Here is a 55,441-nt window from a genome sequence, read left to right as displayed (position 1 = left end):
GTCAAGCTGCTGCGCGTGCTGCAGGAGCGCGAAGTGGTGCGCCTTGGCGCGCGGCGCGCCATCCCCATCGACGTGCGTCTGATCGCCGCCACCAACGTGGACCTGGCCGAAGCCGTGCGGGCCGGGCGCTTCCGCGAAGACCTGTATTACCGGCTGCAGGTGATCGGCCTGCCGCTGCGTCCCTTGCGCGAGCGTCCGGGCGACATCATGCCGCTGACGCGTCACTTCATGGCCATCTATGCGCAGCGATTGCACCTGGGCGAGGTGGAGCTGGGCCTCGATGCGCAAGAGGCCTTGCTGGCCTATCCATGGCCGGGCAATATTCGCGAACTGGAAAACGTCATCCACCGCGCGCTGCTCGTCTGCCGCAGCGGCGTCGTGCGCTCCGAGGACCTGAGTTTGTCGGGCTGGCACAGGGCGCCTGCCGCCGCACCTGTTTCTGTACCCGGTCCAGAGGTCTGGGCCGGCGGCGCCGACATCGCCTACGCGGCCCACGGCGCGGCCGCACAGGACGATTTGCTGGCGGCCGAGCATTTTGCCCGCGCCTGGCAAGCCTTGCTCGACTCGGGCGAAGCCGTGGAGTTCGAAGCCATGCAGCAGGAACTGGTGCGCGCTGCGTGGGAGCGTAATGAGCGCAACCAGGTGCGCACGGCAAAACACTTGAACCTGAGCCGCAACATCCTGCGCACTTTCCTGAAAAAGGCGGGCGCCATCGACTAGATCCTATGACTTTTCCCCTGGAGCCGGACCCGCAGCGATGCGGCTCCGGCTTTTTTCATGGCTGCTGCGCGCGCAGCATGCTGCTGCCCTGGCTGCACCCGGTTGCTGCCAAATCAACAGCGAATGGCGCTGTTGGGCCTATGCGGCATGGCATGTTTTCTGCGAGGAGGGAAGGGCAGGCCGCTGCGCGCAAGTATCCAATGCGCGCAGCGGCGTTTTCTTCGACCCACGACAGGAGTCCATGCATGACCATAGAATTTATCTGGCAATTGCCCACCAGCGGCGATGGCCGTTACGCGGCGCCCGGCGTCACGCGCCGCGGCGAGCGAAACGCTGGCGCGCCCAGTCCCTTGCAGGCGGGCGTGAGCGACCCGCGCGGCGCGCGTCCGCCCTTCAATTATTTCGATTACCTGCACCAGATCGCCCGCGCTGCCGACCTTTCCGGCTTCAACGGCATCCAGGTGCGCCACGATACGCAGGGTGATGAAAGCTGGATCGTCGCAGGGTATTTGGCGCGCAGCACGCGCCATTTAAAGCTGATCGCCGAATTCGACGCGGCCTGGGGTTCTGCCGTGTACGCGGCAAAGAACGCCGTCAGCTTCCAGCGTTTCACGGGCGGACGCTTCGCCTGGCAGATCGGCCACGGCGGCGATGCGGCAGCGCGCCGGCGCCAGGGCGATGCCGTACCGGACGCCGACATTTTGCCGCGCATCGATGAATTCATCACCGTGGCGCGCGGCGTGCAAAGTACTTCGCCGTTCAGTTTCAAGGGCAGGTTTTTCGAAGTGCAGGACGGCGGCTTCAAGGGCCCGCTGGCGAACCATCCTGTCAACAGCATCTACCTGACGGGGGAATCGACGGAGGCGCTGGCCCTGTCGGCGCGCCAGGCCGACGTTCACGTGTTCGATGCTGCACCGCTGGCGGATTTGTCGCCCGCCATCGCCGGCCTGCAAACGCGGGCGCGCCAGCTGGGCCGCGCCGTGGCTGCGGGCTTGCGCATCGACGTGCTGGCGCGCGAAACGTTCGACGAAGCCTTGCGCGACGCGCGCCGCTACCGTGGCGGGGCAGGGCTGCCCGACGATGCGCCATTCGACGGCAGTGCCGCAGCCTTCTGGCCCGGCTTTGCGCAAGCGCAAACGGGCGCCCACGGCACCCTGGTCGGCAGCTATGCACAGGTCAGCGCGGCGCTGGAAACCTACGCGCAGGCGGGCGTATCCAGCTTCGTGCTGGCGGCCATTCCCCATTTCGAGGAAGCCTACCGCATCGGCGAACACGTGCTGCCGCTTGTGCGCGCAGCGTTGAACACGCAACGGCAAGCAGCCTGAATCCCCTTATTTGAAGGAGTACCCCACATGGCAATCGATTTTTTCTGGCGCATCCCCACGCATGGCGAACCGAGTTCGCACCGCGCCCGCACGCCGTTTCGCGGCGACTGGTTTCCCGGCAATGACAACCTGCGCCAGGCCGGTCTCGGTGGCGGCGGCGCCGATGGTTTCAGCTATATCGACTACCTGGCTGAAATCGCCCGCGCCGCTGAAATATCGGGCTTTCAGGGCGGTTTGATCCCGTCCTTCCCCATGACGGACGAACCGTGGGCCATTTCCGCGCTGCTGGCGAGAGAAACGACCACTTTCCGCTTCATGATCCCGTTCCAGCCCGGCTTTTTGAACCCCGTGGTGGCCGCGCGCATGACGGCCAGCCTGCAACGGGCCACGGGCGGCCGCGCCCTGTACAACGTGATCACGGGCGGCGGCGGCCCTTCGCAGCTGTGGTGGGGCGATTCGGCCGGCCACGATGACCGTTATACGCGTACGACGGAATTTCTCGACGTGGTGCGCGGCGTGTGGCGCGGCGGGCCGTTTTCCTACCAGGGCAAGTTCTACCAGGTGGAAGACGCGGGCCTGGCCACGCCGCTGTCGGAGCAGGATTTCCCCGAGATTTACTTTTCCGGTTCGTCCGACGCGGCCCTCGGTTCCGCCTCGAAGCATGCCGACTACTACCTGACGTGGCTGGAACCGTTCGAGCAGCTGCGCGAGAAATTCGCCCGCGTGCATGAAAAGACGGCGCTGCTGGGCCGCAAGATCAAGTGCGCAGTGCGCGTCGACATCGTGGCCCGCGCCACGGAAGAAGAGGCGTGGGACGAAGTGCGCAAGGGCTTTGACGCCGTGGACCCCGCCACCCTGCGCCAGTTCCTCGGCGCCGATGGCGGCGATTCCGTGGGCGCCGCGCGTCAGCGGGGCAACCGCCCGACCACCCTGAACAGCTACAAGGACTTGATCACGGCGCCCAACATCTGGTCCGGCTTCAATCTGCTGCGCGGCGGGCAGACGCAAGGCATCGTCGGCAGCTACCAGCAAGTGGCCGAACGCCTCGACGAACTGGTACAACTGGGCGCCGACGCCTTCATCCTGGCCAGCACGCCGCACCTGGAAGAAGCGTACCGGGTGGGAGAGGAAGTGCTGCCCCTCGTGCGCGGGCATACATCGGCGTTGTTGCGCGCCGCCTGACCTTCACACTGTTGCCGCGACAGCAGCGTCACCGCCTGCTGTCGCGCAGGCAGCACGCGGCAGCGCCGCTGCTGCCAAATCAACAGCACTATCGTGACGATAGTCTTCCTTTTAAATCAATCACTTAACGATGATTTTGCTGCGCCGCGGCAGCGGGCATGCGCCTTGCAATGACAGTCATCACTATCTCGCGTTTTGACTTTACTCAAGGATAATCACCCATGCGCCGTTCGACTGCCCCCGCCGCCTTCTCCTCTTTTCCCTTTCATCTGACGCCAGTGCGCCGCGCGCTGCGCTCGGCCTTCGCCATCGGCGGCCTGATGCTCGTCCATGGCATGGCCCATGCGGAAGCGCCTGGCGCCGATGTCATTGCCGCCGCCGACGCGAACGGCGCCGGCGAGGGCACCTCGCTGCAATCGGTGACGGTGACGGCGCAAAAGCGCGAGGAATCGGCGCAGAAGGTGCCCAGCGCGATCACGGTATTGGGCGGCAAGGAGCTGCTCGACACGGGCATCGGCCGCTCGGCCAGCGAAATCCTCAATTACGTGCCGAACGCCTCGGCCGGCACGCAGCAGCATGGCCGCCCGCGCTGGTGGATACGCGGCGTCGGTGCGGGCCAGCAGCAGATCGATTTCCCAAACCCTGTCGGCTTTTACCTCGACGACGTCTACATCAGCAATTCCAGCGCCACGGGTTTCCCCTTGTTCGACCTGGACCGGGTGGAAGTGCTGCGCGGGCCGCAAGGCACCTTGTGGGGCAAGAATACGACGGGCGGCGCCATCAACGTGATCTCGCGCAAACCCTCGTTCAAGTCCAGCGGCTACGCCAAGCTGGATTACAGCAGCTACGACACCAAGCTGGCCGAAGGCGCCATTGGCGGCGCGCTGGTCGACGAGGTGCTGGCGGGGCGCTTGTCCTTCCACACGGAGCAGCAGGACAAGGGCCGCTTCCACAATCAGTTTACGGGCGAGCGCGATGGAAAGCTCAAGGACAGCGCCATCCGCGGCCAGCTCAAGGCCCTGATCGGGCGCGACCTGACGGCGAACCTGAACCTGCATTACCGCGACTACACGACCAAGGGCGCCACCACCACCGTGGCCAGCTATGGCGCGAATGGCATCTACCGCAATGGCTACGTCCCGAGCACCAACCCGGATGACGTCAGCACGAACGCGCCGGCTGACAGCGACGTGACGCAGGGTGGTGCGCAGCTGAATCTGGAATACGCGCTGGGCGAGCTGACCCTGACGTCCATCACCGGCTATGAAAATTTCAGGAACGAAGCGACGGGCGACAGCGACAACACGCCGCTGGAAGTGGGCCGCAGCCGCTCCAAGGCCAGCAGCCGGCAAGTGTCGCAGGAGCTGCGTTTGACGTCGCCGCAAAACGGCGCCGTGAGCTGGGTCGCCGGTTTGTTCTACTTCAATGAAAAGATTGATTCCGATGCGGCCGGCGCGCGCCTGCCCAACGGTACCGTGCCGGCGCTGGCGGGCAGCACGCAGCCCGTCGGCTACAACCGCACGCTCTACCAGCACAAGGCGCGCAGCGCGGCCATCTTCGGCAGCATGACCGTCAACTTCAGCGAGCAGTTCCTGTCCACGTTTGGCCTGCGCTGGACGACGGAAACCAAGGATCTCGACTTGCAGCGCGTGCAGGCCGCATCGAATTCGGTGACATTTGGCGATGCGGCCAACTGGTGGAACACGGTCCGGGGCGGCAATTACGGGGCCGCATCGGTGGCCAACAACAACTTCACGTCGAATCCGTCCACCACGTGGAATGCGCTGACCTACGACGTGACGCCCGAGTACCGCTTCAGCCGCACCCTGCGCGGCTACCTGAAATACGCGCACGGCATCAAGTCGGGCGGCTACAACACGAGCGCCACGGACGTGCGGGCACTGAATACGGTGAAGCCGGAAACCCTGAACTCGTTCGAGGCGGGCGTCAAGTCCGAATGGCTGGACGGGCGCCTGAATTTCAATGCCAACGTTTTTCACTATGACTACAAGAACGTGCAGGTGAATATCACGGGCGTGTACAACGGCGACCCCACGCAAAGCGTCAATTACCTGCAAAACGTGCGCAAGGCCCACGTGAATGGCGCGGAATTCGAGATCGAGGCACAGCCGACGGACAACCTGCACCTCAACGCCAATATCGGCCTGCTGCGCACGGAATTCGACGATTTCGCCATCCAGAACAATGGCGGCGACCGCTCCGGCAATGAATTCGTGCGCTCGCCCCACGTGACGGCCTTGCTGGCGGCCGACTACCGCTACCCGCTGGGCGATGGCGCGCAGCTGGTCTTCAGCGGCGACGTGCGCTACACGTCGAAGCAGTATTACTATGTCGACCCGCAAAACGCCGCGCGCGACTTGCTGAACCAGGGCGGTTTCGCGCTGGCCAATGCGCGCCTGTCGTATGTGCTCCCGGGCGGCAAGCAGCGCATTACGGCGTATGCGAACAACCTGGCCGACAAGGTGTACCGCAACCACACCTTGACCAGTTTCGTGCCGGGCGCCGTCAACGGCGACACCGTCATCATCGGCCAGGGCCGAACGGTGGGCGCGTCGTACACGATCCAGTTCTGACCCTGATTGCCTGATGCAGAAAGGCCGGCGCTTGCGCCGGCCTTCTCATTTAAGCTGCCTGCCGCAGCAATGCCTCCAGGCGCCGCTGTGCCTCCTCCAAAGGCCGGCGGTCGATCCAGCGCTCGATATCCACGTCGCGGTCGAGGAAACCGTGCTGCAGCTGGAAATCCTTCTGCTGGCGGAACAGGGCCACCTTGTCATCGGACAGGTCGGGCGCCAGGGTCAAATGAAAACCATCACGGTAGGCTTCGGCCACGGCGTCGGCGCCGGCCCGCGTTTCGCCCTGCAAGATGGCGAGCACGTCGGCCTGGTGGCTGCGGGCCCAGTGCGCGGCGCGCAGGGTTTGCGTCAAAAAGCGCACGACCAGTTCGAAATGCTGTTCCAGCATGGATGCATGCACGGTGATCGGGCGTGGCGTGCCGTTGTTCACGCGGAAGCGCCGGTCGGGCAGGGCGTCGATGTCGATGCCCACTTCCAGTCCCGCCGCGCGCGCCGCTTCGGCCGCTGCCGCGCCTTTCACGTAGACGGCATCGACTTCGCCGCGCAGCAGCGGCGCGATGCCTTGCCACAGGCCCGCCCCCAGATTGGCCGATGCCTGGGCGTCGGCCCCCACTTCCACCAGCTGCACGTCGTCGAGCGTGAGGCCGGCCGACGCCAGCACGCCCTTGTAGCCGGCCAGGCTCATGCCGCGCGCAATGCTGCGTCCGCGCCGGTTCTCGCGCAAGTCCTCGGCGCGGAACACGGGCAGCGCCAGGCGCTTCCCCTGCAGCTGCGCCGGCGTCGTGATGCCGGAACCTGGGCGCACGAGGATGGCTTGCCATTCGTCGATCCAGGTCAGGCCGATCAGGCGCGTGGGTGCCCCTTGCGCGCGCGCCGGCAGGGCCAGCAGGTTGCCCCCTTCGCGCACGAGCGTGGACAGGCCGTGGTCGTAATGGTGGCGCGCCAGTTCGCCGCCCACTTCCTGCAGGGTCTTTAACGCGATGCCGTCGCGGGCGAATTCCTCGTCCAGCCAGCCCAGTTTATAGGCCAGGCCCGTGGCCGTGGGCACGGGGCAGCGCGTGAACCAGACGGTATCGACGGCGGGAGATGGTGCGGTAGTCATGGGACTCCTTCGTGGTGGGTGGAGCCTGGAACCGTGCAGGAAACGTGCCCGCGCCGCGTGCTGGCTTGACGACAGCGCGTGGCGACAACGCTGCTGCCACGCCAGCAGCCGCTGTTGCGCAGGCAGCAGCGCTCCACCATTTTTGCGGCCCTGGCGCTGGCACGCGTCTTGCGAACGTAGAGGCATGACTGACCCGTATTCCAACCCAAGCAAATGGAGCATGACATGACGGACGTGGCACAAGCGGAAGCACAACAAGTACAGGTGCAGGAGTTGACGGCGGCCGAACTGGCCTTCGTGGAGCAGGTGCGGCGCGATGCGCAGATCGCCTTCGACGGCTTGCGCGAGACGGGCAGCCTGACGGCCAATGGCACGGTGGGCTTTGTCGAACGCACCCCTGGCGGCGACAAGGTCGTGGTGGTCAACGATCCCGGTCCGTTCCGCCGCGGCCAGCCATTGAAGGCGGCCGTGCTGGCGCTCGATGGCACGGTGCTCGCGGGCGACGCGAATAACGGCGGCGCGCGCTACTTAAAGCTGTTCCGCGAGCGGCCGGAAGTGACGTCGATCTCGCACGTACATTCGCCGTCGCTGGGCGCATGGGCGCAGACGCACCGCACCCTGCCGATCCGCTACGTGCCCGTGCAGCGCTTCCAGCTGATCCGCGAAATTCCCATCTATATCGACCGCCGCCAGCCGGAAGTCGATTTCATCCTCGGCGAAATCGCCCGCAACACGCACGCGACGGCCATCCTGGAAGCGAATGGCGGCGCCACCGTGTGGGGCAAGCAGGGCTTGCTGAAGCTGGCTGAATTCATCCTGCTGCTGGAAGAGGGCGCAAAAATTCAGATTTCGGCCGAAGCCATCGGCGGTTCGCGCGATTTCGGTCCCGGCGTGCTGCTGCAGCAATGGAAGATGAGCAAGCTGATCGACACGGCGCGCGCGCTTTCACTGCTTCCTGCCACCGACCTGGTGTAACCCTTTCAAGAACAGGCCCGAGATGTCATTGAAATTCTTACGTTTGAGCTGGCGCAAAGTATTCGCTACCGCCGTGCTGGCCAGCCTGCTGGCACCCGCCATCGCGCTGGCGGCCGCCGCCGAGCCTCTGCCGGCCGCCGTGCGTATCGCCGTCGTGGCACGCACGGCGCCGTCCGGCAAGACCGTGTTTGCCGGCTCGGCTGCCCAGGTGGCATCAACGGGCTGGCTGGCGGCCGAACTGGGCAAGCTGGGCGTGAAGCTGGAATGGGTGCCCGTCACGACCAATTCCGTGGCGACGCAAGTCAACGAGGCCTTTGCCAACCACTCGATCGACCTGGCCCAGTATGGCGATCTGCCATCGATTATCGCCAATGCCTCGGGCTTGACGACGCGGCTGATTTTGCCGGGCGGCAGCGCCAACAATACCTATCTGGTGGTGCCGAACGGTTCCACGGCCAGGTCGATCAAGGATTTGAAGGGCAAGAAGATCGCCTTGCACCGGGGCCGGCCGTGGGAATATCCGTTTGCGCGCCTGCTGGAAGCGAACGGCATGAGCTTGCGCGACGTCAAGATACTCAACCTCAATCCGCAGGCGGGTGCGGCGGCCGTGGCGACGGGCGGCGCGGATGCCTTCTTTACCCTCAGCGACGCTTTCCTGCTGGAAGATAAAAAGGTCGGCAAGATCATCTGGTCGAGCAAGGCGCCGCCGCAGGACTGGAAGATGCGCGCCGAACTGTGGGCCGACAGCGGTTTCCTGAAAAGCTATCCGCAACTGGCCCAGCTGGTGGTGACGGCGTATGTACGCGAGCACCACCGGGCCGCCGGCGCTGGCGGCGAAGACGAATACGTGCGTACTGAAGCGGCGGCAGGTCAGGTGGAGAGCGTCGTGCGGCGCGAACTGGCGGGCGACCATACGCCATGGCAGGCGCGCTGGTCGCCCTTGTTTACGGCCAGCCTGCGCCAGCACTACGTGGGCGAGGCGGCGTATGCGAAGAGCGCGGGCCTGATCGGGCGGCCCCTGCAAGTCGACAGCCTGTTCGCGCCCCAGTTCGTCAACCAGGCGCTGGCGCAGCTGAAGCTGCAAACTTACTGGTCGCCATGACGGGGGGCATATGAATACTCTTGCCAACGCCATCGCCTTGCCGCGCGCCCCTGCGCCAGTGCGCGCCGCCGCTGTGCCCTGGCTGCAGCGCTTTATACGCTCACGCTGGTCCGTGTGGGCATCGCCGCTGGCCTTGCTGCTGCTGTGGACGGCCGCCACCACGTTCGAGTGGATGCCCGCGCACATCTTGATGTCGCCCTGGCAAGTGCTGCTGACGGCCCGTGACCTGGCCGAGAGCGGCGAACTGGGCCAGCACCTGGGCATCAGCCTGTTCCGTCTGCTGGCCGGCTTCGGCCTGGGCGCCAGCGCGGGCCTGGCGTTTGGCGTCGTGCTGGGGCTGTCGCCTGGCTTGCGCAGCTATGTCGACCCCACCTTCAATGTCTTGCGCCAGCTGCCCACGGTGGCCTTGATCCCCCTGTTTATCTTGCTGTTTGGCATAGGTGAGAGCTTCAAGGTGTTTATCGTGGCCAAGGCCAGTTTCTTTATCGTCGCGCTGGCCGTGCATGACGCCATCCGCAACCTGTCGCAACGCTATTTTGAGGTGGCGCAAGTGTATTGCTTCTCGCGCTGGCAGCGCATCCGCCTGATCGTCTTGCCGGCCATCGTGCCGGCCGCGCTGACGGGCATGCGCATTGCCCTGTCGCGTTCGTGGATGGTGCTGGTGGGCGCGGAATTGCTGGCTGCCGACAGCGGCCTGGGTCAGATGATGGAAATGGGCCGCCAAATGTTCCGCCTCGACGTGGTGATGGTGGGCGTGGTGCTGACGGGCGTGATCGGCTTTGGCCTGGACCGGCTCTGTCATGCGCTGGAAGCACGGCTGATGGGCTGGAAGCGTAATGGGGAGTCCATATGAAACAACGTTTGATCCAGATCATCAAGGGCGCGCTGCTGCCGCTGGCCTTGCTGGGCGCCTGGCAATGGGCCTCCGGTCAGGGCGCGGCGGCCGCATATATCTTCGTGTCGCTGGGCGACCTGGCGCACAGCCTGCGCGACCTGGTTTTGACGGGCGAATTGTGGGTGCATTTGCGCGCCAGTTTGGGCCGTACCTTGGCCGGCTTGCTGCTGGGCGGCAGCGCCGGCATCGTCACGGGCGCGCTGATGGCGCAGTCGCCGCTGGCGGACCGATTGATCGGCCCGTTGTTCCACAGCATCCGCCAAGTTCCGTTGCTGGGCCTGATCCCCCTGCTGGGATTGTGGGTGGGCAATGGCGACGGCGCCAAGCTGCTGGTGATTGCCATCGCCGCCTTTTATCCTACCGTGCTCAACACGTATGCGGGCATGCGCCAGGTGGAAGGACGATTGCGCGAAGTGGGGCAGGTGCTGACCCTGACGCGCTGGCAGACCCTGCGCCAAATCTTGCTGCCGGGCGCCATGCCGGCCATCGTCACCGGCGTCACGCATGCGCTGGCGTTTGCCTGGCTCGCGTGCCTGGGCGGCGAACTGCTGTTCTCTGCCGGCCCCGGCATGGGTTCATTGCTGCTCAATGGCGAAGTGTCGGGCCGCATGGACGTCGTCCTGCTGGCCGTGCTCGTGATCGCCTTGCTGGCGCAAGCGATGAACGTGGCGTTTGCGCGGCTGGCGCGTTTGCTGGTGAAGGGGCGCAGCAGTGAGTGAATCGTTGCCATTCCAGCCAGACGCGGCCGTCAGTGCCCGCGAAGGCGAGCTGCGCGCCTTTCTGCTGCGCTTTATCGGCCTGACCCTGCTGTCGGGCGTGACCATCGGCATGAACAAGGTGCTGGCCACCTTGCTGGGCTTGCATCTGCACGTGAGCAATTTCCAGCTGGCTGCGATCAGCAGCGCGGAAACCCTGGCCATGGCGCTGGGCACCATACCGGCCGGCTACATCTTGTCGCGCGGCAACCCGAAGCATCTGTATGCAGGCGTCAGCCTGAGCCTGGCACTGGCGTTCTGCGTGCTGCCGTGGCTGCCCGGCTGGCAATGGGTGGCTTTGCTGATGTTTCTCGTCGGCCTGTGCATCTCGCTGCGCATCGTGGCCATGAGCACGGTCTTCCTTGTGCGCCTGCCGGAACTGGGGCAGGGCAAGGCGGGCTGGTACAAGGGAACCTTGATCCTCGGCATGCAGTTCCTCGGGCCCTTGTGCGGCAACTACCTGATCGCGCAGCTGGGCCTGAAGGCGGGCTTTTTGATCTCCGCTCTCATGTTCGCCATTTTGGCCGTGCTGGGCTGGCAAGTGTTGCCCAGCAATACGGCGCCGCGCAAGCTGGATGGCCAAGCCTTGCTGCCCGGTGCGGCCAGCCTGCGCGAACTGCTGCGCCTGCCTATCGTGCGCGTGACTTACCTGTTCGAAATCCTCGCCAGCTTCACGGCGTCCAGCGTGGGCGTGTTTTCCATCCTGCTGGCCATCCGCGTGCTGCACTGGCCTGCGCATCACTCCGTCTGGCTGATGGCCGTGCAGGGACTCAGTTGCGTGCTCGTGCTGCTGTTCCTGGGGCGTTTCGTGTTGGCCAGCCGCTATCGCGAGCAATTGTATGGCGGCGCGCACCTTGCCATCATGGCGGCCATGCTGATCCTCGGCCTGTGGCCAAACAGCATCGCCTACCTGGCTGCCTCCGTGCTGCTGGGCCTGGGCCTGGGCGTGAATAACCTCGTCAATACAGACAATATCGCCCGCGCGCCAGTCGACAAGGCCCGCGTTTCCGCCCATTTGACCCTGTTCGGCATGGTGGGCGGCACGGCTGGCGCGCTGGCGGCGGGACGCCTGGCCGACCTGACGGGGCTGCGCAATGTGTTCCTGATCTGGCTATTTCCCTGGCTGGCCGCCTGGCTGGTGTTCCACGGCAGCCGCTGGCTGCGCCGGGCGCCGCCCGCCGCCATTCCTTCCCTCGCCCCCACCGCAGAGAGTGCGCCATGAATGATTTCGTTTCCCCCTCGGCCTTGTCGCCGCAAAAGCAGCACCTGAGCGGCGGCTTGCAAGTGCAGCACGTGAGCAAGTCGTTTTCGCTGAAAGGCGCGCCGCTGCCCGTGCTCGACGATATTTCGCTGACCATCGCCCCCGGCGAATTCGTCGCCATCGTGGGCGCGTCCGGTTGCGGCAAGTCCACCTTGCTGCGCCTGCTGGCGGGTCTGGACACGGATTACACAGGCTTGCTGCTGCACGATGGCGTGCCCATCCGTGGCACGGACTTGCACCGCGGCCTCGTGTTCCAGGACCACCGTTTGTTTCCCTGGCTGACGGTGCAGCAGAACGTAGCCGTGGCTTTCAGCAATACCAAAGTGCCGCTGGCCGAGCGCGACGCGCGCGTGACGGCGGAAATTACGCGCGTGGGCCTCGACGGCTATGCGGATGCCTATCCGCATCAGTTATCAGGCGGCATGTCGCAGCGGGCCGCGATTGCCCGCGCCCTCGTGGGGCGGCCCGACGTGCTGCTGCTGGACGAGCCGCTGGGCGCGCTCGACGCGCTGACCCGCTTGCGTTTGCAGCAGGAACTGCGTCGCCTGTGGCAGGACGAGGGCATCACCATGGTGATGGTCACGCATGACATCGATGAAGCCGTCTACCTGGCCGACCGCATCGTCGTGCTTGATGCGCGGCCCGGCAAGGTGCGCCGGGTGCAGGACGTGCCGCTGGCCCACCCGCGCCAGCGCGGTTCGCCCGGTTTTGTGTCCATCCGCGATGGATTGCATGCGGATTTCAGCGATCTGGACGAATCGCATGCGCCCGTGGCGCAGGAAGAACACCCCAGCAGCTTGTGGGATGGCAATGAATGGGCGCGCAGGATGGCGCTGTAGTTTTTTTGATATCCATCAACCTGGAGATACACGATGAGCAATAACAACGTACTCGACACCCTGTGGTACACGCGCTGCCCCGTCCCGACGGGCCTGGGGATAGCCCTGCAGCAAGGCTGGCTGGAAGAAGCCCTGCGCGCCGAAGGCACCAGCTTGCGCTCCTTGCGCGAATCGGAGCAGGAAGCCGTGCGCGAATCGCATTTTGACCATACCTTGCAAAATTCCGTGCGTCACGGTGGCAATATTCCCGCCCTGTGGGCGCGCGCGGCGGGGCGTGACACCCGCGTGATCGGCCTGTCGTGGTCGGATGAGACGCAGCTGATATTGACCTTGCCCGGCAGCGGCATCCAGTCGGTGCGCGACTTGAAGGGACGGCGCTTCGGCTTGCCTTTGTGGGCCAAGGCGCAGATCGACTTTGCGCGCGCGCAAGCCTTGCGCGGGCTGGAAAATGCGCTGAGCCTGGAAGGGCTGGCCGTGTCCGATGTAGAACTGGTCGATTATGTGGTCAACACGGGCCAGAGCGAGGCGGCGCCGGAGAAGGGCGCGGCAACGAACCTGTTCAGCGGCGCGCGGCGCGGCGGGCAAAGCCCGGAACTACTGGGACTGCTACGGGGCGAGGTGGACGCCATTTTCCTGAAAGGCGCCTCAGCCGCCCAGCTGGCGCAGCAGTTTGGCTTGCACACGGTGATCGACACGGGCATCCATCCGGAACCCTTGATTCGCGCCAACAACGGCACGCCGCGCACCCTGAGCGTCGATGCGCACTTGCTCGACAACCATTTCAGTTCCGCCGTGACCCTGGTCGACCAGGTGCTGCGGGCCGAAGCGTGGGCGCGCGGTCACGCGGACGAGACGCGGCGTTTCCTTGCGCGCGAATCGAATGCCAGCGAGCACTGGGTGCAAGTGGCGTATGGCAAGGATGCACATTTGCGCCTGGACACGGACCTGGCGGAAACGTCGGTCGCGGGCTTGCAGGATTTCAGCGATTTCCTGTTCCGTTGGAATTTCTTGCCCAGCAAGGTAGACGTGCGTGCCTGGATCGACCCGCGTCCCTTCGAAGCGGCGCTGGCGCAGACGCGCCGGGCGGCTTGAGCGGGAAGTACGTCAACAGTGGCCATGCTTGATGATGAGGAGAATGCGATGCGGCGACGCACGGTGATGGGCGGGCTGGCCTTGCTGCCCCTGGCGGGACAGGCGGTGTCGGCAGTGTCGGCAGCGAAAGGGGCGGGGGTGCCGCCGGCGGCCCTGCGCATCGCCTCGACGGGGTTTGCGGAAAACGGCAAGGCGGAACTGGGCGGCATCGCTTACCGGGTGCAGCAGGAAGGCTGGCTGGCGCGCGAACTGAAGCAGCGGGGCGTGCGGCTGGAATGGCTGCCCGTCACGGGCGACACGGGCGCGACCATGAACGAGGCATTCGCCAGCGGGCGCATCGACATGGCCGCGTATGGCGACTTGCCGTCCGTCATCCTCAACGCGGGCGGCGTGCGCACGCAGGTGATCGTGCCGGCGGGGCGGGGCACGGACCAGTTCCTGCTGGTGCCTACCGGTTCGCGCGCCACGTCGCTGGCCGAGCTGAAAGGCAAGCGCATCAGCGTGCACCGGGGCCGGCCATGGGAACTGGGCTTGCGTCAGTTGATCGCCGACCAGCGCATGTCGCCTACGGATTTTCGTTTGATCAATATGGATTTGAAGCCTGGCACGGCCGCGCTGGCCACGGGCGCCGTCGACGCCTTGTTCATGATCAATGGCTATCCGTTGGAAGACAAGGGCATTGGCCGCATCATCTGGTCCAGCAAGGGGCTGCCGGAACGCAAGATGCGGGCGGAACTGTGGGCGCGGCGCGATTTTACGCAAGCCCATCCCGATATCGCCGAACTGGTGGCCACGGCCTGGCTGCGGGCCCAGCACTGGGCGGCGTTGGACGGCAACCGCGAAGCGATCATCAAGGATGGCACGCGCAACGGTACGCCCGACAGCGTGGTGCGGCGCAGCTATGACGATCCGGGCTTGCATTGGAAAGAGCGCTGGTCGCCCCTGTACGATGACGCCGTGTACCGCCATTACCGCCGGGTGCTGGCGTTTGCGCAGGAACAAAAGCTGATCCGCCAGCCCTTGACGGCGGAGGAATTGCTGGAACCGCGTTTTGTCGCTGCCGGCTTGAAAAAGCTGGGGCTGAGCAATTACTGGGAACCGGCCAAGGTGTAGTGCTGGAAGACGGGCGCGTGGCTCAGTGCGGCAGGCACACGCGTCCCGCCACATTGATCAGGTCGTCGCCCGCATGCGCGCGCAGTTGCAGCAGCATCAGGGCCACGCCCAGCATCAGCGCGGCAGCGCAGAGTTTCTTGTGCATCGTCTTTTCCGTTTTCACTATCTATGGATGTGTTCAGCGATATTATTGCCGAAATTCATCGTGCGGGCTGAGCTTGTGCCAGGCGTGCTTTACAATTATGCATCGTGCGCATCCGCGCCATCTGAATGCTATGCATAGTATGTGAAGGGAATGACAAGCCTGTGACTTCCAAACCGATCAAGATCGCCGCCACCGTTGTCGTGGCACTCGCCGCTGGGGCCGGCATTTATAGCTACACGCGTCCCGCCGCCACTGCCACGCCGGGCGCACCCGTATCGGGCAGCCCGTCCGCCGCCGCCCAATCGACGGTCGACACGGCCGCCGTGGCTGCCCAGTTCCGCGATTTGCTGGGCAATTTCCGCAAGATTATCGTGCTGCTGGCCGACGAGCAAAGTCTGCCGGAAGGCGCGCGCGACGAAGCGCGTAAAGTGGGGCAGGGATTGTTCCATGAAAACCAGGAACGCATCGCCAAGCTCGATCTTGCGCTTGATCAATTGACGGCGCCCACCAATCCGGGCCGCTTCGAGGCGCTCGACAGCCTGTTGACGTATATCGAATCCGATCCCGGCCTGTATGACGCGGACCGCCTGGCCTTCCGCGAGCTGCTGCAAAGCATGCTGGCCGACGTGGCCAAGGATTCGTCTTTGCCGGCGATCAAGCTGCACAAGCGCATTTCCGAAGACCTCGATGCGCTGGGAGAGATCGAGCGCAATTACGAGAAGGAAATCCGGCAAATCTTCGGCAACCTGGGCCAGCGCGCGATCGAACTCAAGCGCGAACGGTGGGACGATTACGTGGCGCAGCTGAAAAAGCTCTACAGCCGCGACCAGATACTCAAGGAAAATGGCATCGTCGTACCGTATGCAGTACCCCCGGCTGGTTTCGTGCCCGAAGCCAAGCCCGTGCCAAAAAAAGATGAGGCGGAAATCTTCGGCCTGGGTTTGCCGAAGAAAACCATCGTGCTGACCTTTGACGATGGCCCGCACCGCCGCTACACGGAAGAAATCAGCGCCATCCTGAAACAGTATGGCGTGCCGGCCGTGTTCTTCAACGTGGGCCGCAATCTCGGTTCGCTCGATGCGGAAGGCCACGCCAAGCTGGGCGCGGGCGCGGAAGTAAGCCGCAAGCTGATGAAAGAGGGCTATGCCGTGGGCAACCACAGTTTCAGTCACGCACAATTGTCGAAACAGACGGGCGACAAGCTGAAAGGCGAAATTCTCGGCACCGACACTTTATTGAGGGCCATCAGCCCCGAGCGGGCCGCGCTGTTCCGCTTCCCGTATGGCGCGCGCAACAGCGAAGGCATGGCCGCGCTGGCCGATGCGCATTTGAAATCCGTGATGTGGAATATCGATTCGCTGGATTGGGCCGACCCTGTGCCCAGCTCGATCACGAACCGCGTGCTGGCGTCCGTCGACAAGGCGGGACGCGGCATCGTCCTGTTCCACGACATCCACGAACGCACGGTGAAAGCCTTGCCGGCCGTGCTCGACAAGCTGATCGCCGAAGGCTATCAATTCGCGGGCTGGGATGGCGCCAGCTTCCAGGTGGCGAAAAGCATGGCCCCGGCGCCGGAAAAAGTGCCCGTGACCACCGGTTACGCCAATTCCTGGGCCGTCGTGATCGGCATCGACGATTACGCGAAATGGCCGAAATTGCAATATGCGGTGCGCGACGCGCAAGGCATCCGCGAAACGTTGATTGAAAAGTTTGCGTTTGCGCCCGAGCGTGTCGTGACCCTGAAAAATGGTGAAGCGACGCGCAACAACATCCTGGCCGCCTTCCACGACAAGCTGGCGCATGGCGGCGTGCAAAAGAATGACCGCATCTTCGTGTTCTTCGCCGGCCACGGCGCCACGCGCAAGCTCAGTTCCGGGCGCGACCTCGGCTACATCGTACCCGTCGATTCCGACCCGGCGCAGTTCGCCACGGATGCGATCCCGATGACGGAAATCCAGAATATCGCGGAATCCCTGACGGCCAAGCACGCGTTCTTCGTCATGGATGCCTGCTACAGCGGCTTGGGCCTGACGCGCGGCGCCGGTTCCAGCTCATTTTTGCGGGACAACGCCAAGCGCATCGGCCGGCAAATGCTGACGGCTGGCGGCGGCGACCAGCTGGTGGCCGACGGCGGACCGAACGGTCACTCCGTGTTTACGTGGACCCTGCTGCAGGGTTTGGCGGGCAAGGGCGACCTCAACGGTGATGGCCTCATCACGGCCACGGAACTGGCGGCGTATGTGGCGCCGGCCGTGTCCAGCGTATCGAACCAGACGCCCGCGTTCGGCAGCTTGCCTGGCTCGGAAGGCGGCGATTTCGTCTTTGAATTGCCGGGCGAGACGGAATTCCTCAGCCCGAACACGACGCAGCTGTCGACGGAAGCCATCGCCCTCAATAGCAAGCTCGATGCGAAACCGGCGGCGGCCAGCGTCACGGTGAAGGATTTGCAGGGCGGCGAACAGAAGATCGTCACGCCGGGCGCCGTGCCGACGTCCACGCGCCAGCTGGCGCAGCGGGCCAATGACCGTGGCTTGCAGCTGTACAAGGAGAAACAATATGCGGCGGCGGAAGCGCAATTTACGGAAGCGCTGAAACTGCGTCCCGACTTCGCGTTGGCGGCGAATAACTTGGGCTTTGTCTTCTACAAGCAGGAAAAATACCGCGAAGCGGCCCGCTGGTTTGAAAACACGGTCAAGATGGACCCGTCGCGCGCCATCGCCTATCTGAACCTGGGCGACGCCTATGCCAAGGCCGGCGACGCCGCCAAGGCGAAAGCGGCCTATAAAACCTACTTGGAACTGGCGCCGACGGCTTCGACGGCCCCGGCCGTGCGGCAAAAGATGGAGAAGCTGTAAGCGTGTGCGGCAGCGCGCCCATCGTCCACGTGTTTGTGTGCCGCGGGCGCTTTGCCAGCTGGGACGCGCTGCAGGCCTTCCTGGCGCCCACGTACACGGAGGATGGCGATGAAGTAGCGTCGCCATTCTTCCTGGAAGCAGGCCTCACGCACTACGAGCCTGCCTGTGTTGAGAGCGCCATGCTGGCGTCGCCGGCGCCGCTGGCCCGGTTGCTCGATGGCGTGTCGTATGGCGACAGCTGGCTGGCACAGGCGTGCGCGGACGCGGATGGGCAGCACTTGCTGGCTGACACGAGCGTGTGCGTATTTGCGCCGAATCAGCTGGCGCACCCACAGCGCAGTTCGCTGCATCACGTGGGCAGTTACCGTTACTGCGTGGAAGACTGAGCGCCATCCCCCCGTTCCTCATGCAATAGCTTGTTGACGCTGGCCAGCAGGCTGGTGCCCGACGTCGTGATGAAGCGGGCGCCGGCCGCCTCCGCTTCTGTGCCGTAACTGGCGACCGTATCCTTGCTGCAATACACAATGATGGGTAACGCAGGCTGCGCCTGCCGCACTTCGCGCACCGTGCGCACGCCCGCATCCTTGATGCGCCGGCGGTTTTCCACCCGCGCCATGTCCGTGATGAGCAGCGCATAGGGCTTCTGTTGCAGCATGGCCAGCGCCTGCCGCGTCGAGACCGCCTGCTCCACCTTGATGTTTTCCCGTTCCAGCTGTTCCACCAGCAAGGTATTGTTGCGGGGATGGTCGTCCAGCCACAGCACCTGACTGGCCGGCTTTTGCGCCGTCGGCATGCCGGCCAGGGCTGTGACGGCCGCGCCCCCGTCCGGCGGATGGGCCAGCAGCAGTTGCGTGACGGCTTCCTGCATGTCGTCGAGCGATTTTTGCTGCAGACGGCTCAATTCCGTGACTTCGATTTCCTTGCCGCTCTCCAGGCGCACGGATTCGTTCTTGACCATGCTGTCGGCGCGCTTGATCATGATGGACAGGTAGATGCGCGTGAGCAGGTAGCCGATCAAAAAACCGTGCACGGAAAAGAACAGCATGATGCCGCCCACGACGGCCATGGCCGTGGGCGTGTCCGTATCCAGGCTCGGTGCGATGAAGGCGGCCATGCTGCGCGCGCTGCCGGGCAGGCTTTTGAGTTCGATCAAGCCCACGCCGACGATGATTTTCGTCAGCCAGTCCGACACTTCTACCAGATTCGAATTGATTTCCATGGGCGTGGGCGTGCCCAGGAACAGGGTATTGCTGGCGTTGCCCGTTGCCGCATCAGCTCCGGCGGCAGGCGGTTCGTCCGTGGGGCGGATCTTGCCATTGCTGCGCTCGTCGGGCGGCGCCATGTTGACGGTGCCCGAGGGCAGGGTGCGCGGTATGCCGAACAGGAAACCCAGCAGCATGCCGCTGACGCAAAAGCCCAGACTCCACAGCAGGGCCGGCACGGCGTGATAGTAGGGCGGCAACAGGGCGCCGGCCAGCACGGACAGCAGCCCCGCCAGCAGGATGAACAGCAGGATATACGGCAGCACATCGCGCTTGCGCACGGCGGCGGCAGTGCTGGTTGCCTTGCCGGTGCTGTCGTTCAGGTCCACGGTCGCTCCTTGAAAAGGCTGAATCCAGGCGCCCACCCGCCGCGTATATGGTCAGCAGGGGCCTGTACTGACATCATAAAAAGGGGAGACGCGATGCTATTGAGAAAACGCAAACTGATGGCAGCTTGTGCACTGGCATTGTTGGGCATGGGGCGCCTGGTGGCGGCGCAAGCGCCAGCCGGGGCCGCCACAGTGGCTGAAGAGTCGCGCACCGTGCGTGTGACGGGCCACTACGACAACGCCGTCGGCACGTCGGACGCGGCCAGCCAGGGCGTCATCACCAGCGAACTGATCGTCAACCGGCCCGCCTTGCGCACGGGCGAGTTGCTGGAATTCGTGCCGGGACTGATCGTCACCCAGCACAGCGGCGACGGCAAGGCCAACCAGTATTTTTTGCGCGGTTTTAATCTCGACCATGGTACGGATTTCGCCACCCATGTCGACGGCATGCCCGTCAACATGCGCACGCATGCGCATGGGCAAGGCTATTCCGACCTCAATTTCCTCATTCCCGAACTGGTGCAGCGCATCGATTACAAGAAGGGGCCGTATTTCGCCGGCGAAGGCGATTTTTCCTCGGCAGGCAGCGCCCGCATCCGCCTGGCCGACAAATTGCCGCAAGGCCAGGCCAGCGTGTCCGTGGGCCAGCACGGCTATGTGCGCGGCGTCGTGGCCGATTCTTTTGGCGCCGGACCCGGCACCTTGCTGGTCGGCCTGGAAGTGAACCGCAACAACGGCCCCTGGGACGTGCCGGAAAACGTGCGTAAATATAGCGGCGTGCTGCGCTACAGCCAGGGTACGCAAGACGACGGCTACAGCGTGACGGCCATGGCCTACAAAAATAGCTGGAACGCCACCGACCAGGTGCCGCTGCGCGCCGTGGAATCGGGCCAGATCGGCCGTTTCGGCAGCCTGGCGCCCAGCGACGGTGGCGATACTTCGCGTTACAGCTTGTCCTATGCGATGCGCCAGCGCACGGAAAACCGGCTGTTTGAATTCGACGCCTACGTGATCCGCTCGCAGCTGGAACTCAATAGCGACTTCACGTATTTCCTTGCAGATCCGCAACAGGGCGACCAGTTCCAGCAAAGCGAGCGGCGCACGGTGGCGGGTGTGAACGCCAGCGAAAGCTGGACCACGCAGCTATTCGGTCTTCCCCTGCGCAACAAGCTGGGCGTGCAGGCCCGCTACGACCGGCTGTCGCCCGTGGGCCTGTACAACACGGTGGACCGCGTCCGGCAAGGCACGCTGCGCGAAGACCGGGTGCGCGAAGCCAGTATCGGCCTGTATGGCGAAAGCACCGTGCAATGGCTGCCGTGGCTGCGCTCCGTGGCGGGTGTGCGCTACGACGCCTACCGTTTCAATGTGGCTAGCAGTATCGAGGGAAACAGCGGCGCGGTGAATGACCACGTGGTGTCGCCGAAGCTGTCATTGATCCTTGGGCCGTGGAGCAAGACGGAATTCTTCGTGAACTACGGAAAAGGTTTTCATAGCAATGATGCACGCGGCACGACGCAGACGCGCCTGGCCGATGGCGCGCCGGCCACGCCCGTCACGCCGCTGGTACCAACCAAGGGAATGGAATTGGGCGCGCGCACGGAATGGCTGCCGGGACTGCAAAGCTCGCTGGCTCTGTGGCGCCTCGACATCGCGTCGGAATTGCTGTTCGTCGGTGACGCGGGCGAGACGGAGCCCAGCCGCGCCAGCCGCCGCCACGGCATCGAGTGGAACAACCATTACATAGCCGCGCCATGGCTGCTGTTCGACCTGGACCTGGCCGCCTCGCGCTCGCGCTATAAGGAGAATGATCCGGCCGGCAATTTCATTCCGGGCTCCATCGACAAGGTGGCCTCGTTCGGCGTGACGGTGACGGACCAGGGGCCATGGTCGGGCGCCTTCCAGCTGCGCTATTTCGGTCCCCGTCCCTTGATCGAAGACAACAGCGTGCGCTCGGCCTCGACCACCCTGGCGTATGCAAGAGTGGCTTACCAGCTCAACCGCAAGACGCGGTTGTCGCTTGACGTGTTCAACCTGTTCGACAAGCGCGCCAGCGACATCGATTACTACTATGCGTCGCGCCTGCCCGGCGAGGCCACGGAAGGGGTGAACGACCGGCATTTCCATCCGGTGGAGCCGCGTTCCGCCCGCCTGACCTTGTCATATGCGTTCTGATAACGGTAGACTGGGGGATGACAGATCATTTAGTACAAACCAGCAAATTCCTTTCCCTGATCCTGCGCCATGCCCCCGAAAAAATCGGCCTGGCGCTCGATCCAAACGGCTGGGCCGACATCGGCCAGCTGCTGGCGCAAGCGGCCCGGCATGGCCGACGCCTTTCCCGTGAACAATTAGATGACGTGGTGGAGCGCGACAGCAAGACGCGCTATGCCATCAGCGACGACGGCATGCGTATCCGCGCCAACCAGGGGCATTCGCTGGCGGCCGTCGATATCGCTCTGCCGCCCGCCACGCCGCCCGCCATGTTGTACCACGGCACGGCCAGCCGCTTTGTCGAGGCGATCCGCGCCGGCGGTTTGCTGCCGGGATCGCGCAACCACGTGCACCTGTCCAGCAACCGCGAAACGGCCGTGGCCGTCGGGGCGCGCCATGGCAAGCCCGTCGTGCTGACGGTGGATGCGGCCGCCATGCGGGCGCAGGGTCACGTGTTTTATGTGTCGGACAATGGCGTGTGGCTGACTGACGCCGTGCCGCAGGCGTTCATCGGCTTTCCCTGAGGACAGGCCGAACTGCGGCTTCCACGCCCGAATAAACCTGCACGGCGTCGGGCAGCCTTGCCCCTTGCCCCGGGATTGCTGCCACAGCCTGGTTCAGTTCCGCCACTTCTGCGGTTGTAAAACGCACACTGGCCGCGCCGATATTGTCCAGCATGTGCGCCATCTGCGTGGTGCCGGGAATCGGCACGATCCACGGCCGCTGCACCAGCAGCCAGGCCAGGGCGATTTGCGCCGGTGTCGCCTGCTTGCGCGCCGCCCAGCGATTGACCAAGCTCACGAGCGCCAGGTTGTGCGGCAGGTTTTCCGGTGCAAAACGCGATTCGATCTTGCGGATGTCGCCGTCGGCAAAGCGGGTCTTTGCGTCGATGGCGCCTGTCAGGAAGCCCACGCCCAGCGGGCTCCACGGCACGAAACCGATGCCGAGTTCCTGGCACAGGGCCAGCACGCCGTCTTCCGGCCCCCGCCACAGCATCGAGTATTCGCTTTGCACGGCGCTGACGGGTAGTGCCGCATGGGCGCGGCGCAAGGTCTTCAAGCCCATCTCGGACAAGCCCCAGTGCAACACTTTTCCTTCGCGCATCAGGTCCTGCACGGCGCCGGCCACGTCCTCGATCGGTACTTGCGGGTCGACCCGGTGCTGGTACAGCAAGTCGATGCGGTCCGTGCGCAGGCGCTTGAGCATGCCGTCGACGACCAGCTTGATGTGCGCCGGACGGCTGTTCAGGCCGGGGCGGCGTTCGCCCGTCTGCTGGTCGATATTCCAGCCGAACTTGGTGGCGATGACGATGTCGTTGCGAAACGGCGCCACGCCTTCACCAAGGATGTGCTCCACCTCGTGCGGGCCGTAGGCTTCGGCCGCATCATATAAGGTGACGCCCTGCTCATAAGCCGTGCGGATGATGCGATGCATTTCGGGGCGGCTGGGTATTGTCGTCTGGTAAGTGCGGCTCATGTTTTGCACGCCCAGGCCGATGCTCGATACTTCCAGTTGGCCCAGCTTGCGACGACCCTCCACCGTTGCCGGCACCGTTTCGCCTTGCGCCGAGCTGATCAACGGCGTGGCGGCCAGGCTGCTGGCCACCAGCAGGAAGCCGCGGCGGCCCGTGCTTGTATCTTTTGTTGGCATGTGTGTTTTCCCTTAAATACCAAGCTTGCGTTCGGCCATCCACTGGACGATGGCCGGGTCGCGGTGCGAAAAGAAGCTGCTGGTGCCCGTTTCCAGGGTGGCGATGGCGGCCATGTCCGCTTCATCGAGGTCGAAATCGTCTATGGCCAGGTTTTCCGCCATGCGTTCGCGGCGCACGGTCTTGGCCAGCACGGCGATGCCCCGGTGCGTGAGCCAGCGCAAGACGATCTGGCCCACGGACTTGCCATGTCTGGTGGCGATGTCCAACAGTAACTCGTTATGGAACAGATGGTTGCGGCCTTCGGCGAATGGCGCCCACGCTTGCGGCTGCACGCCGTGTTCGAGCATGAAAGCCACGCTGTCGGCTTGCTGGTGAAAAGGGTTGATTTCGATCTGGTTGACTGCGGGCGCGATGTCGTTGAAGGCGATGATGTCCATCAGTCGGTCAGGCTGGAAATTGCTCACGCCGATGGCGCGCAACTTGCCGCCGCGATATGCGTCCTGCATGGCGCGCCAGGAGCCGTGGACGTCGCCAAACGGCTGGTGGATCAGGAATAAATCCAGATAATCGAGCTGCAAGCGTTGCAGCGACTGGTCGATGGCGTCGCGCGTGCGTTCGTAGCCCGTGTCCTGCACCCACAGTTTGCTGGTGACAAACAGTTCCGCGCGCGCCACGCCGCCATGCTTGATACCCTGGCCGACGGCTGCCTCGTTCATGTAGGAAGCGGCCGTGTCGATCAGGCGGTAGCCGGAAGCGATGGCGTCGATCACGCTGCGCTCGCATTCGGCCGGATCGGGAATCTGGAAGACGCCGTAGCCGGCGACGGGCATGCTGATGCCGTTATTCAGGGTGACGTGGTTCATGGCTAGCTCCTTCAATCATTGACAGGAGCTACTTTACGGCCTAAGCCATTCGTTGATAAGCCGCTGGAATCGGCATGCTCTTATTAGCTGTACTAATGAATAAGCGCCCTGGCCTTGGCTTGCCCCTGACGCTTGCGGCGCCAGATCAGCACGCCCGTCACGCTCAAGCCCGCCACCAGCAGGCCCATGGCGCAGATGAACAGTTTAAAAGGCCAGCCCCACATCGAGGCCATGTGCAGGGCGCTGATCCAGCTGCGGATGGTGTCGCCGCTGGCTGCGCCCGTGGGCAGCCAGGCGGCCAGCTGTCGGCCGCTGGCTGCATCGAAAAAGACAGTGGTGAGGCCCTTGTGGGCGCGCACGTCGCGGCTGCTGCGCACGTTGTAGCTGTACACGCCCAGCGCGCGTTCATACGCCAGCGCGTTTTCCTCGATGATGCTGAAAGCGTGCCGGCGCGCCAGTTCGCCCATCAACAGGCGGCCCTGCGCGCGGGCGGCCGGCCAATCCAACTGCGGCCCCGGCGACGGCGTGTGTCGCGCGACGATTTCTTCGGTACCCTGGTGGGCAAACAGCGGATGCATCACGGCCGCATAGGCGCCGTACAGATTGAAGGCGACGCCGCTCCAGGCAAACACCAGCAGCATGGCCCACAGCCACAGGCCGCCCGCGCGGTGCAGGTCGAATACCAGTTTATAGCTGCCGCCGTTGCGGCGCAGCAGCCACGATGGCCGCCAGCGCAGCAGCCACGGTTTCGTGCCCGGCGCGCGTTTTTTCAGGCGCGCGGGGAAGGTCAGGGCGGCGCCGATGAAGCAATCGAGCGTCCACACGATGGCGACCAGGCCGAACACCAGCAAGCCCGTGTCGCCCAGCGCCAGCGCGTAATGCAGGCGCTCGATGAAGGGCAGCAGGTTGATGGCGCCCTGGCTGATGGCGCCCCAGCGACGCTGGCCCAGTATCGCGCCCGTATAGGGATCGACGAACACTTCGTCGCTGGCCTGCGGTGATTCGTCGCCCGGGCGCAGGTAAAACACCATGCTGCGGCCTGGCGGTGCGGACAGCGGCGCGTAGCTCACCTGTGCCTGGGGAAAGCGCGCCGCGATCCTCTCGCGCAGCAGCAGGGCGTCGAGCGGCGCGGCGCCCGGCGTGGGCGGCGCCACGCGGAAGACGGCGGGCAGCATGGCCGCCTCCAGTTCATCCTTCCACGCCAGCGCGCTGCCCGTCACGCCCGCGACGATGAGGAAGCCGGCCATCAGCAGGCCGGCATAGCGGTGCATGGCCGCTAATACAGGCCGAACTTGCAGCGATGGCATCAGAACCTGTACATCGCGCTGACGTTGGCCGTGCGTTCTGCATTGCGGTAGCACAGGTTGGGCAGGTAGCCGCAGTCATACAGGGTCTGCTTGTTCAGCACATTGTTCACGTTGAGGGCGAACTGCCACGGCCCGCGCGACACGCCCAGCGCCGCATCCCATTGCGTCAGGCCGCCATTGCGGATGTTCAGGTTCTCGCCATCGGAGTTCGAGCGCATGGCGCCAAGAAAACGCATGCCCAGTGCCGCGTACGCGGGCAAGGCCGTGCCCAGGTTGAACGACTGGCGCGCCCACGCCGAGGCGCTGTGGCGCGGCGCGCCTGCTTGCTGCAAGCCCAGGTCGCCGTTATTGCTCTTTGTGACCTCCGTATCGAGGTAGGTGTATTGCGCGATCAGGCTCAGACGGCTGGCGAACTCCGTGCGCGCTTCCAGTTCCACGCCGCGCGAGCCGACTTTGCCCGTTTGCTGCAGGCGGCCCGGGTTGCCGATGTCGGAGGTGGTGACGTTGTCGCGCACCAGGTCGAACACGGCGGCCGTGTAGCTGGCGCGCTGGCCCACGGGTTCGTAGCGCACGCCCGCTTCGAACTGCTTGCCGCGCGACGGTTTCAAGGCGTCGCCGTTGGCCGTGATGCCCAGTTCGGGCGAGAACGAGGTGGCGTAGCTGACGTACGGCGCCCAGCCGCCATCGAACAGGTAGACGGCGCCCACGCGGCCCGTGGTGGCCGATGGCGACTGGTGGAAGTCCGGTTTGACGGCGCCGCTATGGAGGTCGGTGACGTCGCGCGATTGTGTCGCCTTATCGCGGCGCAGGCCCGCCGTGACGACCCAGCGGTCCCATTTCAATTGATCCTGCGCATACAGGCCCAGCTGGCGCGACGGCGCTTCAGCGCGCGTCGGCGCCTTGGCCGGAACCAGGGGCTGCTTGCCATACGCGGGCAGGTGCAGGTCAATCGGCTCGATAAAACCCTTCTGGTGGCGGTAGTCGTCCGTGTTGCGGATATTCGCGTAGTCGACGCCCAGCAGCACTTGGTGCGCCAGGCCGCCCGTGGCAAAGCGCGCCTGCAGCTGCGTATCGGCGAACAGGCTTTTTGATGCCGTATCGACGGGCATGAAATAGCGCTCCACCGTGCCATCGTCATTCAAGCCACCGGGGAACATGTCCGTGCGGTCGTTCTTCAGGCGCGTGTAGCGCAGGTTCTGGCGCAGCGACCACGTATCGTTGAGCGTGTGTTCGAACTCGTAGCCCAGCATGGTGTTGCGGCGCTTGAAGCGGTTATCGTCGCCCATCAGGTTCACGCTCGGATCGACCTGGCCGCGCGGACCCGGTTGCAGCAGCTGGTTGGGAAACGCGTATTGCTGGTTGTCCTGCTCGTAGCGGGCCAGCAGGGTCAGACGCGTGGCGGGGCCTGCCTGCCACGTCAGCGAGGGGGCGAAGTACAGGCGGTTGTCGCGGTCGCGGTCCAGCCGCGTATGGGCTTCGCGGCCCAGCATGACGACCCGGTAAGTCCAGGCGCCTGGCGCGTCGATGGTGCCGCCCACATCGGCTTTCAGCTGGCGGCGCTGGTAGCTGCCGTACTCCATCCCCACTTCGCGCACGGCGTCCGCGCTGGGACGCTTGCTGACGGCGTTGACCATGCCGCCCGGCGGAATCTGCCCGTACAGCACGGACGCGGGGCCGCGCAGCACTTCCAGGCGTTCCAGGCCATACGGTTCGATCGAGGCGCCAAAGGTGCGGCCCGAATTGCGCAAGCCATCCTGCAGGATGCCGTTCGTCTCGATGGTAAAGCCGCGCAGCAGCGAGGAATCGTCGCTGCCCAGCGGGCGCTGGTTCGGCGTCACGCCGGCCGTGTAGCGCAGGGTTTCGTCGAGCGATTCGGCATTGCGGTCGCTGATTTCATCAGCCGTGACGACGGACACGGATTGCGGGTTTTCATTGAGCGCCGTATCCGTCTTGGTGGCCGAGCCGGCGCGCCGCGCCACGTAGCCGCGCACGGGGCCCGTCGCCGTTTCGCGTTCAGCCGTGGCATTGATGGTGATGGCGGGCAGGGTGGCGCTGGCCAGCGCCGGTGCCGCCTGTGCGCCTGCCAGTGCAGGTGCAATCTCCGCCCGCAGCGCATACGCGCCGTTGGCGCCCGCCACCACGCGCACGCCCTGGCCGCGCAGCAGTTCCTCGAAACCCTGGCGCACCGTGTAGCTGCCCGCCAGGCCGCCGCTGCGCTTGCCCTGCAACAGGGCCGCATCGGCCGACAGTTCCACGCCTGCCGCGCTGGCGAACGTGGTCAGGGCCCGCTCCAGCGATCCGGCGGGGATCGCGTAGGGGCGCTTGGCTTGCGTAGTGTCGACCGTCTGGGCGTGGGCGGCGGAGGCAGTGACGGCCAGGGTTCCGACGGCGGCGCCAGCCAGGAACAGGGCCTGGATGGCGGCAGCGAGGGGAAACGGACGCAGTTTGTGCGCGGGTGCGGTCAGGCGAGGGGGCATGGTGCAAATCCTTGGAAAGTGGCAGGAAAAAATCGGTTCTTCCCGTATTCCGAACGAAAAGCCAAAACCCTCAACTTTTTTTCACTTATTTTTCAGGCGGTGGGGCGCGGCCCCACGCTGACCCAGTAGCGCGTGCGGTAGCGCAGTTGCACGGGCAGGCTGGCGGCCAGGTTGGCCAGCGAGCGGTCCGTGTCGCGCAGCGAATACACGCCCGTCACGCGCAGGCCGGCGATGGATGCGTCGCAGCGCAGCACGCCGTGGCGGTAGCGCCCCAGTTCGGCCAGCAGCTCGCCCAGGGGCATGCGCTCGGCCACCAGGCTGCCATCGGCCCAGGCGGCGGCGCTGTCTTCCACCTTGCCGATGTCCTGCACGGCATGGCGCGTATAGCCGGCGCGCTGGCCCGCCTGCAGGTGTACCGGCGCGGCGCTGTCTTGCGATAGCTGCAGGGCGACTGTGCCCTGGAACACGGCGACACGGCTCTCGCCGTCATCGAGGCGCACGCTAAAGCGCGTGCCCAGCGCCGTGGCCGTGCCGTGCGGCGTTGCCACCAGCAGCGGGCGGTAGACGGGCGCCGCTTCATGCGCGCTGGTGACGAGGATGGCGCCGGCGCGCAGCACGATACGCCGTTCGCCAGCGCTGTATGCCACGTCAATGGCGCTGGCCGTGTCCAGCACCACTTGCGTGCCGTCGGCCAGCATGATGGCGCGCGTCTCGCCAACGATCGTGCGGTAGTCACTGGCGGCGCGCTGCCACAAGCCCGTTTCGTGCGCCAGCAGGGCCGTGCCGCCGCCCGCCGCGATCAGGCCCAGCAGCTGCAAGGCGCGCCGGCGGCCGATGGCATGGCGCGGTGCTGGTGTCAGGGCGCCGCGCGCCACTTCGCGTGGCAGGGCATCGAATTGCCGGGCGAAGCGCTGCAGCCGGGCCCAGGCCCGTTCGTGCTCGGGGTGGGCGGCGCGCCAGACGGCGCAGGCGTCGGCATCGGCCGCGCTGGCGTCTTCCGCCCACAGCCGCGCCATCCACTCGGCGGCGCGCTGCAGCACGGCGGGGGCGATGGGCGCGCTGTCCAGCGGGGAGCTCATGCGAATTGCGCCGCGCAGCAAGCCAGCAAGGCGCGGGCGATGTATTTTTCCACCGACGAGACGGAAACGTCGAGGCGCGCGGCGATGTCGGCGTAGGCCATGCCTTCCAGTTTGCACAGCAAGAAGGCGTCGCGTACTTTATGCGGCAGGCTGGCGAGGATGGCGTCGATTTCCATCAGCGCCTCGACGATCAGCGCGCGCATTTCCGGCGTGGGCGCGGCCGCTTCCGGTTGCGCGGCGATGGCGTCCGCGTAGGCTGACTCGATATGCCGGCGGCGGAACAGGTCCACCACCAGGCCGTTGGCGATCTGCGCCAGGTGCTGGCGCGATTCGTCGGGTTCGGGGGCGCGGCCGCGCGAGATGATGCGCAGATACGTGTCGTGCGCCAGGTCGGCCGCATCGAAGGCGTTGCCCAGCTTGCGGCGCAGCCAGCCCTGCAGCCAGCCATGGTGGTCGCTATAGAGCACTTCGATTTGCCGGTGCAGTTCCAGTTCGGGGCGTAGCATGCAACCTTTCCATGCCACGGTCCACAGGACAGACAGGCCTTGATGCGATTGAGAATTGTTCGTATTGTAGCCCGATTGCCGGGACTTGTGGCCCGGCAGTGGCTGTCCAACAACGCTGTCAGGCTGAAATCAGCTTGATATCGGCCACCCGCTCCACCAGCCACACGCACGCCACCAGCGCGATGGCCAGCGAGCCGACGGTCAGCACTTGCCGGTACAGCCACGTCTTGCGCAGCAGCCAGGCGAGGGGCAGGAAGGCGGCGACGATGGCCAGCTGGCCCAGTTCCACGCCCAGGTTAAAGCCCAGCAGGCTGGCCAGCAATGAACCCTGCGGCAAGCCCAGGTCGCGCAGCACGCTGGCAAAGCCGAAACCGTGGATCAGGCCAAACGCGAAGGCGGCTACGGGCCGTTTTCCCCGGAACAGCGGCAGCAGGTTGTTCAGCGCGGCCAGGATCACGGAAGCGGCGATGGCCGACTCCACCCAGCGTGATGGCAGCGAGATGAGAGACAGGCTGGCCAGGCTCAAGGTGATGGAATGGGCAAGTGTAAAAGCCGTGACGACTTTCAACACGTCATAGAACGCCGCCTTCAAGCCGCGCTGCTGCTCGCGCAGCCCAGGCAGCAGCACGGCCGGCAGCAGCAGGGACAGCAGGAACAGGATATGGTCGTAGCCGATCCAGATATGCCAGATGCCGTGCTTCACGTAGGCACCGAACTGCGCAAGGCGGTCGGGCGCGGCCAGCGAGATGGTCTGGCGCGGGCTGTCCGGGTCGAAGATGGCCGTTTGCGTGGAACCATCGCTATTAATCTTGAACAAGCCCTTGTGCTGCGGATCGAGGTCGGCGAACAGGGTGTAGCCGATGGCGAGACTGGCCGGGGCAGCGCCGGGACAGCTGGCCTGGAAGCGCAGCACGCTGTAGGCGCCGTCCGTATGGTGGTCGATCAGCTGCTCGACGGCTTGCAAAGGGCAGACGCCCTGGTCGCTGGCCACCTGCAGGCGCTGCAAGGCGTAGGCGGCGATGGCGTCGTGGCGCGCGCGGATTTCATCCCACGTCAGCGCGCCGTCGCCATTGCCATCGAGGCCGATGGCGAAATCGAGATCGCGCAGGGCGATATCCCATTGCCCCTCGATCTGCTGGCCGTGCACGGCCAGGCTCACATAACTGTCGCTGGGCTTGTGGGCTTGCGCGGGGGCCAGCCAGGCGCACAGCAGCAGGATGAACAGGCAGCGTTTCATAGCGCACCCGCTTTCTTTGCGCTACTGAGTTTCTGCCCATCCTGCGGCCCCAGTTGTCTGACGAGCCGTTGCAGGGCCACGTCTTCCACGCCGTTGGCGGCGATCCAGGCCAGCACGGCTTGCGCCGCCCCGTAATTGCGCGCGGCCAGCGCTGCTTCCAGCAAGATGCGCATGTCGGGCACTTCCTTCTGGATGACCCAGTTCTTCTGCGCCAGTTGCAGGGCCGCCGGCACATCCTGTTGCACAAACAGGGCGAAACGGGCTTGCTCGCGTTGGTGCACGGTATCGCCGCGCTGCATGGCGGCGTTGAAGCGGGCCGCCAGTTCCGCTTTCGCCGCCAGGAAGGCTGGCTGCTGGCCGGGCAGCGCTTGCAGGGCCAGCGCGTAGCGCAGCAGCAGGGCGTCGATGCGCTGCTGCTCTTTCAGCAGTTTGACGACTTCCTGCGGGCGCTGGCGGTCGAGCAGGAAATCCGCGTACGCGCCCAGCAGATAGCTGTCGCGCGGCTGCTGCGCCAGCGCCCTGGTGTAGCGCGCTTCGGCCAGCGCTGATTCTCCGCGCCGCGTGGCCATTTCCGCCAGCAGGGTTGCGGCCCAGTTTTCCAGTTCGGGCGCCGCGCCGGCGCTTCTTTGCAAGGTCAGGTCCAGCAAACGCTCGCTGCTGGCGGCGCGGCCCGTGACGCTGGCGATATTGGCAAGGCAGGTGACGGTGACCAGTTGCGTTGTCAAGGCCGACAGGCGGGCGCAGGCCGCTGTCGCCTGGGCGTAGTCGCCCTGCACGGTGAGCACGGTGGCGCGCGTCAGCCAGGCCTGGGCGTTTTGCGGCTGCTGCGCGATGACGGCATCGAGATCCTGCAGCGCGGGGCCGAAATGATGGGTGCTTTGCAGGATGGTGGCGCGCAGCAGGCGCACGGGGACGGGCGGCGCCGCTTGCCGCCACCAAGGCGCCAGCGCCGCTTGCGCGTAGCCCAGGTAGCGCGGGTCCGTCTCGCTGCGGGCCAGGGCAATGTAGCGCTGCGCCAGATTGCTCGCCAGTGCCAGGTCTTGCGGCGTTGTATCGAGTTGCTGGCGCAGGCCGCGCAGGGCCAGCTGCGTGGCGTCCGCGCGGCGCGGCAGCTGTTCGATGACGGCGCTGCCGTCTTTCGGCGTGTAGGGCGCAGCCAGTGCCAGCACGGGCAGGCAGGCGCACAGCAGGGAAATCGGTGTTTTCATCGTGGACGCCATCGACGGTGGAGTAGGGCAGCAAGGGCGCCGGGGATATCCTCCCGGCGCCCGCGGAGGCTTACAGGGGAACCGGCTCCGTATTTTCCGGAGACGTCGCCATGATGGCGTCGATGGCCACGCCGTCCTTGTCATCGCTGGTGGTCAGGATGACGTTGCTGACGGCCACATAGAAGGCGTCGAGCAGGACCACGGGCGGTGGATTGACGCCACCGTTGCCATTATCGCCGCCGTGGCTGCTGCTACCGCCACCGCAGCCAGCCAGCAGGGCCGTGAGCGCCAGGGCGCCGCATACATAGAGCTTTTTCATCGCGTTCTCCTGGTTACAGCTGCGGCGAACCGGCCACGGGATTTTTCAGGTAGGGGAAACCTGCCGTGAACGACGTTTCGTCGAGGAAGGCGCCATCCGTGAAGTGCAGGGCGCCGGCGGGTGCGTCGGCCGGGGCGCAGCCGATGTTCAGGGTGCACAGCTTGCCCATGGCCACGCGCAGCACCACGTCGACCACGTCGTCGCCGGGGCGGCGGCCGTTCGGGAAGCCGGCGTTATCGCCGCCGATGACGCCGAGGCGGTTCTGTGCGCCCACATTGGTGGCCGCGATCGAGGTGTTCAGGCGCAGCATTTCGGACGCCGTCACGGTGACGGGCTGGTTCACGCCCTTGATGCCCGTCAAAAAGGTGGCCACCAGGTCGTTGCGGGGGAAGTTGGTGGGCGCCTTGGCGCCTGCCGAGCCGAACAGCACTTCCACCAGCGCCGGCGCCGTCGGGTTGGTGACGTAGTCGGCAAATTGCGCGTCGCCCGAGGGCCTGCTGGCGTTGAAGCGGTCCTTGTCCTTCAGGCCGATGACCAGTTCATTTACCAAAGGCATGCCCAGGCGCGACACTTGCACCCACGCGCCGCCTTCCTTCGCCGCCGCGGTGGCCGTGCCCGGCGCCGGGTTCAGCAGGCGGCCCTGGCGCAGGCTGGCCGTGGTCCAGCCGCCGATGACGGGCTCCAGGCCCGCCGTCAGGCAAGTGGTCGGCACTTCCATTTCGATGGCCGTGACGTTTTTCCGTGCCAGGTCATCCTTGGCAGCGGACTCCGCATTCGCGGCAAACTCGGTGGCAGGCGCCTTGATATTGATCAAGTCGAACGTTTCGCCCAGGTTCACGACGAACGGGTCCTTGCGCTGGCCGACGAACATGCGCGCGGGCGTGGCGCAGCCGGGGATGTTGACGGCGTACACATGCTGCGCGGCATACGCGGCATAGTTGGGGATGGCCTTGTTGCCGATATTGTCGACGGGCTTGTCGAAGGTCGTACCGCCGCCCGTGGCATTCGTGACGCTGCTGCGCGTACCCGTGCGGCGGTCGCCCCGCACCACCGTCACGCTGTAGGTTTCGCGCACGTTCAGGCCGGCCGGGTTGACGGAATCAATGGCGCCGCCGTTGATGACGAGCGGAATCGAGACTTTCTTGCCGCCCACGGTGAACTGGCCATCCTTGATGGTGTTGGTGAAGCGGAACTGGAAGGTGAGGTCTTCCTTGCCGTCGCCGTTGTTGTCGATATGGATTTCGTACAGGGCGTTCGGGTCCATGGCGAAATAGTTCGGGCCGCCGTAAGCGTCTTGCAGGGGAATATAGTCGGCTACCAGGGTGGTGTAGGCGCCGCGGCCCGCTTCATAGCTGCGGAACATATAGAAGTCGGTGGCGTCGACCTTGGGGTTTTGCGTGATGAACGGCGCTTCGCGGTGGCTGGAAGCGTAGGCGGCTGGCGCGATGGCCAAAGTGAAGGAAACGGCGAGAAGGTTGCCCAGGATAGCGGCGCCCAGTGCGGTTTTCGAGTGTGACAATGACATTTCGATTCTCCCGATTTTTGTTAGCGTTGACAGACAAGTCCAAGAAACTGCAGGCTGCCTGACTTGTACGCACGGGGGGAGAGAACGGATTCACCGCTTCGAAAAAGATGTCTTTGGCTTACCAGGCCAGCACTTTCGGCCCGATGGCCGCGCCGATGGCGGTTGGCACCAGCATGCCCAGTACGTACCAGAAACCGACGAAGCTGGCCGCCAGCTCGGGGCAGTGCAGGCAATACACGAGCGCGGCCATGGCGCCGGCGGCAAACCCGGCAGCCGCGCCGGCCAGCCGCAGGCGCGTGGGCGCCAGCTGGCGCATCAGGCGCAGCACGGCGGCCAGGATGGGCAGCGACAGCAGGGCGATCAGCAAGGGGCAGCTGCGCCAGGTGGCGCCCCAGAATAGCTCGGCCCGCTGTTCGGGCGGCGCTTCCTGCACGATGATGGCGCCCAGCGCCCACATCAGCAGCAAGGGCATGGCGAGCAGCAGGGGCAGGGTGCGGGTAGCGGCGCCCGGCACGCACAGGCGGCGGCTGACATGCCAGGCCGCCAGGCAGATGCACACGACAAAGCCCACCTTGATCCAGAAATCGGGCAGCAGGGCCAGCTGTTCCAAATTGGGCCGCACGCCCAGCAGCATGGCCATCAGCGCCACGCTGGCCAGCAGCCCGGCACCCAAAGTGGACGCGGCGCGCCAGCGGGCGCCCGGGGGCGGCGCGGCGGCCACGTCGGGGCCGCTGGCCAGCATGGCGATCAAATCATCGGTTTTCATGGTGCGCTTCCTTCTATTCGTAAATTGGCTGCCAGTGTCTTCAAGCCGCGATGCACGGCCACCTTGACGCTGGCTTCCGAAATCTGCATGGAGGCGGCCGTGTCGCGCACGGACCAGCCGTCGAGCTTGGTATGCACGATGGCGTCGCGCTGCTGCGCTGGCAACGTGGCCAGCAGCTTGCCCAGGTCGCGGCTGGCTTCGGCCGCCTCGGCATCGGCGCTGGAAAATAGTTCTTGCGCGCTATCTTCTTCGTCATACGGCAAGTGCTGCGCCTCGCGCCGTCCATGCCGGCGCAGCCAGTCGATCAATTTATAGCGCGCGATCGCATGAATCCACGACGTCAGCGGCACGCCTGTGTCATACGTCAGGCGCTGGTTGTGGATGGCCAGCAAACATTCCTGTACCAGGTCTTCCACCTCATCCGGCCAGCGCTGCAGGCGGCGCCGCAGGAACGCGCGCAAATGGCCGCTGGTGGCTTGCAAGAAATTGCGGTAAGCCGCCGCATCGCCATCGAGTCCGCGCAGCATCAAGCCATGCAGCCGCAGTTCCGTGCCATGCAACTGCTCGCTTACAGGTATTCGTTGCATGCAGGCCTTTGGTGACAGGCGTTGAAAAAAATAAATTCAAAAATAATGGAGGGTGGCTGTAACCAATCCGGCCATCGCGGCGAATTGACAGGCAAGCACGTTTCTTAATTCACGTTTCTTATTTCAATATACCGGGTAAAGACCATGGACATCAAGCACCGCCTTGCAACACTGCTTTTACCCGTTCTGAGCATGGCTTTGGTCGCCCCGGCCATGGCGCAGATGGCGGCCGGCCAGCGCTGCGCCGTGCAAAGCGGGCCGCAGACGGCGGCGCTGGTGGAACTGTACAGCAGCGAAGGCTGCTCCAGCTGCCCGCCCGCCGACCAGCGCCTGAACGCCTTGCGCAAGGAAGCGGGCGCGGCCAGCCTGATCGTGCCGCTGGCCTTGCACGTCACGTACTGGGACCAGATCGGCTGGACGGACCCGCTGGCGCAGGCGCAATTCGATGCGCGCCAGGCCGAGCTGCTGCGCCACCAGCCGCGCCACGTGGCTTACACCCCCCAATTCTTTGTGGGCGGAACGGAATTGCGCAGCTGGGATACGCAGTTGCCGGCCGCCATCCGCCGCATCAATGCGACCACCGCGCCCGTCGCTATCCGCCTGTCCGCGACGCCGGGGCCGGGTGGCAAGCTGTTGCTGGAAGCTGATGCCAGCGCACCGGACGCACAGACGGGCGGCCAGCTGTATGTGGCCATCAGCGAAAGCGCCATCGTCTCGAAAGTGCTGCGCGGCGAAAACCGCGGCGCCACCCTGCATCACGATGCGGCCGTGCGCCTGTGGCTGGGGCCGGTTGCGCTGGCGCAAGGCCGTGCCCAGCTGCGCCGCGAAGTCAAGCTGCCCGCCAGCTGGCGCCCGGAACAGCTGCAAGTGGTGGCCTTCGTGCAGCGGGCCGACAGCAGCGCCATCCTGCAAGCCGTCAGCACGGCGCAATGCACGAAAGGAGTGTTGTGATGTCTACGCCGACTGTTTCCAACGCCGTGATCCACCCCGCCTGGCTGCGCCTGACGCACTGGCTCAATGCCGTGGCCGTCGTCGTGCTGGCCACCAGCGGCTGGCGCATCTATAACGCGGCGCCGTTTTTCCCGTTCGAATTGCCGCGCGCGCTGACCCTGGGCGGCTGGCTCGGCGGCGCGCTGCAATGGCATTTTGCCGCCATGTGGCTGCTGGTGGCCAATGGCTTGCTGTATCTGATTATCAATATCGTCTCGGGACGGCTGCGGCGCCAGTTCTTTCCCCTCTCGCCGCGCCTGCTGCTGGCCGATTTCGCCGCCGCGCTGAAGGGCAAGCTGGCCCATGCTGACCCGCGCCATTACAACATGGTGCAGCGCGCCGCCTACCTGTTCGTCATGCTCGATTGCATCGTGCTGGTGCTGTCCGGCCTGGTGCTGTGGAAGTCCGTGCAATTTCCCCTCTTGCGCGAGCTGATGGGCGGCTACGAGAGCGCGCGCAGAGTCCACTTCATCGCCATGGCGTTGCTGACGGGCTTTGTCGGCGTGCACTTGCTGATGGTGGCGCTGGTGCCGCGCACCCTGGCCGCCATGCTGCGCGGACGTTAAGGAGATGAGCATGAAAAAAACCATCCTCGTGCCGGAGCATGGCCAGGCCATGCTGGCTGACGCCTTGCGCCAGATCAAGCAGCCGTCGCGGCGCCTGTTCCTGCAGCGCAGTTTGACCCTGGGCGGCCTGTCCTTGCTGACGGGATGCAACGCCAGCGACCCGTCCGCCATCGAGACGGCCCTGACGGCGGTGTCGCGCATGAACGACCGGGTGCAAGGCTGGCTCTTTGACCCGAACAAACTGGCGCCCACGTATCCCGATTCCATGATCACGCGGCCATTTCCATTCAACGCCTATTACGGCGAGGATGAGGTGGAAGAGGTCGATGGCGACGCGTGGCGCCTGGAATTGAGCGGCTTGATCTCCGACAAGAAGTCGTGGACCTTGCCGCAGCTGCGCGCCCTGCCGCAGGAAACGCAGGTGACGCGCCACATTTGCGTGGAAGGCTGGAGCGCGATCGGCAAGTGGGGCGGCGTGCCGTTTGCCCACTTCCTGCGGCGCGTGGGCGCCGACACGACGGCGAAATACATCGGCTTCAAGTGTGCCGACGATTATTTCACGAGCATCGACATGGCCACGGCCCTGCATCCGCAAACCATCATGGCCTTGACGTACGACGACCAGGAATTGCCGCCCAAATATGGCTACCCCATGAAACTGCGCATGCCGACCAAGCTGGGCTACAAAAATCCGAAACATATCCAGGCCATTTTCGTGACGAATACGTATCCGGGAGGGTACTGGGAGAACCAGGGCTACAACTGGTTTGGCGGTTCCTAGTAAGACCGGGGAGCCGGCCAGTGCGGCGTTGCATTGCCTTGTCGTACTAATCGTATTGCCTGCGGCAATGCGCCTGGCCCTGACCACCTCCCGGTCTTCCTGTTATTTAGCAGCAAGCAGCACCCGTAGCACAGCAACAGCTTTATCACCGGGCAATCTCGCCCATCCCACACTGAGACAAGGACTTATCATGAAAACCACGATCACCACCTTCGCCGCCATCCTCGCTTCCGCCATCTTCATGTCGGGCGCCGCGTTTGCCCAGGACGCCATGAAAAAAGATCCGATGGCCAAGGACGCCACGGCCGATGCCATGCACAAGGACGGCATGGGCAAGGACGGCATGAAAAAGCCGATGGCCAAGAAACACATGAAGAAGGACCACATGGCCAAGGATGGCATGGCAAAGGATGGCATGAAGAAGGATGAAATGAAAAAGGATGGTATGGCCAAGGATGCGATGGCCAAATAAGCGGGCAAGCAAGGTTTTGCATGGGCAGGCGCGCCACCCGGCGAGGATGGTGCGCCTGCCGTCGTTTGGCCAGCGGTTTGCTGATGTTCATGGCAATTTGCTAAAATCGAAAACTTATTTAATAGCAATTGCTGGAGTAACGATGCCGATGCATGAAGCAAGCTTCCCATTACGCTGTGCTGCAGCGGTGCTGGCCATCCTGCCCGGGATTGGCCAGGCGATGCCGGGCGCGACCTGTCCGCCGCAAGTGTATCCGCTCGAGGCGCGCCTGTATGAACTGGAAGGTAAAACGACCATGCGCTTTTCCGTGGGGCAGGATGGCAAGGTGGCATCGGCATCCGTGGCACGCAGTTCGGGGTGGAAAGTGCTGGACGATGCGGCGCTGAGCAATGTGCGGCAGTGCGTGTTCCCTGCTGATAGAGCGGCCAAGGAAAATTTTAGTGTTCAATATGTATGGGACCTGGACGATGCCGAGCTCTTGCGTCCCTTGCTGGTGCCCGGCAGCTGCCAGCCTTCCCAGCGCGTCCAGGGCTATAACAACCTCGACAAATCGGCCAGCAATGACAGCGGCGTAGTGCTGCGCATGTTTATCGGCAGTGAAGGAGCCCCTGCACGCATCGTGGCCGAAGCGCCAGGCCTGCCAGCGGAACAGGTCGAGGCGGCTGTTACCTATGTGCAGGGTTGTCGTTTTGCTATCGATCCTGAAGTTGGCGGCACGCGTAGCTGGAGCACGTATGGCAAGGTGATGCTGCGTCGCCAGGCCCTGTAGTAAGCTTGCACTCTCCACATTGTTTCCCCGCCGAAGTCATGACTGAGCCATCCGCCGCCGCTGTTGCCACCGTATCGACCTCCTCCGACAAACCGATCCGCCGCCGCTCGCTGTTCGCCGCCTGCAGCGCGCATGCCGTGCATGACGGCTTGACGGACGTGATCTATGTGCTGTTGCCCATCTGGCAGGCGCAGTTTGCCATCAGCTACGCCATGGTGGGCCTCTTGCGCGGTTCCTACTCGGGCATGATGGCCGGCTTCCAGTTGCTGGCCAGCCGCCTGGCGAAACGCTGGGGACGCGAGCGCATGCTGGTGGGCGGCACGGCGCTGGCCGGCGTTGCCTACCTGGTCGCGGGGCAGGCGGGCGGCCTGGCCGTGCTGCTGTTCGCCCTGCTGCTGGGTGGCCTGGGCGCCAGCACCCAGCATCCGCTGGCCTCGTCCATCGTCACCGACACGCACGAGGCGGGCGGCGGCGTCAAGGAGGCGCTGTCGCACTATAACTTTGCCGGCGATATCGGCAAGACCCTGATTCCCGCGCTGGTGGGCTTGCTGTTGCTCGTGTGCAGCTGGCAAGCCAGCGTTTCGCTGCTGGGCTTGCTGGGCCTGGCGGCGGCCGGCTTGCTGTGGTGGCTGCTGCCGAAGCCGGAAGACATCCAGGCCAGCCAGAAGAAAGCGGTCAAACCCATCACTGGCAGCGGCTCCAAAGCAAGCTTTCGCGCGCTGCTGGCCACGGGCACCCTGGACAGCGCCGTGCGTATGGGTTTTCTCACCTTTTTACCGTTCTTGTTGAAAAGCAAGGGGGCGGGCACGGCCGGCATCGGCGTGGCCTTGTCGCTGCTGTTCGTGGGCGGCGCCTTCGGCAAGCTGCTGTGCGGCTACCTGGGCGCGCGCATCGGCATGATGAAGACCGTGTGGCTGACGGAATCGATGACCTCGCTGCTGATCGTGCTGGCCCTGTGGCTGCCGCTGGCCGGCGTCATGGCCATGTTGCCGCTGCTGGGGCTGGCGCTGAACGGCACTTCGTCCGTGTTGTATGGCGTGGTGCCGGAGCTGGCCGAGCCTGGCAAGCGCGAGCATGCGTTTGCGCTGTTTTACACGGGCAGCATCGGCGGCGGGGCGATGTCGCCCGTGCTGTTCGGCGCGCTGGGCGACCATACGAGCGTGAACACGGCCTTGCTGGCGCTGGCGGCCGTATTGCTGCTCACTTTACCGTTGGCATGGAAAGTGCAACGGGGCCTGGCGCACGGCGGCGCCACATGACACTACGCATACATCTGCCATTGCCGCGCGATAAGCACGATACAGAACGCGCAAGCCCTCATCGCCTTGCCATGGAACGACATTGCTCCAGCCATGCCGGAGATACTGGAATGGGTGCAAGATGCGAACTGGCCCGTGGCAGCCGTGCTCCTGCCGTATCTGGCCGGCATCGGTCCGCGCCTCGCTCCCTATATCAAAACGGTGCTGGCCAGTGGCGACTCACAGTGGAAGTATTTTGTGCTGCAGGGTATTGTGCGTCATTCACGGGAGCTGGCATTCGAATTAGGCGGGGAATTGAAACGCTGCGCTTATGCGCCAACAATCGAAGAACTGGAAGAAGGCGTGGCCGAGGCGGTCCGGGAAATCCTGCAATGCCAGTTAATCACCGTGCCCAGTCAATAATCAGGGTCATGATTGGAGCGCATCAGTATTGAATGTGCGTGCGTGTGGCCATTCCTGCAATAGATAGGCGACAATCCGGTCCGAATATTTGTCGGCATCCGGGTTTTGAAAACTCTCTATCATTTAACAGGAAGATTACATGGGCAATTTTAGTATCCCGCAAACCAATAAAGCACTCGCAGTGTATTTGCATGGCAAGACGGTGCCTATGCTCTTTGCGGTATTTGCGGTGATCCTGGCGGCAGTGGCGGGTTTCGTGCTGTACCTGAGCACGACCTTGCCCCAGAAGACACTCACCGATGCGCAAGCCATGACCTTGCGTAACGGCGCCAAGCTGGGCACGCACAGCAATTTGACGATTCTTTATGGCACGGCGGCTTTTCTATTGCTGATCGCACTGCTGGTGCTGGTCATGCGCGCGGTAATGCTCAAGCGGCGGAAGAGCCGTTTTGAATTGCATGAAGACGGTGTGGTGCATGAATTGGACGGTATTCGCAGCTACGCTGCCTTTGCCGATATCGAAGACCTGTATCTGTTCGCTGGCGGCTCCACCGCCATGACCGGCATGATTAATAACTTAGCCTATCGGACGGGTGCCGACCAGCCCTGGATATGGGCTACCGGAGAACTCAAGCGCTTTGACGAGTTCATGGACGAGTTTCGTTCCCGTTACCTGGAAGACCGCATGCCCGTCCTGAAGAAAAAACTCGCAGACGGCGAGCGCGTGAATTTCCGTTACATCAGCAGCGGCGACGTGTACAAGAAACGCTTGTTCGGCAATTTCCTGAATGTCAAGACACAGGAACTGGCATTATCGGCGCAGGGCTTGCATGTGGATGGCGTCACCTGGCCTGGCACCAGCCTGAAATGCATGAATCAGAATGACTGGACCGAGAAACTGACGATCAAGGATGCGGCAGGCAGCACGGTATTTTCATGCATCGGCACGGGTATTCTGAGTTTCGACCTGTTCGCCAATATGCTGGACGACGAGATTAATCAGGCCGGGTAAAAAATCCGGCGAAAGTATGCCTCCCGCTACAGGGAGGCTTGCGACCGGGCTATCCCGGTCGGCAGTCAGTTTCAGATAAAAAATGAAAACACATTGACTGTCGAATGACGAATATCAAAAAAACATTACATGCGCTCATGACGTGACTTGCCCGCCAGCACCGCCATCGTCTACACTCGCCGCATGAAAAATTTTGAAAAGCGGCGCGACCGCTATGACTTGTTCCGCGCGTTTGACAATCCCCTCGTCAACATCAACTTCCAGCTCGACGTGCCGGACTTCCGGCCGTATTGCAAGGCACGGCAGATTCCCGTGTTTCACTTTTTCCTGTTTTGCCTGCTCAATACGGTCAAGGAAATCGACAACTTCATGTACCGCATCTACCAGGGTGACGTGATACGCATCGACGATTTCCCCGCCTCGTACACCGTCATCAACTGCGATGAAAACCTCAATTACACGCGCTTCCCGATGACGGACCAGCTCGATTTATTCATCGCACGCAGCCTGGACGCCAAGCGCCTCGCCGAAGCCAGCTCCGCGCTGATCAATACGGGCGAGGGAGAGAGCGAGCGCCAGCAGCGCAACAATATCTTCATTACCTGCCTGCCATGGCTGGAACTGGCGGCCATCGAGCACCCGATCTACCGCCACCGCGACGCCGACATCCCGACCTTTACTTGGGGCAAGTTCGGCCCCGCGCAGGGCGATGGCCGCATGCGGGTGCCGTTTTCCGCGCAAGCCCACCATGGTTTTGTCGACGGCTACCATGTGCAGAAACTGGCGCAGGCGCTGGGCCAGCGCATCGCTGCCATCATTTCCTAGGTCGACAGATAATCGCTTGGCGCCTGGTCCAGCACGCGGCGGAAGGCGGCCGTGAAGGCGCTGGGACTGGCATAGCCGAGGTCGAGCGCGATCCTGGTGACGGCTTGCCCCTCGGCCAGGCGCGTGATGGCCGCCAGCAGGCACGCTTGCTGGCGCCACTGGGCAAAGGCCAGGCCCGTCTGGGCACGGAACTGCCGCGTAAAGGTGCGTCGGCTCATGCCCGCCTGCGCCGCCATTGTGTCCAGGCCGCTGTGCAGGCTCGGTTGCCGTAGAAATTCCATGCATAGCCGCGCCAGCCGGGGTTCCTGCGGCAGGGGCGCGTTCAGGGGCAGGGGCTGGGCGGCGGCAATCTCGTCGAGCAGCAAGGCCATCAGCCGTCCGGCGCGCGATTGTTCCGCATACAAGGCATCGACGGTCACGGCCTCGGCCAGCAACTGGCGCAGCAACGGCGAAGCGTCCAGCACCTGACAGTGGGATGGCAATCCGGTCCCTGCGATGGCGGGCGCGTCGATAAAGACATTATGCATGGTCACGGCGCCATGCATGCGCATGCCGTGGATGAGCTGGGCCGGTACCCAGCAGGCGCGTTGCGGCGGCACCAGCCAGTTGCCTTGCGGCGTGTGCACGCTGATCACGCCGCGTGCTGCATACGCAAATTGCCCGCGCGCATGGCTGTGGCTGGGAAAGACAGCATCGGGCGCATGGTCGCGCGCCGTGGCGATCAAGGGACGCGGCACTTCCGTATAAAAATCATCCATGGCCCATACTCTACAGTATTTGACCTGGCATCGAAGGCGGGCCGCTCGCTGGCCGCTTACCATTGACTCTTTTTCAGGAGTGAACATGCACAATACCTATCACCGCGTGGGCCATGGTCCCCACGCCATCATCGTTTTGCACGGCTGGTTTGGCGACGCGCGGGCGTTCGAACCGATGGAAGCGGCCCTCGATGGTGCCAGTTTCAGCTATGTCTTCATGGACAATCGCGGCTATGGCGGCATGCTTGGCGCGGCAGGAGCGTACTCGATTGACGAGGTCGCGCGCGACGCGCTGGCGCTGGCCGATGCGCTCGGTTTTGCGACGTTCAGCGTGGTGGGCCATTCCATGGGCGGCATGGCGCTGGAACGGCTGGCCTTGCTGGCGCCCTTGCGCCTGCGCAAACTGGTGGCCGTGGCGCCCGTGCCCAGCTGCGGCGTGGCCTTCGATGCGGCAGCCCGCGCGACGTTTCTCGCGGCCGCTGATAGCATGGCGGCGCGGCGCGCCATCATCGATCGCAGCACGGGCGGGCGCTTGCCCGCCACTTGGCTGGACTGGAAGGCGCAATATTCGTGGGAAAGGTCGGATCCAGCCGCGTTTGCCGCGTATTTCCTCGCGTGGAGCGGGACGGATTTTAGTGAAGAAATCAAGGCGGCGCGCGTGGCATTGCCCTTGCTGGCGCTGGTGGGGGAGCATGACCCCCGTTTCGATGCGGCCCTGATGCGCCGCACGTATCTGGCGTGGTACCCGCAAGCCCGGCTGGAGGTGCTGGGCAATGCGGGACACTATCCGATGAATGAAACGCCGCTGGCCCTGGCGGCCAGCATCGAGACATTTTTACGACAGTAGTTACGCTGCCTTGCTGCGCAGGCGCAGCAGGCTCAGGCCCAGCAAGACGAAGGCGCCGCCCGTGATGCGGTTGAACAGCTTGGCCCGGCCCGGCGTGGCCAGCTGGGTTTTCAGCAGGCGCGCCAGGTTGGCATAGAACAAGTGGGCCAGCATGGCGCAGGCAACAAACGAGGTCGTCAGCACGGTGAACTGGATGGCCACGGGTTCGCCCGGCGTGATGAATTGCGGGAACAGCGCCGAGAAGAACAGGATGGCTTTCGGATTGGTCAGCGCCACCGTCAAGCCTTGGCGGAACAGTTTCCAGAACGAATTGGGATTCGCCGCGCCGGCCACCACGGGGGCATCGGCCACGACGCTGGTCTTGCTGCGCCATTGCTTGATGCCCAGGTACACCAGGTACAGGGCGCCAGCCAGTTTCAGCAGCATGAAGGCCGTGGCCGAAGTGGCCAGCACGACGCCCATGCCGGCCATGGCCACGCCGGAAATGATGAACAGGCCAAAACCATTGCCCATGCTGCTGATCATCGCGCGGCGGGGGCCGACGGCGATGGCATTCGAGATGGCCAGCAAGACGGCCGGGCCGGGAGAAAACGTGACGAGCAGGGCGACGCTGCAGAAAAGCAGCCAGTTCGAGAGATGCATGGGTGTTCCTGGATGGGGGCCGAAGCCGGATTGAGAGTCAAAACACTCATATTGTACGAAGTTTTCGGCTCTCGTGTCGGCTAGCCTGGGCGGGAACTGGCCAGTTTCAGGCAAACAGGCTGGCGACCACATGGTTGATGGCGGCGCCACCGGCGATCAGCCAGCAGAACAGCAAGCCGGCCAGCAGCAGGGGTTTGATGCCAGCGCGGCGGATGGCCGACATGTGCGTGGTCAAGCCCAGGGCCGCCATGGCCATGGCCAGCAAGGCCGTATCGAGATCCGTGATGGTGGCTACCGTGCCCGCTGGCAGCAGGCCCAGCGAATTGAAGGCGACCACGGCAATAAAAATGAAGGCGAACCAGGGGATGGCCAGCTTGGTGGCCTTGTCGTGGCCGCCGGCCTTGGCTTTGCCGCGCGCCAGCACCGCCGACAGGATGACGAGAAACGGCGCCAGCATCATTACACGCACCATCTTGGCGATCACAGCCGCATTCGCCGCCTCTTGCCCGATCGACTTGCCGGCCGCGACCACCTGCGCCACCTCATGCACGGTCGAGCCGATGTACACGCCAAACGCAGTGGGCGTGGCGCCCAGCACTTGCCAGCCCAAGTTCAGCTGATACAGCAGCGGGTACAAGAAGATGGCGATGGTGCCGAACACGACGACGGTGGAGACGGCCACGGTGACGTCTTCGCTGCGCCCTTTGACGACGGGCTCCGTCGCCATCACGGCCGCCGCGCCGCAGATCGAGCTGCCCGCGCCGATCAGGATGGCGCTGTTGCGTTCCAGCTTGAACACCTTGGTGCCGAGGAACATGGCCAGCCCAAACGTGGACGCCAGCACCAGCGCGTCGATGGCGATGCCGGCCAGGCCCACCTGGCCAATATCCTGGAACGTCAGGCGGAAGCCGTACAGGATGATGCCGAGTCGTAATAATGTCTGCTTGGAAAAGGTTACACCTGCGCCGCACGTGGGCGCCAGTCGGCCATACAGGCTGTTGCCCAGCACAATACCCAGCATGATGGCCAGGGTCAGGGCGCTCATGCCGTGGCTTTGCATCCATTCCAGCTTGCCTAATTGAATGGCGCCATAGGCGATCACGCCGCTGAGCAGTAGGCCGGGCAGCAATCGGCCGTAGCGGTCGCTGAAATTTGTTGTGTTGCTTGTTGATAGGGATGGCATGCCGTACTCCATGTTTTTATGCGTATGGCATGACTGTACAGTTCGTCGATTAAATGGTAAAACGGATTGTTTTTGTATGTTTAACCTATTGAGTGAGTACATGAGATGGCGTTGACCTTGCGGCAACTGCAGATTTTCCTGGCCGTGGCGGACACGGGCAGCACCAGTGCGGCCGGCGAACTGATTGCGCTGTCGCAATCTGCCACCAGCGCGGCCCTGAATGAACTGGAAACCTTGCTCGGTGCGCAACTGTTCGACCGGGTGGGCAAGCGACTGCTGCTCAACGACAATGGCCGTTTGCTGTTGCCGCAGGCGCGGCAGATGCGCGACGGGGCCGCCAGCATCGAGCGCCAGTTCGCGGGCGCGGACCCGTCCGTGCCCGTCAGCCTGCAAATCGGCGCCAGCACGACGATAGGCATCTATCTGCTACCGCAGATTCTGGCGATGGCAGCGCAGCAGTACGGGCGCAGCATTCCGCAGGTGACGATTGCCAACACGGCCGACATCGCGGCCGCCGTGGCGGAATTCCGTGTCGATATCGGCCTGATCGAAGGGCCGTGCCACGAAGCGGGCTTGCTGGTGGAACCGTGGCTGACGGACCAGATGCTGATCGTGGCCGCGCCCACGCACCCGCTGGCCCAGCTGCGCCATCTGCTCAGTTTTACGGAGCTGAACCAGGCGGGCTGGCTGCTGCGCGAAGCGGGCTCGGGCACACGCGAAGCCGTGGAGCAAGCATTGGTACCGTATCTGCACTATCTGCGCGCCGCAGGCGAGTTCAGCAATTCGGAAGCCATCAAATATGGCGCCGCGGCCGGTCTCGGCATCGCCTGCCTGTCACGGGTCGTCGTGGCAGATCTGCTGGCCAGCGGGCAACTGGTGGAGCTCGAGACCATGCTGCCGCCCCTGGAGCGCAACTTTTATCTGATCCGCCAGTCCAAGAAGATTCTCTCGCCGCGCCTGGCGGGTTTCCTGGAATTGTGCCGCCACGCGTCGCGCATGGCGGGCTAGTGGGCGCGTCTTACTTGGGCCGTGGTGGCGACAGGTTCGCATCGGGCGGGGCCAGCGTACCAGCGCGCAACCGCTTGACGGCTTCCGCCACGGCGCGCGCCACGTTGCACACTTCTTCCTGCATCTTGGTGTCGCGGTCCAGAGTGTCATGGCTTTGCGCGTAACTGTCGTAATAGCCGATGTAGCGGTCCAGCCGCGACTTGGCGCCCGCGTCGACCAGGCCCATCCAGTCCAGCCAGTCGGACAAACCCCGCCGCACGCCTTCGATGCCGGCCACGTCGCCGTGCACGACGAGGCCATAAGCGCGCCCGGCCAGGTGTTTCGGGTAATTCCAGCCTTGCAATTCCAGCGCTTTCGCTTCCACGGCTTTCTTGCCGTGCGTGGACGTGGGATCGGGGTTGCCGCCATCGGCGCACACGAGCCGGTCTATCATCAGTTTCAGCACGCTTGGCGTCTGGTACCAGTACACGGGCGTGAGGATGATGACGGCGTGCGCGGCCGTCCAGCGTTCGTAAATCTCCGCCATCCAGTCATTCGTCTGCCGTTCGCCATGGTTCGGGTAGCAGCTGCACGGCCAGTGGCACAGGGGCATGGCCGTTGAGACGCAGCCCTTGCACGGATGAATGTGCAAATCATACGAGGAGGTCAGCAGGCTCAGGTCCAGCACGTCCGCTTCGATGTGGTCGGCCTGCAATATTTCACTGGCCCACTGCGTCATGCGCCACGTCTTCGAGATTTCGCCGGGGCACGAACCGTCATTGCGCGCCGCGCCGCAGATCAGCAGCACGCGCGATGGGGTGGCGGAATCTTTCTGGCGCGTTTCGGCGGCCAGCAAGCGGTCGCGCGTGGCTTTCCACTCCACGGACAAGTCGTAGTCGGGGTCAAGAAAGCCGGGCCCCGCTTTCTGTGTCACTGGCGCCTTGCGGCCATCCTGGTAATTCTTCCACGCCACTTCTTCCACCTGCACCAGGGCGTCGCGCACGGCGTCGAACGTGGGATCGGCAAACGAGCGGATGAATTGCAGATGAAATTCAACCCTGCCCAGTGGCGCGGGCGCCTGGCCCAAGCGTAGCTCGGGAGTGGAGGGAGTGGCGACCATGGCTTCTCCTTGAAGTGATGGTGCATCGTGCCTGAGGGCCGGCCGCAGGTCTGTGCGCTGAGCAACTGTGCAGCGATTGCTTGCCAAATTCCCTGTTGTGGGATAAATTCCCATATATGGAAAATTTACTAAGTACAGAGAACGATACGGAACAGCGACTGGCGGCGCGCCTGAAGCAGTTGCGCGTGGAGCGGGGCTGGTCGCTGGATCAGCTGGCCAGTGCCAGTCAGGTCAGCCGCGCCACCCTGTCGCGCCTGGAAAATGGCGAAGTCAGCCCGACGACAAACGTGCTGGGCAAGTTGTGCGCCGCGTATGGCCTGGCCATGTCGCGTCTGCTGCGGATGGTGGAAGACGATTTTCCGCCCGTGCTGCGGCGGGCCGGGCAAAGCGTGTGGACAGACCCTGACACCAGCTTTATCCGCCGCTCCGTCTCGCCGCCGTCGCGTGCGCTGGCCGGCGAAGCGCTCGAATGCGAACTGGGCGCTGGCGTGACGATCAGTTATGCCGCCTCGCCCCGGCCTGGCATGGAACACCATCTGTTGCTGCAGGAAGGCAAGCTGAACGTGACAGTCGACGGCCGCTCGCACGATTTACAAGCTGGTGACTGCCTGCGCTACCAGTTGCATGGCGCCAGCGCGTTCATGACGCCGCCAGACAGCGGCGCCCGCTATTTTCTCTTTCTTGTCTGAGGTCGCCATGTCCGCATCGCTACGCCATTTCTCGTCCACCGATATTCGTGTACGTTTGCCGGAACTGGGCGTCTTGCTACAAGACTGCGTGCACGACGGCGCCAGCATCGGTTTTATATTGCCCTTCGACATGGCGGCCAGCCAGGCGTTCTGGACGGATAACGTGTTGCCGGCCGTCACGCGCGGCGTGCGCCTGCTGCTGGTAGCCGAAGTCGATGGCCGTGTGGCCGGCGCAGTGCAGCTGGACTGGGATACCAATCCCAACCAGGCGCACCGGGCCGAAGTGCGCAAGTTGCTGGTCGGGCCTGCTTTCCGCCGCCAAGGCCTCGCGCGCCAGCTGATGCAGGCGCTGGAAGAGCAGGCGCGCCTCTTGCCGCGCAGCCTGTTGACCCTGGACACGCGCAGCAGCGACCATGCGGAACCGCTGTATTTGTCGCTCGGCTATGTGGTGGCCGGCAGCATCCCCGGCTATGCTCTGGCGCCGGCCGGCGACCGGCTGGACGCCACCACGGTCATGTACAAACAGCTATAAATGAGAGTGGCGCGGCGATGGCGGGGGAACTCAGGCTTTCAGCCGCGCTCTAACGGTTGTGGCAGGGCGATTTGCTGGCGCGGAGACAGCGTGAGTGGCCTGCGGGGCCACCAGGCTGATGCCGTGCGCGGCTTGGGCTGACGCTTGGTCACGGCTCAGCTTGAAAATGCCCACCGTGCCCGACAGTAGCGTGGCGCGCTGCTGCATGCTGGCCGCCGCCGTCGACGCCTGTTCCACCAGGGCCGCGTTTTGTTGCGTTACCTGTTCCATCTGCACGATGGCGGCATTGACTTGTTCGATGCCGGACAATTGCTCGCCGCTGGCCATGCTGATTTCGCCCATGATGTCCGTGACGCGGTGTACGCTGGCCACGATCTCGCGCATGGTGGCGCCGGCCGTGTCGACCAGGCGCGCACCAGCATCGACCCGCTCGACGGAATCGCCGATCAGCTGCTTGATTTCCCTGGCTGCGCCGGCCGAGCGTTGCGCCAGGGTGCGCACTTCAGCGGCGACGACGGCAAAGCCGCGCCCCTGTTCGCCGGCCCGCGCTGCTTCCACGGCCGCGTTCAGGGCGAGGATATTCGTCTGGAAGGCGATGGCGTCGATGACGCCGATGATGTCAACGATCTTTTTCGATGAAGCGTTGATCGAGCTCATGGTATCGACCACTTGTGCCACCACCGTGCCCCCTTTGCCGGCCACTGCCGCGGCCGATTGCGCCAGCTGATTGGCTTGCCGTGCGTTATCGGCATTTTGCTTGACGGTGCCCGTCAGCTCGTCCATCGAGGCGGCCGTGCGTTCCAGCGAACTGGCTTGCGCCTGCGTGCGCTGCGACAAGTCCAGGTTGCGGGCGGCAATTTCACCCGAAGCGCCCGCGATGTCGTGCGTGCCGCTGCGCACCTCGCCCACGATCGTGATCAAGCTGGCATTCATGTCTTTCAGCGCCTGCAGCAGTTGCCCCACTTCATCGCTGGAATCGACGCGGATATGCTCGCTCAAGTCGCCGCCAGCCACCTTGCGCGCCACTTTGACGGCATGCCGCAAGGGCCGCACGATGCCGCTGCTGATGAACCAGGCCGTGGCCAGGCTCAACACGCCGCCGACCAGGCCCAGTGCAATGATGAGCACGCTGGTATCGTGGGCGCGGGCCATGGCCGCCTCGGCCGCCGTGCGCATCTGCGCCGATTGCGTGGCGATCTGCTGGTCGAGTTCGTGCAGGGTCGGCTGTTCTTGCGTGCTGTTGCGCGCGGCTTGCAATTGTGCGATGCGCGCATAGCGCTGGTTCACGCTGCTGTCGATTTCCCCGCTCACGGTCGACAGCTGCCACGTGCTGATAAGCACCACCACGGCCAGTAAAAGCGAAGTGAGCAAAAAGCCTGCGGTCAGGCGCACACCGATACGTATGTTTGAAATATTCATGTCCCCTCAGCTGTTGTCCCATGGTGGCCATCTTCCATGCCTGCGGCATGATGCGGCGCTTGTCCCCTGAAGTTGCTGGGGTGAAATGAGTGTAGCAGCGCGGTACTAAGTAATCTATAAATATTTCCATATTGGAATTAGTCACTGCCTGTTTAGCAACAGCGGCATTGCATGTTGCCAGATAAAATCACCCGCCGTATTACAGACCCGTCCTACCTCAATACCCGGCATCGTCCGACTGGCGCATGGCGGTGCCGCGCCTACACTGTTCTTTGTACAGGCCCGGCGGCGGGTCTTTCTTCTACTCTAATTTACAGGAGGCTGACATGGCGAATATCCAGGCAGGATCGGACGGTGCGGCAAACGAGGAAATGACGGCAAAGCGCCTGAACGTGGTCGACTGGATCTCCATGATCCTCTTGATCGTGGGTGGCTTGAACTGGGCGTTGGTGGGCTTGTTCGACATCGACATCGTGGCCCGCATCCTGGGCGCCATGTCGACGGCGTCGCGCGGCGTGTACGTGCTGGTGGGGCTGGCGGCGCTGTATTCCATCTATCTGTGCGTGCGCAAGCTGCCAGCCAAGCCTTAGACGGGAGGACACATGCCTGTCGGTGCCAGCCCGAAGCGCGAACGCGAATTCAAGCAGCTTGAAAAAGAGTTCAAGCAGGAGGGGCGCTATCCGGGCCGCGAGGAAGAAGTCGCCGCCCGTATCGTGAACAAGCAGAGGGCGCAGGCGGGTGAAACGCAGAAGGCGCAAGGCCGCCAGCGTGATGAAAAGCCTGCGGCCAAGGTTGCCGGCGAAACTGCGGCGCGTGACTTGCCGATTACCGGATACCAGCACCTGACGGTGGCGCAGATACGCGACAAGCTGGGTGGCCTGTCCACAGCCCAGTTGCGACGCCTGCGCGACTATGAAGCGCGCACAAGAAGCGCAAAGGCGTGCTGCAAGCGCTGGGAGCTTGATCTGGCGTAATGGGCTTGAGGGGGGCTCGAGGCGATGTGCCTGTGTGCTTACTGCGTGCGCAGATAGGCCAGCAGGTCAGCCACTTGCTGGGCGTTGCCGATGCCCCAGAAACGCATATTATTGCCAGGAATGAAATCGCTGGGGGCTTTCAGGAAGCCGGCCAGGTTTTGCTCGGTCCAGACGATATTCGCGTTTTTCATGGCCGCCGAGTATTTATAGTCGGTGGTGGCACCGGCTTTGCGGCCGATCACCCCCGTCAGCTTGGGGCCGAAGCCGCCGCGCGCCGATGGCCCCACCTGGTGGCAGGAGGCGCACTTGCGAAACGCGGCCTTGCCTGCTTCGGCATTGCCAGTGAGGGCGACCGCAGCGGCTGGCGCGGCCGCGTTGGCCATGGCGATTGGCGCCAGCAGCAAGGCTGCAGCGCTTAAAGGGGAGAGCCAGCGAAAAAGAAATGTGGATGTCATCGGTGAGGCGGAAAGGCAAGATATGGCAAGCAATGACGCATTTTACAGGCGGGCATCAAAAGCTGCCTGTCAGCTGGGCAGCGATGCCAGGACGCGGCACAGGCTACGCTGCAGGAGTTGCTGCCGGGTAGAGTGAATTCCGCTAGCGCTTGCCGCCCTGTGCGCCTAGCGCCGCCATAGCCGACGCAAACACGATGCAGGCAATGGCCAGCCACTGGGTCAGGCTCAGCAATTCTCCCAGCACGGCCATGGCTGCCAGCGCGCTGACGGCCGGCGCCGCGCTGCTGAACATGCCGAACACGCCTTGGGGCAGGCGGCGCAGGGCAAAGATTTCCAGCGAATACGGCAGGGCGCTGGACAGCATGGCAATGGCCAGGCCCATCAAGGCAATCGATGGCGCCAGCAAGGCCGTGCCCGAATACGCGACACCGATGGGCACCGTCACCATGGCCGCCACCGTCATGCCCCAGGCCACGGCTTGCCCGCCCTGCAAGGTCGAGGCCCGCTTGCCGAAGATGATGTACAGCGCCCAGCACAGCGCCGCCCCCAGTGCATACGCCACGCCAACGGGATCCAGGCTGCCCGGGCTGCCTTGCAGCGGCAACAGCAAATACAAGCCGAACACGGCGCAGGCCACGGCCAGCAAATCGCGCGGCCGCCGTGAAGACAGCATGGCCACGGCCAGCGGCCCCGTCACCTCGATGGCGACAGCGATGCCGATCGGTATCAGCGCAAACGCCCGGTAAATCAGCAAGTTCATCAACCCCAGTACGGAACCGTAGACCAGCAAGTTCAGCACATCCTTGCGCGTCAGGCGATAGCGCCACGGCCGGAAGATGGCCAGCAGGATCAGCGCCGAAAACCCCACCCGGTACGCCGTAATCCCTTCCACGCCAATGACCGGAAACAGATTCTTCGCAATCGCCGCCCCCAGGTTGACGGAAATCTGCCCTCCCAGCACGGCCAGGGAAGGGAGCAAGATGCTGTCGGGGAGGGAAGAGGTCGAGGCGGGGGAGGTCATGGGACGGTATTTTAATATGCCTGAGGCTGGCAGTCGCTGGCAGATTGGTAAGCTGGGGAGATTTAACCGGGCAGTTGCTGACATGACTGGTGTATCGGGGCTTCTTTTTCGATATCATGTTGCAAAATGCGCTACAGTTGTGGAATCGTTTGCTAATGGTCAGAGGCCGCCGATTCCTAATCGAACAGCCTTACCATTGTGAGCCTTGACACTTTCGGGAGCTACCATGCAAATGGTTCGAGTAAATTCCAGTGCCATTGTTGCGATTGGTTACGACGAGCAAACAGCTCGCATGCGTATCCAATTCCAGCAAGGGCATAGTTATGACTTTTGCCGAGTACCTTCGAATGTTCATGCAGCGTTCATGCGTACCTACTCCAAGGGTACTTACTACAACGAGCACATCAAAGACCGATACCAATGCTAATCGGCATTTAGCCTAAAAGAGTCGGCAATCGGCCAGAAGCGGACGACTGACGTTACCCTTCATTACTCAATTTAAGTATGCCAAGTTACGTAAAAAGACACTGGGACGAGACTAGAGGTGACAGGTACGATGCATGGGGCACGTCCTGGTGGTACTTTGAAGTCGACGGTGCAGGCCGGGTTACCCGACAAATTGAACAGTACGATTCTGGTCCGCTGCTTTGCTATAGTGCCGAGCATGAGAGCGACGAATTTGGCGGGATCTCAGAAAAGCCTCTCGATTTATCGGAGCCAGGGTACAGTGCGATTTCCCATCAAGCGTTCGAATCAATTTGGAGAGTCGCGTAGTGCTTCCGTTGTCGGCCAGGAGCGGACCTTCGCCGACTGGCAGCTTCGGGCCGACGGCAAATTCATAATTATCGGGAGTTCTATATGGACGACGAGCAGCTCGTAGAAAAGATTTTGCAGTCTCTTGTCGAGCTGGAGCAAGAGGGGGAACTCGTTCTCACAACCAACTCTGGTTCTAGCGTAGCGAGATACATTCTGGACTCGGCATTAAAACAACTAGTCACCACTTTTCGTGACTCGGACGCACCGATAGAATGCACGATGCCGCATCTGCTAGAGCAAACTATCGATGAGGTAAAGATCCGGTTTGGGGTGCCGAGTCAGCGCGCTCGAGAGATTACAGGCTCCTATTACAACCGGTTTCGGCCAAGGGATAACAGAAATTCGAATCAACGGGACAGTTAGGCGCGCAATTAAAAGGTTGCTAAGTGTATTGGCACGAAGGTGAAAAATTGAGCGGCCGTAAATAGACGTGCATGTTCGAGCTGTTTGTTACTCCGCGTGTGCAAATTATGCTTTCGTTTTCGGCCGGCGAAACATGATCAGCTTGCGGTCGTTAGTAGAGGGAGTGGAACCTTCATTCAGACCACGATAGACGGGCTACACAGGTCATCTCCATATCAAAAAATCAATTATGCAACTACTCAAATTAATCTCCCCTCTGATATTTCTGGCTCCCTTCTCATCAGCAAATTCAGAGGAATTGCTGCTGGAACGCCAAGATTTCAGAGAATGTGAAGCTCAGACCATGACGGCATTGAGCATTGCTCGGAACGCGATGCACCTGAAGGATTCCAAGCAATCGATGCTAGATGTCAAATCGACCGCGGAGTTCCAGAGAGCTACCACCAGCGAGGTCGATGAGGAAATCGCGCGCACTGGTTCGAACGACCATGTCCGTTTCGCGGCAAAGAAGCTTTTCCAATGTTCCAAACTGGCGGGCCTGCCAATCAAAGAGGATTGGCAGGCTGCCACGTTCTGCCTCGCGCGGCAGGACATTCTGTTTTACTTGGCCATCGATCGGGAGCAGGGGCGCCCGGAGGGTGAAGCTGATGTTCGCATAAGAAAGCGCTTTAGCAACAGCTCAAAGTCCATCTATTCTGACCCCATTATCGACCGTTTTGTCCCCCCTAGTCTACCAAGTTACCGACAACGAGGATGAGTATAAGCTGCGTCGATACATGTTCGAAACCTGCTACCTTCCTGATGAGTGGAGAGCTTGGGACAAGAGCATTCAGTCAGCAAAGCTAAGCGCCCAAACAATTAATAACAATGAGGTGTTAGAGCGCATCAAGGCGAAAGCACGTGTAGCCCATCCAAATGACCACACTGCGCAGAACGCGGTGATTAACAAGGAACTGGCCAGCTATGTCGATAAACAGACAGGAAATCCTAAACTGGCCGCAACGATACTGTTTCTCGGCTACTACATGAAAAATACCCATGGCGTCCCCAGTGTATGTTTGGAACATGGAGTTTCGATGGTCAACTTTCCAAAAGCTTTCTCTGCTGCGAATCAAGAGGTGATGGATGTGACGAGGGTGACAATGGACACTCCTGGTGTGCGTGATCACGCAATGGCATTGGCCAGTCCGGCCGCGCGTAGGGAGCTTGATAGGTTTGCAGAGGTTAAAAATACCGATATCAAGGGTGCTTGCTTGTTCCTCGAAACGGACGCGCAA

Annotated in this window: 56 protein-coding genes (2 of these 56 only partly in view); 34 read left to right on the top strand and 22 right to left on the bottom strand. The window is 63.6% G+C overall.

Annotation, left to right across the window (positions count from 1 at the left end; all coding sequences use genetic code 11):
• The 4 genes from AC3IQ7_RS17465 to AC3IQ7_RS17450 form a co-directional block, all read left to right on the top strand.
• Positions 1–720, top strand: partial view of a sigma-54 interaction domain-containing protein gene (locus AC3IQ7_RS17465; RefSeq protein ID WP_489206822.1) — the 3' portion only. It extends 471 nt beyond the left edge of the window; 720 of the gene's 1,191 nt are visible here — the last part of the coding sequence; the start codon falls outside the window, past its left edge; its stop codon occupies positions 718–720.
• A gap of 245 nt (positions 721–965) precedes the next feature.
• A complete protein-coding gene (locus tag AC3IQ7_RS17460; protein WP_489206821.1) occupies positions 966–2,045 on the top strand; it encodes an LLM class flavin-dependent oxidoreductase in 1,080 nt (359 codons plus the stop codon).
• A gap of 27 nt (positions 2,046–2,072) precedes the next feature.
• Positions 2,073–3,227, top strand: coding sequence for an LLM class flavin-dependent oxidoreductase (locus AC3IQ7_RS17455; RefSeq protein WP_099377307.1), 1,155 nt, complete (start codon positions 2,073–2,075; stop codon positions 3,225–3,227).
• Between the two features lie 221 nt (positions 3,228–3,448).
• Positions 3,449–5,821 (top strand): TonB-dependent receptor, encoded by a 2,373-nt coding sequence (locus AC3IQ7_RS17450; RefSeq protein ID WP_489206820.1) that lies wholly within the window; start codon positions 3,449–3,451, stop codon positions 5,819–5,821.
• Between the two features lie 49 nt (positions 5,822–5,870).
• Here AC3IQ7_RS17450 and AC3IQ7_RS17445 read toward each other — a convergent pair whose 3' ends face one another.
• A complete protein-coding gene (locus AC3IQ7_RS17445) occupies positions 5,871–6,923 on the bottom strand; it encodes an ABC transporter substrate-binding protein (protein WP_489206819.1) in 1,053 nt (350 codons plus the stop codon).
• Between the two features lie 225 nt (positions 6,924–7,148).
• Between AC3IQ7_RS17445 and AC3IQ7_RS17440 the strand changes: the two genes are divergently transcribed.
• Genes AC3IQ7_RS17440 through AC3IQ7_RS17405 form a run of 8 tightly spaced genes read left to right on the top strand, consistent with a single transcriptional unit; the run spans position 7,149 to position 14,955 of the window.
• Entirely contained in the window at positions 7,149–7,898 is a 750-nt protein-coding gene (locus AC3IQ7_RS17440) for a class II aldolase/adducin family protein (RefSeq protein ID WP_489206818.1), read from the top strand.
• 22 nt (positions 7,899–7,920) lie between these two features.
• On the top strand, positions 7,921–9,000 hold the full coding sequence (locus AC3IQ7_RS17435) for an ABC transporter substrate-binding protein (RefSeq protein WP_489206817.1): 1,080 nt from the start codon (positions 7,921–7,923) through the stop codon (positions 8,998–9,000).
• Between the two features lie 10 nt (positions 9,001–9,010).
• Entirely contained in the window at positions 9,011–9,853 is an 843-nt protein-coding gene (locus AC3IQ7_RS17430; RefSeq protein WP_489206816.1) for an ABC transporter permease, read from the top strand.
• Positions 9,850–10,614, top strand: coding sequence for an ABC transporter permease (locus AC3IQ7_RS17425; protein ID WP_099377301.1), 765 nt, complete (start codon positions 9,850–9,852; stop codon positions 10,612–10,614). Before AC3IQ7_RS17430 ends, AC3IQ7_RS17425 begins: the two co-directional genes overlap by 4 nt.
• A complete protein-coding gene (locus AC3IQ7_RS17420) occupies positions 10,607–11,872 on the top strand; it encodes an MFS transporter (RefSeq protein WP_489206815.1) in 1,266 nt (421 codons plus the stop codon). Before AC3IQ7_RS17425 ends, AC3IQ7_RS17420 begins: the two co-directional genes overlap by 8 nt.
• A complete protein-coding gene (locus tag AC3IQ7_RS17415; RefSeq protein WP_489206814.1) occupies positions 11,869–12,750 on the top strand; it encodes an ABC transporter ATP-binding protein in 882 nt (293 codons plus the stop codon). Before AC3IQ7_RS17420 ends, AC3IQ7_RS17415 begins: the two co-directional genes overlap by 4 nt.
• A 33-nt stretch (positions 12,751–12,783) precedes the next feature.
• Entirely contained in the window at positions 12,784–13,842 is a 1,059-nt protein-coding gene (locus tag AC3IQ7_RS17410; protein ID WP_489206813.1) for an ABC transporter substrate-binding protein, read from the top strand.
• 48 nt (positions 13,843–13,890) lie between these two features.
• Positions 13,891–14,955 (top strand): ABC transporter substrate-binding protein, encoded by a 1,065-nt coding sequence (locus AC3IQ7_RS17405; RefSeq protein ID WP_489206812.1) that lies wholly within the window; start codon positions 13,891–13,893, stop codon positions 14,953–14,955.
• A gap of 22 nt (positions 14,956–14,977) precedes the next feature.
• On the opposite strand, the gene AC3IQ7_RS17400 is transcribed toward AC3IQ7_RS17405, so the two are convergent.
• Positions 14,978–15,100: a hypothetical protein gene (locus AC3IQ7_RS17400; RefSeq protein ID WP_267891635.1), complete on the bottom strand. Its 123-nt coding sequence runs from the start codon at positions 15,098–15,100 to the stop codon at positions 14,978–14,980.
• 161 nt (positions 15,101–15,261) lie between these two features.
• On the opposite strand from AC3IQ7_RS17400, the gene AC3IQ7_RS17395 reads away from it, so the two are divergent.
• A complete protein-coding gene (locus tag AC3IQ7_RS17395; protein WP_489206811.1) occupies positions 15,262–17,955 on the top strand; it encodes a polysaccharide deacetylase family protein in 2,694 nt (897 codons plus the stop codon).
• 2 nt (positions 17,956–17,957) lie between these two features.
• On the top strand, positions 17,958–18,341 hold the full coding sequence (locus AC3IQ7_RS17390; RefSeq protein WP_489206810.1) for an immunity 22 family protein: 384 nt from the start codon (positions 17,958–17,960) through the stop codon (positions 18,339–18,341).
• Here the strand turns inward: AC3IQ7_RS17390 and AC3IQ7_RS17385 are convergent.
• On the bottom strand, positions 18,323–19,546 hold the full coding sequence (locus tag AC3IQ7_RS17385) for a response regulator (RefSeq protein WP_489206809.1): 1,224 nt from the start codon (positions 19,544–19,546) through the stop codon (positions 18,323–18,325). The two genes, AC3IQ7_RS17390 and AC3IQ7_RS17385, sit on opposite strands and share 19 nt — an antisense overlap.
• A 93-nt stretch (positions 19,547–19,639) precedes the next feature.
• Here AC3IQ7_RS17385 and AC3IQ7_RS17380 point away from each other — a divergent pair, with 93 nt between their 5' ends.
• Both AC3IQ7_RS17380 and AC3IQ7_RS17375 read left to right on the top strand, forming a co-directional pair.
• Positions 19,640–21,718 (top strand): TonB-dependent receptor, encoded by a 2,079-nt coding sequence (locus AC3IQ7_RS17380; protein ID WP_489206808.1) that lies wholly within the window; start codon positions 19,640–19,642, stop codon positions 21,716–21,718.
• A 17-nt stretch (positions 21,719–21,735) separates the two neighbouring features.
• Positions 21,736–22,281, top strand: a complete 546-nt coding sequence (locus AC3IQ7_RS17375) for an RNA 2'-phosphotransferase (RefSeq protein ID WP_489206807.1) — start codon at positions 21,736–21,738, stop codon at positions 22,279–22,281.
• On the opposite strand, the gene AC3IQ7_RS17370 is transcribed toward AC3IQ7_RS17375, so the two are convergent.
• The 12 genes from AC3IQ7_RS17370 to AC3IQ7_RS17315 form a co-directional block, all read right to left on the bottom strand.
• Positions 22,265–23,407 (bottom strand): aldo/keto reductase, encoded by a 1,143-nt coding sequence (locus AC3IQ7_RS17370; RefSeq protein WP_489206806.1) that lies wholly within the window; start codon positions 23,405–23,407, stop codon positions 22,265–22,267. The two genes, AC3IQ7_RS17375 and AC3IQ7_RS17370, sit on opposite strands and share 17 nt — an antisense overlap.
• 12 nt (positions 23,408–23,419) lie before the next feature.
• Positions 23,420–24,271 (bottom strand): aldo/keto reductase, encoded by an 852-nt coding sequence (locus tag AC3IQ7_RS17365; RefSeq protein ID WP_489206805.1) that lies wholly within the window; start codon positions 24,269–24,271, stop codon positions 23,420–23,422.
• A 92-nt stretch (positions 24,272–24,363) separates the two neighbouring features.
• Positions 24,364–25,542, bottom strand: coding sequence for a PepSY-associated TM helix domain-containing protein (locus AC3IQ7_RS17360; RefSeq protein ID WP_489206804.1), 1,179 nt, complete (start codon positions 25,540–25,542; stop codon positions 24,364–24,366).
• Between the two features lie 35 nt (positions 25,543–25,577).
• Positions 25,578–28,055 (bottom strand): TonB-dependent siderophore receptor, encoded by a 2,478-nt coding sequence (locus AC3IQ7_RS17355; protein WP_489206803.1) that lies wholly within the window; start codon positions 28,053–28,055, stop codon positions 25,578–25,580.
• A 92-nt stretch (positions 28,056–28,147) separates the two neighbouring features.
• Complete coding sequence (locus tag AC3IQ7_RS17350) at positions 28,148–29,134, bottom strand: FecR domain-containing protein (RefSeq protein WP_489206802.1); 987 nt, start codon at positions 29,132–29,134, stop codon at positions 28,148–28,150.
• Positions 29,131–29,640 carry a sigma-70 family RNA polymerase sigma factor gene (locus AC3IQ7_RS17345; protein WP_489206801.1) on the bottom strand — a complete coding sequence of 170 codons (510 nt, stop codon included), beginning with the start codon at positions 29,638–29,640 and terminating at the stop codon, positions 29,131–29,133. Before AC3IQ7_RS17345 ends, AC3IQ7_RS17350 begins: the two co-directional genes overlap by 4 nt.
• Before the next feature lie 118 nt (positions 29,641–29,758).
• On the bottom strand, positions 29,759–30,877 hold the full coding sequence (locus AC3IQ7_RS17340; protein ID WP_489206800.1) for a HupE/UreJ family protein: 1,119 nt from the start codon (positions 30,875–30,877) through the stop codon (positions 29,759–29,761).
• Complete coding sequence (locus AC3IQ7_RS17335) at positions 30,874–32,085, bottom strand: tetratricopeptide repeat protein (RefSeq protein ID WP_489206799.1); 1,212 nt, start codon at positions 32,083–32,085, stop codon at positions 30,874–30,876. The genes AC3IQ7_RS17340 and AC3IQ7_RS17335 overlap by 4 nt, the downstream gene beginning before the upstream one ends.
• Before the next feature lie 70 nt (positions 32,086–32,155).
• Complete coding sequence (locus AC3IQ7_RS17330) at positions 32,156–32,404, bottom strand: hypothetical protein (protein WP_489206798.1); 249 nt, start codon at positions 32,402–32,404, stop codon at positions 32,156–32,158.
• Between the two features lie 13 nt (positions 32,405–32,417).
• Positions 32,418–33,929 carry a DUF4331 domain-containing protein gene (locus tag AC3IQ7_RS17325; protein ID WP_489206797.1) on the bottom strand — a complete coding sequence of 504 codons (1,512 nt, stop codon included), beginning with the start codon at positions 33,927–33,929 and terminating at the stop codon, positions 32,418–32,420.
• A gap of 118 nt (positions 33,930–34,047) precedes the next feature.
• Entirely contained in the window at positions 34,048–34,695 is a 648-nt protein-coding gene (locus AC3IQ7_RS17320) for an NrsF family protein (RefSeq protein ID WP_489206796.1), read from the bottom strand.
• Complete coding sequence (locus AC3IQ7_RS17315; protein WP_489206795.1) at positions 34,692–35,282, bottom strand: sigma-70 family RNA polymerase sigma factor; 591 nt, start codon at positions 35,280–35,282, stop codon at positions 34,692–34,694. Before AC3IQ7_RS17315 ends, AC3IQ7_RS17320 begins: the two co-directional genes overlap by 4 nt.
• A 192-nt stretch (positions 35,283–35,474) precedes the next feature.
• Here AC3IQ7_RS17315 and AC3IQ7_RS17310 point away from each other — a divergent pair, with 192 nt between their 5' ends.
• From AC3IQ7_RS17310 to AC3IQ7_RS17270, 9 genes are all read left to right on the top strand, one after another.
• The gene (locus AC3IQ7_RS17310) at positions 35,475–36,233 is read left to right on the top strand and encodes a DUF1223 domain-containing protein (protein WP_489206794.1); all 759 of its coding nucleotides are present in this window, start codon (positions 35,475–35,477) and stop codon (positions 36,231–36,233) included.
• Positions 36,233–36,838, top strand: a complete 606-nt coding sequence (locus AC3IQ7_RS17305) for a cytochrome b/b6 domain-containing protein (RefSeq protein ID WP_489206793.1) — start codon at positions 36,233–36,235, stop codon at positions 36,836–36,838. Before AC3IQ7_RS17310 ends, AC3IQ7_RS17305 begins: the two co-directional genes overlap by 1 nt.
• Before the next feature lie 4 nt (positions 36,839–36,842).
• A complete protein-coding gene (locus tag AC3IQ7_RS17300; RefSeq protein ID WP_489206792.1) occupies positions 36,843–37,619 on the top strand; it encodes a molybdopterin-dependent oxidoreductase in 777 nt (258 codons plus the stop codon).
• A gap of 190 nt (positions 37,620–37,809) precedes the next feature.
• The gene (locus AC3IQ7_RS17295) at positions 37,810–38,091 is read left to right on the top strand and encodes a pentapeptide MXKDX repeat protein (RefSeq protein WP_489206791.1); all 282 of its coding nucleotides are present in this window, start codon (positions 37,810–37,812) and stop codon (positions 38,089–38,091) included.
• A gap of 142 nt (positions 38,092–38,233) precedes the next feature.
• The gene (locus AC3IQ7_RS17290; RefSeq protein WP_489206790.1) at positions 38,234–38,860 is read left to right on the top strand and encodes an energy transducer TonB; all 627 of its coding nucleotides are present in this window, start codon (positions 38,234–38,236) and stop codon (positions 38,858–38,860) included.
• Positions 38,861–38,898: 38 nt separating this feature from the next.
• Positions 38,899–40,119, top strand: a complete 1,221-nt coding sequence (locus tag AC3IQ7_RS17285) for an MFS transporter (RefSeq protein WP_489206789.1) — start codon at positions 38,899–38,901, stop codon at positions 40,117–40,119.
• Positions 40,120–40,185: 66 nt separating this feature from the next.
• Positions 40,186–40,521, top strand: coding sequence for a DUF5071 domain-containing protein (locus tag AC3IQ7_RS17280; RefSeq protein WP_489206788.1), 336 nt, complete (start codon positions 40,186–40,188; stop codon positions 40,519–40,521).
• Between the two features lie 139 nt (positions 40,522–40,660).
• On the top strand, positions 40,661–41,533 hold the full coding sequence (locus AC3IQ7_RS17275; protein ID WP_233516072.1) for a hypothetical protein: 873 nt from the start codon (positions 40,661–40,663) through the stop codon (positions 41,531–41,533).
• Positions 41,534–41,680: 147 nt separating this feature from the next.
• Positions 41,681–42,358, top strand: a complete 678-nt coding sequence (locus AC3IQ7_RS17270; RefSeq protein WP_489206787.1) for a CatA-like O-acetyltransferase — start codon at positions 41,681–41,683, stop codon at positions 42,356–42,358.
• On the opposite strand, the gene AC3IQ7_RS17265 is transcribed toward AC3IQ7_RS17270, so the two are convergent.
• Positions 42,355–43,116 (bottom strand): AraC family transcriptional regulator, encoded by a 762-nt coding sequence (locus tag AC3IQ7_RS17265; RefSeq protein ID WP_489206786.1) that lies wholly within the window; start codon positions 43,114–43,116, stop codon positions 42,355–42,357. The two genes, AC3IQ7_RS17270 and AC3IQ7_RS17265, sit on opposite strands and share 4 nt — an antisense overlap.
• 85 nt (positions 43,117–43,201) lie before the next feature.
• Here AC3IQ7_RS17265 and AC3IQ7_RS17260 point away from each other — a divergent pair, with 85 nt between their 5' ends.
• Positions 43,202–43,963 (top strand): alpha/beta fold hydrolase, encoded by a 762-nt coding sequence (locus AC3IQ7_RS17260; protein WP_099377271.1) that lies wholly within the window; start codon positions 43,202–43,204, stop codon positions 43,961–43,963.
• Here the strand turns inward: AC3IQ7_RS17260 and AC3IQ7_RS17255 are convergent, their stop codons facing one another.
• Both AC3IQ7_RS17255 and AC3IQ7_RS17250 read right to left on the bottom strand, forming a co-directional pair.
• Positions 43,964–44,605: a LysE family translocator gene (locus AC3IQ7_RS17255; RefSeq protein ID WP_034755914.1), complete on the bottom strand. Its 642-nt coding sequence runs from the start codon at positions 44,603–44,605 to the stop codon at positions 43,964–43,966. It lies immediately after the preceding gene.
• Positions 44,606–44,711: 106 nt separating this feature from the next.
• Complete coding sequence (locus AC3IQ7_RS17250) at positions 44,712–45,788, bottom strand: YeiH family protein (protein WP_322428719.1); 1,077 nt, start codon at positions 45,786–45,788, stop codon at positions 44,712–44,714.
• Positions 45,789–45,893: 105 nt separating this feature from the next.
• Between AC3IQ7_RS17250 and AC3IQ7_RS17245 the strand changes: the two genes are divergently transcribed.
• Positions 45,894–46,796, top strand: coding sequence for a LysR family transcriptional regulator (locus AC3IQ7_RS17245; protein ID WP_099377269.1), 903 nt, complete (start codon positions 45,894–45,896; stop codon positions 46,794–46,796).
• Between the two features lie 10 nt (positions 46,797–46,806).
• Here AC3IQ7_RS17245 and AC3IQ7_RS17240 read toward each other — a convergent pair whose 3' ends face one another.
• Positions 46,807–47,895 carry a flavodoxin family protein gene (locus tag AC3IQ7_RS17240; RefSeq protein WP_489206785.1) on the bottom strand — a complete coding sequence of 363 codons (1,089 nt, stop codon included), beginning with the start codon at positions 47,893–47,895 and terminating at the stop codon, positions 46,807–46,809.
• A 116-nt stretch (positions 47,896–48,011) separates the two neighbouring features.
• Between AC3IQ7_RS17240 and AC3IQ7_RS17235 the strand changes: the two genes are divergently transcribed.
• Together AC3IQ7_RS17235 and AC3IQ7_RS17230 are read left to right on the top strand one after the other, a co-directional pair.
• Entirely contained in the window at positions 48,012–48,584 is a 573-nt protein-coding gene (locus AC3IQ7_RS17235) for a helix-turn-helix domain-containing protein (protein WP_489206784.1), read from the top strand.
• Positions 48,585–48,591: 7 nt separating this feature from the next.
• Positions 48,592–49,116 (top strand): GNAT family N-acetyltransferase, encoded by a 525-nt coding sequence (locus tag AC3IQ7_RS17230; protein WP_489206783.1) that lies wholly within the window; start codon positions 48,592–48,594, stop codon positions 49,114–49,116.
• 30 nt (positions 49,117–49,146) lie between these two features.
• Here the strand turns inward: AC3IQ7_RS17230 and AC3IQ7_RS17225 are convergent, their stop codons facing one another.
• Positions 49,147–50,535 carry a methyl-accepting chemotaxis protein gene (locus AC3IQ7_RS17225; protein ID WP_489206782.1) on the bottom strand — a complete coding sequence of 463 codons (1,389 nt, stop codon included), beginning with the start codon at positions 50,533–50,535 and terminating at the stop codon, positions 49,147–49,149.
• Between the two features lie 326 nt (positions 50,536–50,861).
• Between AC3IQ7_RS17225 and AC3IQ7_RS17220 the strand changes: the two genes are divergently transcribed.
• Together AC3IQ7_RS17220 and AC3IQ7_RS17215 are read left to right on the top strand one after the other, a co-directional pair.
• Positions 50,862–51,125, top strand: coding sequence for a DUF378 domain-containing protein (locus AC3IQ7_RS17220; protein WP_199534280.1), 264 nt, complete (start codon positions 50,862–50,864; stop codon positions 51,123–51,125).
• 12 nt (positions 51,126–51,137) lie between these two features.
• Positions 51,138–51,509 carry a hypothetical protein gene (locus AC3IQ7_RS17215; RefSeq protein WP_489206781.1) on the top strand — a complete coding sequence of 124 codons (372 nt, stop codon included), beginning with the start codon at positions 51,138–51,140 and terminating at the stop codon, positions 51,507–51,509.
• Between the two features lie 38 nt (positions 51,510–51,547).
• On the opposite strand, the gene AC3IQ7_RS17210 is transcribed toward AC3IQ7_RS17215, so the two are convergent.
• Both AC3IQ7_RS17210 and AC3IQ7_RS17205 read right to left on the bottom strand, forming a co-directional pair.
• Complete coding sequence (locus tag AC3IQ7_RS17210; protein ID WP_099377263.1) at positions 51,548–51,964, bottom strand: c-type cytochrome; 417 nt, start codon at positions 51,962–51,964, stop codon at positions 51,548–51,550.
• A gap of 142 nt (positions 51,965–52,106) precedes the next feature.
• Complete coding sequence (locus tag AC3IQ7_RS17205; RefSeq protein ID WP_199534278.1) at positions 52,107–52,985, bottom strand: EamA family transporter; 879 nt, start codon at positions 52,983–52,985, stop codon at positions 52,107–52,109.
• Between the two features lie 226 nt (positions 52,986–53,211).
• Between AC3IQ7_RS17205 and AC3IQ7_RS17200 the strand changes: the two genes are divergently transcribed.
• From AC3IQ7_RS17200 to AC3IQ7_RS17190, 3 genes are all read left to right on the top strand, one after another.
• Positions 53,212–53,412, top strand: coding sequence for a KTSC domain-containing protein (locus tag AC3IQ7_RS17200; protein WP_099377262.1), 201 nt, complete (start codon positions 53,212–53,214; stop codon positions 53,410–53,412).
• Positions 53,413–54,393: 981 nt separating this feature from the next.
• Positions 54,394–54,921 carry a hypothetical protein gene (locus AC3IQ7_RS17195; RefSeq protein WP_489206780.1) on the top strand — a complete coding sequence of 176 codons (528 nt, stop codon included), beginning with the start codon at positions 54,394–54,396 and terminating at the stop codon, positions 54,919–54,921.
• A 19-nt stretch (positions 54,922–54,940) separates the two neighbouring features.
• Positions 54,941–55,441: the 5' portion of a hypothetical protein gene (locus AC3IQ7_RS17190; RefSeq protein WP_489206779.1), read on the top strand. Its footprint extends 72 nt past the window's final position; 501 of the gene's 573 nt are visible here — the first part of the coding sequence; the start codon lies at positions 54,941–54,943; the stop codon falls past the right edge of the window.

It is taken from the genome of Janthinobacterium sp. GL_088 (genome assembly GCF_057837845.1).
Note: the sequence above shows the minus strand (reverse complement) of the source record. Positions and strands in the feature narration are given on the sequence as shown.

Excerpts from the sequence above, each read along its gene's own strand:
- AC3IQ7_RS17320 (WP_489206796.1), bottom strand. The coding sequence starts at position 34,695 with ATGAAAACCGATGATTTGATCGCCATGCTGGCCAGCGGCCCCGACGTG.
- AC3IQ7_RS17345 (WP_489206801.1), bottom strand. The coding sequence starts at position 29,640 with ATGCTACGCCCCGAACTGGAACTGCACCGGCAAATCGAAGTGCTCTAT.
- AC3IQ7_RS17450 (WP_489206820.1), top strand. The coding sequence starts at position 3,449 with ATGCGCCGTTCGACTGCCCCCGCCGCCTTCTCCTCTTTTCCCTTTCAT.
- AC3IQ7_RS17290 (WP_489206790.1), top strand. The coding sequence starts at position 38,234 with ATGCCGATGCATGAAGCAAGCTTCCCATTACGCTGTGCTGCAGCGGTG.
- AC3IQ7_RS17240 (WP_489206785.1), bottom strand. The coding sequence starts at position 47,895 with ATGGTCGCCACTCCCTCCACTCCCGAGCTACGCTTGGGCCAGGCGCCC.
- AC3IQ7_RS17435 (WP_489206817.1), top strand. The coding sequence starts at position 7,921 with ATGTCATTGAAATTCTTACGTTTGAGCTGGCGCAAAGTATTCGCTACC.
- AC3IQ7_RS17350 (WP_489206802.1), bottom strand. The coding sequence starts at position 29,134 with ATGAGCTCCCCGCTGGACAGCGCGCCCATCGCCCCCGCCGTGCTGCAG.
- AC3IQ7_RS17370 (WP_489206806.1), bottom strand. The coding sequence starts at position 23,407 with ATGCCAACAAAAGATACAAGCACGGGCCGCCGCGGCTTCCTGCTGGTG.
- AC3IQ7_RS17210 (WP_099377263.1), bottom strand. The coding sequence starts at position 51,964 with ATGACATCCACATTTCTTTTTCGCTGGCTCTCCCCTTTAAGCGCTGCA.
- AC3IQ7_RS17310 (WP_489206794.1), top strand. The coding sequence starts at position 35,475 with ATGGCTTTGGTCGCCCCGGCCATGGCGCAGATGGCGGCCGGCCAGCGC.
- AC3IQ7_RS17335 (WP_489206799.1), bottom strand. The coding sequence starts at position 32,085 with ATGAAAACACCGATTTCCCTGCTGTGCGCCTGCCTGCCCGTGCTGGCA.
- AC3IQ7_RS17260 (WP_099377271.1), top strand. The coding sequence starts at position 43,202 with ATGCACAATACCTATCACCGCGTGGGCCATGGTCCCCACGCCATCATC.
- AC3IQ7_RS17230 (WP_489206783.1), top strand. The coding sequence starts at position 48,592 with ATGTCCGCATCGCTACGCCATTTCTCGTCCACCGATATTCGTGTACGT.
- AC3IQ7_RS17455 (WP_099377307.1), top strand. The coding sequence starts at position 2,073 with ATGGCAATCGATTTTTTCTGGCGCATCCCCACGCATGGCGAACCGAGT.
- AC3IQ7_RS17225 (WP_489206782.1), bottom strand. The coding sequence starts at position 50,535 with ATGAATATTTCAAACATACGTATCGGTGTGCGCCTGACCGCAGGCTTT.
- AC3IQ7_RS17220 (WP_199534280.1), top strand. The coding sequence starts at position 50,862 with ATGGCGAATATCCAGGCAGGATCGGACGGTGCGGCAAACGAGGAAATG.
- AC3IQ7_RS17215 (WP_489206781.1), top strand. The coding sequence starts at position 51,138 with ATGCCTGTCGGTGCCAGCCCGAAGCGCGAACGCGAATTCAAGCAGCTT.
- AC3IQ7_RS17255 (WP_034755914.1), bottom strand. The coding sequence starts at position 44,605 with ATGCATCTCTCGAACTGGCTGCTTTTCTGCAGCGTCGCCCTGCTCGTC.
- AC3IQ7_RS17400 (WP_267891635.1), bottom strand. The coding sequence starts at position 15,100 with ATGCACAAGAAACTCTGCGCTGCCGCGCTGATGCTGGGCGTGGCCCTG.
- AC3IQ7_RS17375 (WP_489206807.1), top strand. The coding sequence starts at position 21,736 with ATGACAGATCATTTAGTACAAACCAGCAAATTCCTTTCCCTGATCCTG.
- AC3IQ7_RS17355 (WP_489206803.1), bottom strand. The coding sequence starts at position 28,055 with ATGCCCCCTCGCCTGACCGCACCCGCGCACAAACTGCGTCCGTTTCCC.
- AC3IQ7_RS17460 (WP_489206821.1), top strand. The coding sequence starts at position 966 with ATGACCATAGAATTTATCTGGCAATTGCCCACCAGCGGCGATGGCCGT.
- AC3IQ7_RS17195 (WP_489206780.1), top strand. The coding sequence starts at position 54,394 with ATGCAACTACTCAAATTAATCTCCCCTCTGATATTTCTGGCTCCCTTC.
- AC3IQ7_RS17405 (WP_489206812.1), top strand. The coding sequence starts at position 13,891 with ATGCGGCGACGCACGGTGATGGGCGGGCTGGCCTTGCTGCCCCTGGCG.
- AC3IQ7_RS17265 (WP_489206786.1), bottom strand. The coding sequence starts at position 43,116 with ATGGATGATTTTTATACGGAAGTGCCGCGTCCCTTGATCGCCACGGCG.
- AC3IQ7_RS17430 (WP_489206816.1), top strand. The coding sequence starts at position 9,011 with ATGAATACTCTTGCCAACGCCATCGCCTTGCCGCGCGCCCCTGCGCCA.
- AC3IQ7_RS17340 (WP_489206800.1), bottom strand. The coding sequence starts at position 30,877 with ATGAAACGCTGCCTGTTCATCCTGCTGCTGTGCGCCTGGCTGGCCCCC.
- AC3IQ7_RS17410 (WP_489206813.1), top strand. The coding sequence starts at position 12,784 with ATGAGCAATAACAACGTACTCGACACCCTGTGGTACACGCGCTGCCCC.
- AC3IQ7_RS17205 (WP_199534278.1), bottom strand. The coding sequence starts at position 52,985 with ATGACCTCCCCCGCCTCGACCTCTTCCCTCCCCGACAGCATCTTGCTC.
- AC3IQ7_RS17425 (WP_099377301.1), top strand. The coding sequence starts at position 9,850 with ATGAAACAACGTTTGATCCAGATCATCAAGGGCGCGCTGCTGCCGCTG.
- AC3IQ7_RS17315 (WP_489206795.1), bottom strand. The coding sequence starts at position 35,282 with ATGCAACGAATACCTGTAAGCGAGCAGTTGCATGGCACGGAACTGCGG.
- AC3IQ7_RS17250 (WP_322428719.1), bottom strand. The coding sequence starts at position 45,788 with ATGCCATCCCTATCAACAAGCAACACAACAAATTTCAGCGACCGCTAC.
- AC3IQ7_RS17330 (WP_489206798.1), bottom strand. The coding sequence starts at position 32,404 with ATGAAAAAGCTCTATGTATGCGGCGCCCTGGCGCTCACGGCCCTGCTG.
- AC3IQ7_RS17325 (WP_489206797.1), bottom strand. The coding sequence starts at position 33,929 with ATGTCATTGTCACACTCGAAAACCGCACTGGGCGCCGCTATCCTGGGC.
- AC3IQ7_RS17200 (WP_099377262.1), top strand. The coding sequence starts at position 53,212 with ATGCAAATGGTTCGAGTAAATTCCAGTGCCATTGTTGCGATTGGTTAC.
- AC3IQ7_RS17275 (WP_233516072.1), top strand. The coding sequence starts at position 40,661 with ATGGGCAATTTTAGTATCCCGCAAACCAATAAAGCACTCGCAGTGTAT.
- AC3IQ7_RS17305 (WP_489206793.1), top strand. The coding sequence starts at position 36,233 with ATGTCTACGCCGACTGTTTCCAACGCCGTGATCCACCCCGCCTGGCTG.
- AC3IQ7_RS17285 (WP_489206789.1), top strand. The coding sequence starts at position 38,899 with ATGACTGAGCCATCCGCCGCCGCTGTTGCCACCGTATCGACCTCCTCC.
- AC3IQ7_RS17360 (WP_489206804.1), bottom strand. The coding sequence starts at position 25,542 with ATGCACCGCTATGCCGGCCTGCTGATGGCCGGCTTCCTCATCGTCGCG.
- AC3IQ7_RS17235 (WP_489206784.1), top strand. The coding sequence starts at position 48,012 with ATGGAAAATTTACTAAGTACAGAGAACGATACGGAACAGCGACTGGCG.
- AC3IQ7_RS17295 (WP_489206791.1), top strand. The coding sequence starts at position 37,810 with ATGAAAACCACGATCACCACCTTCGCCGCCATCCTCGCTTCCGCCATC.
- AC3IQ7_RS17300 (WP_489206792.1), top strand. The coding sequence starts at position 36,843 with ATGAGCATGAAAAAAACCATCCTCGTGCCGGAGCATGGCCAGGCCATG.
- AC3IQ7_RS17440 (WP_489206818.1), top strand. The coding sequence starts at position 7,149 with ATGACGGACGTGGCACAAGCGGAAGCACAACAAGTACAGGTGCAGGAG.
- AC3IQ7_RS17415 (WP_489206814.1), top strand. The coding sequence starts at position 11,869 with ATGAATGATTTCGTTTCCCCCTCGGCCTTGTCGCCGCAAAAGCAGCAC.
- AC3IQ7_RS17380 (WP_489206808.1), top strand. The coding sequence starts at position 19,640 with ATGCTATTGAGAAAACGCAAACTGATGGCAGCTTGTGCACTGGCATTG.
- AC3IQ7_RS17365 (WP_489206805.1), bottom strand. The coding sequence starts at position 24,271 with ATGAACCACGTCACCCTGAATAACGGCATCAGCATGCCCGTCGCCGGC.
- AC3IQ7_RS17445 (WP_489206819.1), bottom strand. The coding sequence starts at position 6,923 with ATGACTACCGCACCATCTCCCGCCGTCGATACCGTCTGGTTCACGCGC.
- AC3IQ7_RS17245 (WP_099377269.1), top strand. The coding sequence starts at position 45,894 with ATGGCGTTGACCTTGCGGCAACTGCAGATTTTCCTGGCCGTGGCGGAC.